The sequence below is a fragment of the Enterococcus sp. AZ091 genome (genome assembly GCF_051714805.1).
Lineage (GTDB): Bacteria > Bacillota > Bacilli > Lactobacillales > Enterococcaceae > Enterococcus_D > Enterococcus_D gallinarum.
The window spans coordinates 403,700-461,370 of sequence record NZ_JBIOSO010000002.1; the positions used below are offsets into that span (position 1 = coordinate 403,700).

Genomic DNA, 57,671 nt, shown 5'->3' on the forward strand with positions numbered 1-57,671 from the left:
TGCCATTTTCTTTGTGGGTTGGATCTTAATGTATGCCACAAGGACGATCTTTAATCCAATCATGGGTGTGATCGGAGAACAATTCAATTTAAGCAATACGCAACTAGGTCTAGCAAATAGTATCTTCTTCTTGACCTATGCCATCGCCCAAATTCCTTTTGGGATCGTTGGGGACAAAATCGGTCGAAAGCTAGTCATTGCCATTGGGTTTGTACTGCTGGCCGTGACCACGTATTTCAGTGGATTAGCTACAAGTTTTGTCTTGTTCTTAGTCATTCGCGCACTTGCCGGTATCGGTCAAGGTGCGTATTATGGGCCTCAATACGCGTTATCAACAGAAGCGATTCCAGATAACAAACGAACCGTTGGGAATGCGATTATCAACAGCGGAATGGCTTTTGGGACTTCTGGCGGGTATCTATTGTCAAGTAAACTTGTTTTGGATAATGGCGATCATTGGAGCAAACCATTCTTTATCATGGCGATCCCAACATTGATTCTCGGTATCTTGTTTTACACGGTATTGAAAGAGAAAGTCATCCGTCCTGAAGATGAAGAAAAAGTGGTTAAAGAAGAAGGACCAAAAGAAAAAATCTCTCTTAAACAAATTTTTTCTAATCGTAATTTAGTGGCTGCCTTTATCTTATGTTTTACTAGCATTTATGCAAATTTTGTTATCATTACATGGTTACCACAATTTTTGATCGCAGAACGTGGATTTGAAGGAGCAAGTGTTGGATTTATTGCTTCTCTCGTCCCATGGGCTTCGATTCCTGGTGCCTTGATTTTTGCTCGGTTGAACGACAAAACAGGAGCAACGAAAAAACTGGTGTATTTCTTGGTACCCCTTGCGACACTTTCAGTTTTTGCGATTGCCTTTGTTACAGACCGCACGATATTGATCGCCGTGTTGATTTTGTATGGATTGACGGGCAAGCTTGCTCTTGATCCAATCGTGGTGACATTTGTAACGAAAAATGCACCAGCCGGAGCGTTAGGCACGACGCTTAGTGCCTACAACTTCATCGGAATGTCTGGTTCGATCCTCGCGCCATATGTCACAGGATTTTTAGCAGATTCATTAGGATCAATGCAAGTCGGTTTTTACTTATCGTGTGTGTTGCTGCTGATCGGATTAGGAATATTTGCCGTATTAGCGAAGGAAAATGAGAAGGAGACAGTAAAATGAGTTTAAATGTAATCGCACTAGGCGGAAATGCCATTTTGGATAAAGACCCTAGTGATAGTGGACAAAAAGCGGTAGTTGCTCAAGCAGCCAAATATATTGCTGATTTTGTTGAAAAAGGCGAACAAGTGATTTTGTGTCATGGAAATGGCCCACAAGTCGGTAATTTGCTGCTTCAGCAAAAAGCTGCTGAAAGCGAAAAAAATCCACAGCTGAAATTGGATACCTGTGTTGCGATGACGCAAGGAAGTATCGGCTATTGGTTGCAACATGCACTAACCAATGAATTTGCCCAACGGGGTGTGCCGCAATCCGTGATTTCTTTAGTCACACAAGTCAGAGTGGATAAAAACGATCCTTCTTTCCAGAAACCATCGAAACCGATTGGTCCTTTTTATGATAAAGAAGAAGCGGAAGCAGCGATGGCTAAAACCGGGGGTGTCTATCAAGAAGATGCCGGACGGGGCTACCGAAAAGTGGTTCCTTCTCCGATGCCACAAGAAATCGTCGAAAAAGACGTGATCAAGACCCTAGTCGATGCCGGTGTAATCACGATTTGTGCTGGAGGTGGTGGGGTACCTGTTTATCAAGAAAATCAGCACTATGTTGGCGTGGAAGCAGTCAATGACAAAGATTTTGCAGCCAAGGTTTTGGCAGACAATGTCCAAGCAGATCGTCTGATTATTTTAACGGGTGTTGATAATATCTACATTAACTACAATCAACCAGACCAACAAGCTCTCAAAGAAATCACTGTCGAGCAAGCAGAACAGTATATTGAAGAAGGACACTTTGCTGCTGGCAGTATGTTACCGAAGATCCAGGCAGCCATCGGCTTTGTAAACGAGGATGCGTCAAGGACAGCGATCATTACCTCAATTGAAAATTTAGCTGTACTTGATCAACAGGTAGGGACTATACTCCGCAAATAAAGAGGGGATCAAGGTGAAAATAAAAAAAATACCAATGGTCACACAAATCGTTATTGCTGTTTTGTTGGGGATCGTTTTTGGATTGCTGTTTTCACAAGCGGGCGTTCACTTAAAAATCGTTGGCGATATTTTTCTACGGCTCATGCAAATGGCAATACCGGTATTGATCTTAGGGCAAATCATTCAGGCTGTTGGGGGCATTGCCCCCAAAGAATTGACACGGTTAGGTGGGAAAACAATCGCGGTCTTCGGGATTTCCTCCTTACTTGCTGCGGCTTGGGGTGTCGCAATGGCAGTTTTCTTTACCCCTGGTAAAGGGATCGATTTTTCACAAACGGCTGCTGACACTGTCCAAGCGCAAGAAATCTCACCATCGGAGACGCTGATCAATTTTATTCCTACCAATATTTTCGATGCCTTGTCAAAAGGATCGATTATTCAGATCATCGTTTTTGCCCTGTTTTTTGGGATTGCTTTAAATCGTTTTTTGCAAAAGAATCCGCAGTCGCAATTATTAACAATCATTGTTGACTTGAATGAAGTCGTGCTGACGATCATCCGCTATGTCATGATTTTAGCGCCCATCGGGATCTTTGCGCTGATTGCTTCAACGATCAGTTCTTTGGGGTTACAGATCATTTTACCTCTAGGAAAGTATCTTCTAATCTATGGGTTAGCCACACTGACGTTTCTTGCCATATGGATTGTTGCTTTGATGATCTATTGCCGCGTGAATCCATGGCGCTTGATCCAAAATATGAAAAATATGACCATTATGGCATTAGCGACTACCTCGTCTGCCATCACATTACCGGTCGCTATGGAAGAAGCCCAACATAAGCTGGGATTAAGCAGCCGTATCACAAATCTAGTCTTACCACTAGGAATGTCTTTAAATAGTAATGGTTCTGCGATGCATATGGCGATCACAGTGATGACGATTGCCCAGATGTATCAAATGCCTTTTGATTTGATCCAAATGATTACAGTGGCTGTCACTGCAACATTCGTGTCCTTGGCGAATGCAGTTGTTCCGGGAGCTGGCCTCGTTTCACTGGCGATTGTCGTCCCTCAATTAGGACTCCCAATCGAGAGTATCGCGATTTTTGCTGGTGTAGAATGGTTTGTCGGTATGCTGCGAACGATTTTGAATGTCAATTCAGACGTTTATTCTGCGATGATCATTGCGAAATCTGCGGATGAATTGGACTATCAGATATTTAATCAATAAGAGAAAGGAGAAGTCGCTGTTGTCACTATCAGGTACTTCTCCTTTATTGTTAAAGGAGGATTCACGATGGAAGAACTAGTCACTCTTTCTATTACTCAATTGGAAGAATTGATGAAGAAAAAACTGATCGCTGCTGGGTTGCCGCAAGAAGCTGCCAGCGAAACGGCGAAACATTTAGCTATTGCAGATGCAACAGGTGTCCATTCCCACGGTGCTGTACGCATGGACTATTATGCCGAACGGATCGCTAAAGGCGGAATCACATTGGCGCCTAAATTATCTTTTGAGAAAACCGGCCCTGCTACAGGGATTTTTCATGGCGACAATGGCATGGGACAATACGTCTGTAATGAAGCGATGAAGATTGCGATCCATCTTGCCAAAGAAGCTGGAATTGCCTATGTCGGTGTCGAACAAACCAGTCATAGTGGTACCATGGCTTATTATGTCAAAAAAGCGGCAGAAGAAGAGTTGATCGCATTAGCGATGTGTCAATCAGATCCAATGGCAGTTCCCTTTGGCGGTACCCGCAATTACTTTGGCACGAACCCAATTGCATTTGCTGCGCCACGAGCGGGACATGAACCCATTGTTTTTGATATGGCTACCACCGTTCAAGCGTGGGGCAAAATACTCGATGCCCGAGCCAAAAATCAGCCGATCCCAGAAAATTGGGCAGTGGACGAGACAGGACAACCAACCACAGATCCTACGGCCGTTAAAGGATTATTACCGATCGCTGGCGCCAAGGGCTATGGCTTGATGATGATGGTGGATATTTTAGCCGGTTCACTGTTAGGACTGCCTTTCGGGAAACATGTATCTTCTATGTATGCCGATCTCACTGAAAAAAGACGCCTAGGACAAATGTTTCTAGTCATTGATCCCAAACGCTTTACGGATCTTTCGGCATTTAAAGAACAGATGGATCAAATGGTAAATGAATTACATGAAATTCCGCCTGTCGAAGGACAATCAGAGGTCTATTATCCAGGCGAGATCAGTCAACTACAGTTTGAGAAAGCAAAGCAAGATGGTGTACAGATTCCGCGTTCCATCTACGAGTACTTGATCAGTGAGATCATCCACCAGAATAAGTATGGAGGGCAAGATGCATTTGCGAAGTAGGTGCTGAACTATTTTATAGTGGAAAATAACGAATAGGTATACGTCTTAAAAAGAAGATGAACATACGTATTGAGGATACATATGTTCATCTTCTTTTATTCTGTGCTAGTTATCTTTGGTAGTAGCATTTTTTGCTGAATAACTAAGATAATAAAATCCAGATACGAGAACTGCACCACCTACTATATTTCCTAGATAGACAGGGATAAAATTTAAAACAAACGCTTTCCAAGTAGCTTCTCCTTCAAAGATTGCTGCGGGAATAACAAAGCAGTTAGCGACACTATGCTGGAATCCAATTGCCACGAAAATCATGACTGGAAACCAGATAGATAGAATCTTTCCTGCCGCATCTTTTGCACCGTAGCATAACCACAATGCGAGTCCAACAAACCAGTTACAGCCAATACCGGAAATGAAGGCTTGTGAAAAAGAAGTGTTTAGCTTGTGCTGCGCTATTTTTATGACCTGTTCTCTAAAGACATCAGTATGCGTCAGTCCAACAAAGTAACCAAAAAAATAGGCAACAAAAATTGCTCCAATCATGTTTGTAATTGTAATCAATACCCAGTTGCCTACAAGCTTCTGATAAGAAATCCGGTGATCGTAAAAGGCAATTGTTACAGCCATCATGTTTCCAGTGATTAATTCCCCGCCAGCTAGTAAAATGACGATTAATCCAATAGGAAAAATTGCTGATCCTAACAATGTCCCTAATCCGGAAAAGTTTGATGGTATGGGGGCGGATACTCGGATATAAGCTAAATATCCCAAAGAAATCATAGCACCGCCAATAAAGCCTAACAAACATTTTGCTATTAGTGTTTTTTTTGTTTTGTTTGCCCCGTTTTTGATTGCTATTTCAACAATTTCTTCTGGTGCGTACATGGTTCGCTTCCTTTCAGTAGATCACTTAAAAAAGGAAGTGTGACAGAAGTATAAACTAGCCAAAAGGTATCCGTTCTCTATAATGATGAACTGTCTTTCTCTTAAGATTGTGCTGAAGACCGACTTCACCGTAAATAGTATCATGCAGTTCAGATGTTTAGTTTATTAAAAAGTACTTATATCACAGTTCCTGGGAAAAAATAATCCGTGTTTGATTTAATCAAAAAGCGCATTGATTGCGGCATCGATGCTGCTTTGGTCTGCAAGATAAGGGATAGTGATATGATCAGTCCCTTGATTCATTTTGTTATATTCAATGGACGTTTCAATTGCGTGATCATTTCGAGCCCAGCTTCTACGTGCCACTCCGCCCATCGTATCCCAGGCAATCGCTGACTTGATGATCTCATCCACTTGTTCTGAACCATCTAGTACAAGTCCAAAACCGCCATTGATTGATTTGCCAATTCCGACACCACCACCGTTATGCAGTGCAATCAAAGACATCCCCCTAGCAGCATTTCCGGCGTAGCATTGTGTAGCCATATCGGCACAAACATTACTTCCATCTTTAATATTTGATGTTTCACGGAATGGAGAATCTGTTCCAGAAACATCATGGTGATCACGTCCTAGCATAACAGGACCAATTTTACCTTCTCGAACCAATTCATTAAATTTAAGTGCAATATTCACTCGCCCCATACAGTCTTGGTATAAGATTCGAGCTTGTGTACCAACGACTAATTGATTTTTTTCTGCATCACGAATCCAGTTGTAATTGTCTCGGTCTTGATAACGGCGAGTCGGATCAATCACTTCCATTGCAGCATGATCTGTTGCGACCAAGTCTTCGTGTTTACCGCTTAAGCACACCCAACGAAATGGACCGTAGCCATAATCGAAAAGCATTGGTCCCATGATATCTTCAACATAAGATGGCCAAATGAAGCCATCCTTATCATCAATCCCATTTTTTGAGATTTCTTTAATGCCAGAATCATAGATTGCTTTCATGAAAGAGTTACCATAGTCAAAGAAATAGGTGCCTTTTGCAACAAGCGACTTGATTACATGGTAATGGCGTTTCAATGTTTCATCCACTAGCTGATGGAATTTTTCACTATTTGTGGCTAATAGTTTTGTTCTTTCTTCAAACGTAATGCCAGCAGGGCAGTATCCTCCATTGTACACATTATGACAAGAGGTTTGATCAGATAGTAAATCAACTGGTACATCATTTTGGTCAATGTATTCCAATAAATCGACAATATTGCCGTGATAGGCAATTGAAGTCTTTTCATTTTTATTTAGATAGCTTGTAGCAATGTTTATTGCTTCTTCTGGAGTTTCCGCAAGATTAGAAATCCATCCTTGTTCTAATCTTGTATCGATTCGTGACTTATCCACTTCAGCAATAATTGCCACTGCATTGGCGATTTCTCCAGCCTTACCCTGAGCGCCAGACATCCCACCAAGTCCAGAGGAAACAAACAGTTTTCCAGCTAAATCGCCATCATCTTTAATTCCAAGTTTCAAACGACCAGCATTCAAAAGGGTATTGAACGTGCCATGAACGATTCCTTGAGGACCAATGTACATCCAGCCGCCAGCGGTCATTTGTCCATAATTGGTTACTCCCATTTCTTCGGCAATTTCCCAGTCATCAATATTATCGTATTCTCCAACTAATAATCCATTCGTGATAATCACACGGGGAGCGTCTTTTTTTGATTTGAAAAGGCCCAAAGGGTGACCTGATTCAATCACCAATGTTTGTTCCTCTGTCATGATTTCGAGATATTTTTTAATCAAGTGATACTGCATCCAGTTGGAACAAACCTGACCAGTTTCTCCATAAGTTACAAGTTCGTAGGGATAAAGCGCCACAGCAAAATCAAGGTTATTATCAATCATTACCTGCATTGCTTTTGCGGCAGTACATTTACCTTTATATGCATCAATTGGTTTGCCATAGATTCTTTCTTTAGGATACCACCGATAACCGTAAATACGCCCACGTGTCTTTAACTCTTCTATAAATTCTGGAATCACGATTTCATGATATTTTGGATGAATGTAACGCAATGCATTTTTTAATGCGAGTTCTGTCTGGTCTTTTGTTAAACGGAATCCGCGATCAGGTGCGCGGCGAATGCCTTCTTGAAAAATAGTTTTTTCAGGTAAAAAGTCATCTAACTTAACTGTCATCGCTTGTTCGATGTCTTGTAATTGAATCATTAATACTTCCTCCTCAAGTGTATAATAATGGTGAATGAATAAAATATTCTTAATCGGCTTACGATTCTCAGTATATGTAAGCGGTGTCAACGAAACGTCTATCCGCACAAATAATTTTATTCCAATTTTATAAATGGTTGAGACGCGTCGTTTGACTTCTGTTAGACTATGATTTTTTATACTCAGAATATGAATAATTTGTAGAGGAGTAAGAATAATGAAAGCAGAAAAAATTTTAAACAATTTTAGTCAAATTTTTTGTCCGATTGATCAGGGTGCACCATTGAGAGGAAAGCAGATGAGTGAAGCGATAATCATCAACGGAGGCTATATCGCTATCAAGGATGGAAAGATTTTGCACGTAGGGGAAGGACAGCCAAACAATGATTTGGTTGATAAACATACGGAAATTATTGATTACACAGGGAAACTAGCGACACCTGGATTAATTGATTGTCACACACACCTCGTATATGGTGGTAGCCGAGAGCATGAGTTTGCCAAGAAATTAAATGGTGTGCCTTACTTAGAGATTTTAGCTGATGGTGGTGGGATTTTAAGTACAATGAATGCGACTAGACAAGCTTCATTTGACACGCTGTATAATAAATCTGCAGATCTGCTGGATAAAATGCTGATGCATGGTGTGACAACAGTAGAGGCTAAAAGCGGCTATGGATTGAATTGGGAAACAGAAAAAAAACAATTGGAAGTTGCAAAAAAATTGAATAACGAGCATGCAATCGATATTGTTTCTACTTTTATGGGAGCTCATGCGATTCCAGCAGAGTATCAGGGACGTTCTAATGAGTTTATTGATTTAATCATTGATGAAATGCTCCCAAAAGTAAAAGCAGAAAAACTAGCAGAATTTTGTGATGTGTTTTGTGAAGAAGGGGTTTTCTCTGCCGAAGAATCTTATCGATTGTTAAAAGCCGCAAAAGAAATGGGATTTAAATTACGTATACACGCGGATGAAATTGCATCGATTGGGGGAGTAGATATTGCTGCACAGTTAGGTGCAGTTAGTGCTGAACACTTAATGATGATAACTGACGAAGGAATCAGAAAGTTGAGCGAAGCCAAAGTTATCGGGAATTTGCTGCCTGGAACCACCTTTAGCTTAATGGAAGACACGTATGCACCAGCAAGAAAAATGATCGACAAGGGTATGGCAATTACATTAACGACAGATAGTAACCCTGGAAGTTGTCCAACAGCAAATTTACAGTTTATTATGCAGTTAGGTTGCTTCATGCAAAAGCTTACTCCAATTCAAGTCTTTAATGCGGTTACGATTAATGCTGCGTATTCTATTTGTCGATCAAAGAGCGTAGGAAGCCTAGACAAAGGAAAATCGGCAGATATTACTATTTTTGATGCACCGAATATCGATTTTCCATTGTATTTTTTTGCAACTAATTTGGTTACACATGTATATAAGGCTGGAGATCTTGTCGTCTCGCAACGTCAGCATAGTTAGAAATCTTTTTGCAGAGAACTCTCCAATTCTAGTGATAGAGTTAGAGAGTTTTTCTTATAAAAGGTTTAGAAGGTTATAATGGACAGTGTTGTAAGCGGTATCTTTATTAGGTTGGTTGTTTTAAAATAAAGATTAGTAAAACTGAAAGAAGGAGCAGTGATGGAGCATACATTGTCGTTTAAATTATTAGGAACACCAACAATAAAAGTGGATGGGAACATAAAAATTTTTTCTTTTTCAAAAATCAATGCTTTGCTGTATTACATGGTGATCAACAAACAAATTAGTCGGGATGAAATAGCAGGTATTTTATGGCCTAGTAAAGATGAAAAAAGTGCCAAGAAGAATTTGCGAAATACAATTTATCAAGCAAATCGCTCGTTGGGAGGGGAATTTATTGTTTCACCGAATAAATCTATTTTGACGTTTAATTCTGATTTAATCATTGAGAGTGATACGTATCGTTTTGAAAAGGATGCTTATGCTCATCTGGAAGACTATCGGGATGAATTTTTAAAAGGATTTTATTTGAAAGATTCCGATCTGTTTGATGCATGGTTGACTAAGATGCGTAATCTCTATGAACATCAATTTATAGAATGCTGCTATCAAAAGGTTGCAGAAGACATTTCATTTCATGCCGTAGCCGATGTAGAAAAAAATATCAGAAAATTAATTGCAATTGATGAATTTGATGAGCGCAATTATCAATTATTGATGCAATTTTATATTGAAAATCATCGCAATGGGAAAGCAATTGAAACCTATTATGAATTGGCAGAGACACTTAGAGATGAATTAGGAATTGAACCAAGTGAAGAAACAAAACAGCTCTATCAAAGAACATTACAGATTGCCAATCAAAAACAGCGAGTAAGTCAAAAAAAACGCGCGAATCACTTTTATGGACGATCCAATGAAGTGGAGCGCTTGGAGTTGAATTTGGCGAATTTAAAACAAAAAAAGCCATTTCAATCGGTCTTAGTTACCGGAGATTTAGGTGTGGGAAAGTCTTCATTGTGTCAATTAGTCATAGAAAACATTCAATATCCTTATGAGCTATTCAAAGTGACTTGTTATAAAACGGAACAAGAGCATTGCTTGCGTCCATGGCGTGAACTACTGCAACAGATCATCCATTTATTGCAAAGAGAAAAGCTAGCTGAAGTTAGTCAATGGCAACAAACATTTAGTCAACAATTTCCATTTTTTAATGATTTAATAGCACAACGCGTACTTCGGTCCATTGATTCTGTTGAGTTAAATTTTTTGGCACAATGCATATCGGAAGCTTTGCAACAGTTGGGGAAAATAACTCCTGTTGTCATTTTTATTGAAAACTTACAATGGATGGATCGAACCAGTATTAGGCTATTAACGAGTTTAATTCTGCATAACCCCCATCGGGATATCATTTTTATCATGACATTGCAATCAAGCTTTCGCAAGGAAATACAAGACTTTATCGTAAGCGTTCGCCGCTATGAAAAAATTATCACATTGAAATTACTTCCATTTCAAGATTTTGAGGTCAGGGCTTTTTGTGAGAAACAATTGCCTAATCATACGTTCCAAACATCTACAATAGATTTTATTATGAGAGAATCAGAAGGTGTTCCTCTGTACATTAGTGAGTACTTAAATCAATTGGAAGAGAGCAACACATTGGAAAGATTAACGCAAAACATAAAGGATAAGCTTAGTCTACAGTTTGTAAACTTATTGCCTGTAGAAGTGGAATTGATTGACTTGATTTCTTTCTTTCAGAAATTAGCATTTATGAGTGTACTAATTGAGTTAGTCGATGGTCAAAAAGCAGAGGTTTATAAAGCGCTCGATAATTTAATCAAGCAAGGATTGATCAATGAGAATATTTATCTCGATGAAGTATGCTTTAGTTTTAAACATAATAAGATGAAACAATTTATTTATGCACAACAATCAGATATGAAATTACGTGTGATACATGAAAAAATTGCTGTTTTATTAGAGCAAAAGTTAAATGAAGCAAAAAACGATAGCGAATTATTGGCAGCAATCGGGTATCACTATCGTCAGGCGCATCAAGAACTTAAGTCCTTAGATTATGAACTTTCTCATCATCAATTATTTTTACGTATTCAACATGAACTCTTTCCAATCTATCATCAAGAACATTTGGCATCACGTGAATCGGTCAGAAGAGAAGACCCAAATGAATTAGAAAAATTCAAAGAGATAGGTGCAAGACTTAAAGAAATTGAAGGACAGTATGCAGAAGATAGTACTTATCAGTTGTTGCTCGTCAGATTTCTTTATCTAGAAGGTCGCTTTTTCATCAATTCCGGGGACTATAATCGAGGAATTGAAAATATTCAGCGAGTAATCGTAAAAGCGAAAGACTTTCATCTAACAACCTATTTATTGCGAGGGTATCGCCAAATGATTTATTACTATATTCAAACTGATAATGCGACGGACATGGCACATTATATCGATTTGGCAATGGATGTAGCAATTACTGCCAATAACAACGAATCTATCGGTATTTTATTGCGATTGAAAGGTTTGTATCATCTGATGATCGGTGATTTGGATCAAGCAGAATCGTACATCCAAGAATCGATTACAATTTTTAATATTGCTAACCGTTTTGACGAAAAGTATAACAGCAATATTGCTGCCGCGTATGATTATCTAGCAGAAATCCAGCGTTTGCGGTCTAACTATGAGCAGTCTATCAAACTGCAACAAAAAGCCATCAATTTGTGTGAAGGAAATAATTTGGTGACGAGCTTGGCTATTTTTTATGTTGATATGGGAATTACACTGTATGCAAAAAAAGATTATGATCAAGCGGAAACCTATTTTCTCAAGGCAAATGAATATTTTGAAGTTACTACTTCATTATGGAAAAGGGTTCAGTTAAATGCTTATTTAACATTAATTTACCTTCACAAAAAAGATTATGGAAAAGTGATAGAGTTTATTGAAAAGACAAGCTGTTACCAAAATCAACTAGCTAATCCGCGTGATAGTGGTCTCGTTTATTTTATCAAAGCACTGGTAAAAGAAAAGTGTCTAAATGAGAGGCATGCAAATCTACAATTAAATCATTTGGTTGAAGAAGATTTATCGTACTATTTGACAAAAGCAATAGACAACCTTAGTCAATACCGAGACCGCTATGAGTTGCAAGTTTTAAAAGAATTCTTTCATGTAAATCATTAAGATTGATATCTGAGGCTGTGACAGATGTGATCAGTTTCAAGAAATGAGAAGGAATTTCCGAAAAAGCTATTACTAACCGCTTATTCAGAAGAAGCTGTGACAAAACTTTTGTCACAGCTTCTTTTCACAACTAAGGGTTGAGTCGATAAAGTTTCTTCTTTAGAATGTTCAATGCTGCTTCGGGATAGTTTTGACTTAAAAGTCCCATTGCAGATAAAAGGTAGTCTTGGTCAATAAGAATTTGCGGATCTACTGGTAGCAAAGTATTAGACATGCCCTTGATGTCAGGTTTAACTATTTTTTTAGGAGATTGACTATGAATGATAACGCCACCAGTACCAATGATTGTTTGGAAATTTCGAAGATCTTTTCCATGCTGGTAGTAGATTGTACGATTTGGCGTATATTCTTTTCTTATCTTTCCAGCATGTCTCTCTAAAGCGATAGCCGTTGCCGATTGAGCTAAAAATTGATCAATTAGGCATTCTTCTCGTGTCTTTGGTACATATGTTGGATGACTACATCTATAATAGCAAGCAGCTTGAAGGGTCGTAAATTTCCAAGAAGACAATGCCCTGATTCGATTGGAATCTTCTACAATGCACCTTAGCAAGCTTGCTGCAGAAGAACGCATACCGAGATCACCTTCTACGGTACGCTTCAAATAGGGTTCTTCCAATCCTTCAAAGTAAACATTTTCTGCTTGGGGTAAACCATCTCCAACAGAATGAATATCTGTTGTCGCTCCCCCAATGTCAACAACGACTAAATTCCCAAAACCTTTCGAAGTTTGTGTCCCTTCTTTTAATAGCATGGCTGCAGCTAATACAGCTTTAGGGGTGGGGATGATGGGGGCACTTGCGTGAGCTGCAACTTGATGGATCCCTTTTGAATGAACAATTTTTTCTAAGAAAACTTTTTGGGCAATTTTTCTAACCGGAATAGGATTCAGCTTATTAACATCAGGCATCACGTTTTCGGTAAAGTAAGTATTATTTCGATCTTGCAAGAGCTTAGATAATTCTCCATAGCTGTCTTCGTTGCCAGCTACAATCAATGCAATCTCTGTAGAAAGTTGAGCAAGAAGACGGGCATTGTGACGGATGATTTCTTGATTTCCACCATTACATCCTCCTGTCAACAAAACAACATCTGGCTTTTGTTGTTCTATTTCCTCAAGCTGGTCCAGTGTCAAACGATAACAAAAAGTTTGAAGAATACGACTGCCTGCCCCCAGAGCCGCTCTTTTCGCCGCTTCTAATGTCAAACTCTCAGTTAAACCAATGGCAATCATTTTAAAGCCTCCCCATGCGGAAGAACAGAAATGTTCTTCTATCTTTACTTGATCAGAAAATTTTAACGTTTGAAGTAATGCTTTTTTCCCTTCTGTATAGCACAACTGTAACCCTTCTTGACTACTTGTGGGAATCTGAGCTGTATGAAGGACTTCCATGGCGCTAGGATCGACCAGAGTTAATTTTGTATATGTGCTGCCAAAATCAATCAACAAAACAATTTTCTTCATGTTTCCACCTCTTTATTTGCTGATAATTTTCCAAAAGTTCAAAAGAATTATCGGCATAATAATTATTTTTTTCTAATGTTTATGTATAAAAAACGAAGGGCACCGACTATTAAACGTCAAAAATAAAGCTTGAGGATTTTTTATGTGTTGATTACAAATTTTTGTTTATGAGTGTACCTATTCAAGCAAAAAAAGTACTTTGTAAAAGAAATCAAAAAGATTAAATAAAGTCTGTCTTGTTTTTTATTCAATGCGCAACGATAGGTTACCTTCAGTTTAAAAAAGAAAGTCAAAAAAAGGTCAAATAAAATAAAAGACAAAAAAATGCGGAAGACAATTAGGCGGATTTTCCAAAAAAAAACAGAATTTTAATTATGAAAAAATTATGAAAAGCTTTTTTTTACGGAGTTTGCAACCGATTTGAAAGAGTGTTAAGCTGATTTTGGTGAATGAAAGCGGTAACAAACAAACTGGGATATTAGGAGGTGTTGAAATAAAAATAACGCTATTCATAGATTTTTTTTAATGTAGTAAGAACAAATTTATGTTGTACCTAAAGTTCAAAATAAAAACAAGGAGCAATAGACCATGACAAAATTAATTGAATGTATTCCGAACTTCAGTGATGGAAGAAATCAAAAGGTTATTGATGGGTTGGTGGAGATCGCTAAGAATGTTAAAGGTGTCACATTGTTGGATCATTCTTCTGACACATCTCATAATCGTAGTGTTTTTACACTCGTTGGTGATGAAGAAGGAATCCAAGAAGTAGTATTTCAATTAGTGAAGTTTGCAAGTGAGAATATTGATATGACGAAGCATCAAGGAGAACATCCTCGTATGGGGGCAACAGATGTGGTTCCTTTTGTGCCGATCAAAGATGTCACTATGGAAGAATGCATTGCTATTTCTAAGAAAGTAGCTCAACGAATCAATGAAGAATTACAGATTCCCATTTTTCTATATGAAGATTCAGCCACTACACCCGTACGTAAAAATTTAGCGAAGATCCGCAAAGGACAATTTGAGAAAATGCCAGAAAAACTTTTGGAAGAAGAATGGCAACCAGATTATGGCGAACGCAAAATTCATCCAACCGCTGGTGTCACAGCAGTGGGTGCCAGAATGCCTTTAGTTGCATTCAATGTGAATTTGGATACAGATAATATTGAGATTGCCAATAAAATCGCTAAAATTGTTCGCGGATCCTCTGGAGGATGGAAATACTGCAAGGGTATTGGTGTCATGCTTGAAGATCGTAATATTGCTCAAGTATCTATGAATATGGTGAACTTCGAGAAAACACCACTGTATCGTGTGTTTGAAACGATTCGCTTTGAAGCAAAACGTTATGGTGTGTCGGTTATTGGCAGTGAAGTAATCGGATTAACGCCAGCAAAAGCCTTGATTGATTGTGCTGAGTATTATTTACAGATTGAAGAGTTCAATTATAATAAGCAAGTTTTCGAAAATCATTTATTGAATTGATAGGGGGATTGTCATGAAACTCGTTGAGATGCAAATAAACGATTTCATTGCTGTTTTAGGTTCGGATGCACCGGCACCAGGTGGGGGATCTGCTTCAGCATTAGCTGCCGCACAGGGAATTGCTTTGACAAAGATGGTGACAGAACTCACGATTGGCAAAAAAAAATATGCAGAGTTCGAAGACGAAATTGAATTACTGCAAAAAAAAGCTAAATCTTTGCAAGAGAGTTTACTCAGGGCAATTGATGAAGATACAGAAGCTTTTAATCAAGTGTCAGCTGTTTTTGGACTTCCAAAAACAACCGAAGAAGAAAAAAAAGCCCGCCGAGAAGCAATGCAGAGTGCTTTAAAAGGAGCAGCTGTTACACCTTTTTCTATGATGGAAAAAATTGTGGATGCGTTAAAAGTCACACAGACTGCAGTTGGCAAATCAAATACCAATGCTGCTAGTGATTTGGGAGTAGCTGCTTTGAATTTAAAGGCAGCTTTACAAGGTGCGTGGTTGAATGTATTGATTAACCTTGCAAGCATCAAAGACGAAATGTTTGTTCGCCAATACCGCAAAGCCGGGGAATCGCTAGTTGAGGAAGGCAGCAAAATTGCTGATGCAACCTATCAACAAATACTTGAATCGCTGTAATCATTTAGATTGGTAGATAGAAAGGAAGTTTATGGACATGGTCTTATCAGATATTGAAATTGCAAATTCTGTTGTGATGAAGCCGATTGAAGAAATTGCTGAATCAATTGGTATTGCTAAAGAAAATCTGTCTCTTTATGGAAAATATAAAGCAAAGATCAATAATATTGAGTCATTGGATGACAAAGAGGATGGCAAGCTCATTCTAGTGACCGCAATTACGCCTACACCTGCTGGAGAAGGAAAGACCACTACTTCAGTAGGTCTCGTCGATGCATTGACAGCCATTGGGAAAAAAGCAGTGATTGCATTACGCGAGCCTTCATTAGGTCCTGTATTTGGTGTGAAAGGTGGTGCTGCTGGTGGTGGACATGCTCAAGTAGTCCCAATGGAGGACATCAACTTACATTTTACCGGTGATTTTCATGCAATTAGTGCCGCCAATAATTTATTAGCGGCACTATTAGATAATCATATTCATCAGGGAAACCTTCTCCAAATTGATTCTCGCAGAATTACTTGGAAACGTGTGGTAGATATGAATGATCGCCAATTGCGTCACATTGTAAATGGTCTTCAAGGACGAGTAAATGGCGTGCCACGTGAGGATGGGTATGACATTACAGTTGCATCAGAAATTATGGCCATTCTATGCTTAGCTAACGATATTGCTGACTTAAAAAATAAGCTGAGAAAAATCATCGTTGCATATAATTACGATGGAGAGCCGGTAACTGCTGGGGATTTGAAAGCAGAAGGGGCAATGGCCGCCCTATTAAAAGAGGCAATTCAGCCAAATATTGTACAGACATTGGAGCATGCCCCTGCTTTTATTCACGGAGGTCCATTTGCAAATATCGCACATGGATGCAACAGCGTATTGGCAACGAAACTTGCGCTAAAGTATGCCGATTATGCAGTGACAGAGGCCGGCTTTGGCGCTGACTTGGGAGCTGAGAAATTTATAGATATCAAATGTCGTTTAGCTAATCTACGACCAGATGCGGTTGTTTTGGTAGCAACGATTCGTGCGTTAAAAATGCACGGTGGCGTGAAGAAAAGCGATTTAGGAATAGAAAATGTCGATGCAGTATTTGCTGGAATACCTAACTTGTCTAAACACTTAGAGAATATTAAAGAAGTATACGGGATGCCAGTTGTTGTAGCTATTAACAAATTTCCAACAGATACAGATGCAGAATTAGCTGCGGTAGAGAAAGCTTGTAAAGAAATGGACGTTGCAGTTGTTCTATCTGATGTTTGGGGGAAAGGAAGTGCTGGCGGTAAAGAGTTGGCGGAAAAAGTAGTTGCACTAGCAGAAGAGCCAAATCATTTTAGCTATGTCTATGATTTGGATGATTCAATTGAAGAAAAACTAAATAAAATCGTCCAAAAAGTATACGGTGGGGCAGGCGTAGAATTGGCACCAAGTGCGAAAAAAGAATTAAAGGAATTGGAACGTCTTGGATTTGGTAATTATCCAATTTGTATGGCAAAAACCCAATACTCATTTTCAGATGATGCGTCACTACTTGGAGCGCCAAAAGATTTTACTGTGATGATCCGTAATCTCAAAGTATCTGCAGGGGCAGGATTTATTGTTGCGTTGACAGGAGCTGTTATGACGATGCCGGGATTACCAAAATCTCCAGCAGCTGAAAGAATTGATATTGATGAAAAAGGAAATATAACCGGATTATTCTAGCAGTTGAGAGCTATTTTACAAGGAGGTGGAGGGAACTCTCCTTGTAAAATAGCTAACATGAACTGCTTACTAGAATAAAACGTGTAATTGAAAGCGTTTTACAATAAAAAAAGAAGAGGTGAAATAGTATGCAAAAAGATGTCGAGGTTTCAGAGATAACGGATATTAAAGACATTGACTCCGCAGAGCTAGCGAAAAATGAGAATGCAAAATTTAGCTTTGGTGGTGCGACGCTATACGGAATCAATGCAGTAATTGGTTCAGGAATTTTTCTTTTGCCCCGAACCATTTACCAAGATTTAGGTCCTGCTTCTCTTGTTGCAATGGTTTTAGATGCGGTCTTGGTTTTGATGTTGGCCGTTTGCTTCGCCGAAGTTGCGGGTTACTTCAATAAGAATGGCGGAGCTTTCCAATATTCGAAAACAGCATTTGGCGATTTTATTGGATTTAATGTTGGTGTTCTGGGGTGGTTTGTGACGATTATTGCGTGGGCTGCAATGGCTGCAGGTTTTGCGAAACTTCTGATCCAAACTTTTCCAGCGTTAGAAGGACAGAATACATTGATTAGCATTTGTTTGGTTATTTTCTTATCTGTGATTAATAGTATGGGGATTAAGACTTCAAAAATTTTTACGATTGTTATTACAATAGCTAAATTGATTCCAATTATTGCCTTCACACTGATTGCAGTTTTTTTCATCAAAAATGGAATCAATCAAGGAAACTTTACACCGTTTCTACAATTGAATCCTGACATGACTTTATCTAAAGCCATGGCCTCAACGTCACTCACTGTCTTTTATGCTTTTATTGGTTTTGAAGCTTTACCTGTAGTAGCTGGAGAAATGCGGAATGCCAAAAAAAATGTGCCAAAAGCGATTATTGGATCCATAAGTATTGTTTCGCTGCTTTATTTTATGATTATTGCGGGAACGATTGCCATGCTTGGAACGGGAATTTTACAAAGCAATGCGCCAGTTCAAGATGCTTTTGTTGAAATGATTGGACCAGCTGGGAAATGGATTATTTCAATCGGGGCCTTGATTTCAATTGCTGGCTTGAATATGGGAGATTCTCTGATGATTCCGCGATATGGAGCTTCAATCGCGGATGAAGGATTGTTACCTAAGGTGATTGCTAAAAAAAATAATAAAAATGCACCTATCGTTGCTATTATTTTTTCTGGTTTACTAACCATAGCTTTTCTACTAAGCGGATCATTTGAACAATTAGCGGAACTGTCCGTAGTCTTTCGTTTCTTCCAGTACATTCCGACTGCATTGGCAGTTATTTGGTTGAGAAAAAAAGACATGGAAAATGTGCCTGCTTTCCGGCTGCCGTTTGGTCCAGTCATTCCAATTATCTCCATAGTTGTTAGTATTTGGATGGTCGCTGCGGCCAATCCGATCAATTTAATAGCTGGAGTTATTGGAGTTATAGTAGCAAGCATTTTGTATCTACTCTTAAACAATAATAAATCGAAGCAAGTAAATTAGAAAACTTGTGGAAACTGATACTTGGAAGGAATTTATTAGAAAAGTGGGGAATAAAACGATGAAAATGTTGATAAAAGAAGAAGCTCAGAATACCATTCCTAGTCAAGAAATGATTATTTTGGATGGTGCTAGCCTAACTTTAGAAGACGTAGTGGCTGTAGCACGCAACCATCGTCAATGTGTAATAGCCGAAAGTGCCAAAGAAGCAGTGAAAGAGTCGCGCAGGATTGTTGATAAAATTGTAGAGGAACGTCGCGTTGTTTATGGAGTCAATACGGGATTTGGTTCTCTTTGTAATGTCAGTATTTCAAAAGAAGACACTGTGCAATTACAAGAAAATTTGATTCGTACTCATTCTGCTGGTTACGGCGAGCCATTTTCGGAAGATATTGTGCGAGCTATTATGCTGATTCGAATTAATTCGTTGATTAAAGGCTATTCTGGTATTCGTTTAAGCACTGTAGAAGCCTTGTTAGCGATGTTGAACGTAGGTGTCCATCCCTACATTCCAGAGAAAGGCTCATTAGGAGCATCCGGTGATCTAGCCCCATTAGCTCATATGGTTTTACCATTACTAGGTTTAGGTAAGGCTTATTATAAGGGCACGTTGTATTCTGGGAAAGAAGCAATGGAAAAAGCAGGATTGAAAATGATTCAATTAAGTGCCAAAGAAGGATTAGCTTTTATCAACGGGACAACAGTTTTGAACGCGGTTGGGGCATTGGCAACGTATGATGCTATTCAGTTATTAAAACTTTCAGATGTTGCAGGAGCACTCTCATTGGAAGTTCATGACGGAATTTCTAGTCCTTTTAAAGAAGACCTTCATACGATTCGCCCGCAAAGTGGGCAATTAGCAACCGCTCGTAATATTCGTCGTTTAATTGAAGATAGTAATTATATTACGGAAGCGACACCAGATCATGTTCAAGATCCTTACACATTACGTTGTATGCCGCAAATTCATGGTGCTAGTAAAGATTCGATTGCATATGTAAAAGAAAAAGTAGAAATTGAGATTAATTCAGTTACTGATAATCCAATCATTTCTAGAAATGGTGAAGTGATTTCCGGAGGGAATTTTCATGGAGAACCTTTGGCGCAACCATTTGATTTTTTGGGTATTGCTGCCGCTGAGATTGGCAATGTATCTGAACGAAGAGTAGAACGATTGGTGAATCACCAATTAAGTAATCTTCCTTCGTTCTTGGTGAAACATCCGGGGTTGAACTCTGGTTTTATGATCACACAATATGCATGTGCATCTCTGGTTTCAGAAAATAAAATCTTGGCACACCCAGCTAGTGTAGATTCAATACCATCCTGTGAAAACCAAGAAGACTTTGTTAGCATGGGTACAACTGCTGCCCGAACAGCTCTAGAAATCGTCAAAAATTCTCGGCGGGTCGTTGCAACTGAAATCATGGCGGCTTGCCAAGCATTAGACATCAAAGGATATCAGTCAGGACTTGGCAAAGGCACAAAAGCAGCTTATCTTGCATTTCGTCGACAAGTAAACTTTATTGAGCATGATAAAGACATCGAAATGTATGATGAATTAAACAAAGCAACTACCGTTTTAGAAGATAGAGATTTCTTAAAAGAAATTGAGAAACAAGTGACATTGGATCTGCAGTTTTAAAGGTATGACGTGATTTGTGCCGATTGACCGATATCAGAGGAAGCGATGTCTTCCTTTTATTTAAAGAAAAGGAAAGAGGATTATGTCACGTTTTAAAAGAATAGATATCTGGCAAGAGGTGGTTACAAAATTAACAGTGATTCTTATTTATGCCTTTTTATATTCCTTGGCGCTGAATCTTTTTTGGCAGCCAGGGAATATTTATGCCGGCGGCTTAACTGGGATCGCACAAATCATTGCGACTGGTCTTGCTAAAAGCCATATTGAAGTCCCTATTTCAGTTATATATTATCTCCTGAATGTTCCAATGTTTATGCTTGCATGGTTCAAAATTAATCGCAAGTTTGTCATCTATACGGTTATTTGTGTAACGGTTGCATCATTTGCCATCCACATCGTCCCAAGTACTGAGCTAACTACAGATCCGATTATTTGCGCCATTTTTGGGGGAACAATCAATGGCTTTTCTTTGGGGCTGGCATTAAAATATGGACTTTCAACTGGTGGTATGGATGCGCTCATTCTTACAATCAGACAAATCACCGGTCGAAGTATTGGCGTGATTTCGATTGTTTTGAATGGAGTCATTGTATTGGTAGCCGGTTATTTATTTGGCTGGCCCTATGCTTTTTATAGTGTTTTATCCATTTTTATAAGTGGAAAAGTTACAGATCTAGTGTATGTCAAACATAAAAAAGTTCAGGTGACGATTATTACGCAAAAGCCGAATGAAGTTATCCCAGCTCTGCAAGAAAAATTAAGTCGTGGAATCACGATCATTCCATATGCACTAGGCGCATATAATCAAGAAACTCAAACGATTCTGATTTTGGTTATTACTACTTACGAAATGGAAATTTTGGATCAAATCATGAAAGATGTTGATCAAAAGGCTTTTGTCAGTGTGGCACAAGATATTAAAATTTTGAGTCAATTTGAAGAATTAGATATTGTTTAAGGAAGAAGTGTGGGAACAATCGAGAAGAAAACATGTGAAGATTACTTGTCCACAAAGTGGTCTGGAGGACAGACTACAGAACTTTTAGTGGAACCTGATTCAAGTAGCTTAGCTAAACGAGATTTTGATTTCCGTCTCTCAACTGCGACAGTGACTATGAATACCGTGGAATTTTCTGACTTTACTGGTTATCAACGAATCCTTATGTCTTTGGATAATCCAGTTAGATTAGGGCAATTAGGTTCTTGGATTAGCCTAAATGCTTTTGAGCCCCACCATTTCGATGGTAAATTAAAAACAACGTGTCAGGGTGAGTGTCAAGATTTTAATGTTATTTTTAAAGACGATTACGACGTCTTTGTTCAGGCGCTTAAAGGAAATGAGATGCATTTTATTAAACCGCAGACTATTGCTGTCATTTATGCATTGGAGAATCTTTCAATAGTGCTTCTGGGCGATAGGACACAGCGACAAATGTTGCAAAAAAATGAAATGCTGGTTATAAAAGATGAAACATTTATACAAGTGGAATCTAGTTCATCAGAGAAACAGAATCTTGCAAACAACAGGATTGCTGTTTTGACAAAAATAAAAAAACAGAGTAGAAGATAGAGCGTTAAGTGCTATAAGGATGGGATGTTGCCTTTTAGACGAAGAAACAAATTTCACGATTCTATCTTTGCATTCGCTGCATAAATTAATTGTGTAGCAGCTCTATTAAAGGAGATGCTAAGAATGAAGAAAAAAATCGACGCACATATTATCGCAACAATGGGATTACTGATTGGATTAATGGTCGTTTTGTCTCAAGTATTAGGGTTTGAAACCCAGCTGTTGAAAATTACCTTTGATTTTGTTCCAGAAGTGGTTATGGCTAGTTTATTTGGCCCTTGGTGGACAGCAATTGGTGCTTCAATTGCTGATATTATCGGGAATACTCTTTTAGGGAAAGCTCCTTTTTTCATTGGCTTTACACTGAATTCATTCATTGCAGGTTTGCTTTATGGCTACTTTTTTTATAAAAAGCCCATTACAATAAAAAATTCTTTTCTATGTGTTCTTTGCAATACATTAATTATCAGTTTGTGTCTGACACCAATTTGGTTGTCGATGATGTATGCAATTCCTTTGACCGATACGAAACTTTGGGGAATACGTATCGTCAAAGCGGTGATCATGCTACCTGTACAAACAGCCATGATCGTATTCTTTGGTCATGCGATTCCTTTGAAACGCTTCGCTCGTAATGTTTTCTAAACGAACTAACAATTCTATTGGGGATGATAAGAATGTTTAAAACAGGAGATGAAGCAGTACGCTGGATTCATTCGCGCAAAAAATTTGGATCGCGGCCTGGTTTGATACGAGTCAACGAGCTACTGAAGCTGTGCGGTCATCCCGAAAAGAATACTATCGGGATTCACATCGCAGGAACAAATGGAAAAGGTTCGACGGTAACTTACTTGCGTTGTTTATTAGAAATGCAGAAGCTAGCAGTGGGTACATTTACTTCGCCGTACATTGAAAGTTTTTATGAACGTATTTCGATTAATGGGAAAGCAATCTCCGCAGAAGAATTTGTCCAGCTAGCAAATGAATTTCGCCCTCTGGTAGATAGTATGGATGAGGATACACGCTATCAGGGAATAACAGAATTTGAGATATTGACTGCAATGGCCTTTTCTTATTTTCAAAAGCACGCAGACATCGCAATTTTCGAGGCAGGTATCGGGGGGAAATGGGACAGTACGAATGTTTTTATACCAATTTTAACTGCTATTACTACGATTGGATTAGATCATACAGATATATTAGGCGAAACTGAGGAAGAAATTGCCTTGCAAAAAGCTGGCATTATCAAAAAAAACATACCTATTGTTACAGGAAACATTTCGCAAAATGCAGTGAAAATAATTGAAGAAGTCGCTTCTAAAAAAAATGCGCCACTCTCTAAGAAAAATACCTCTTACCAAGTTCACTATGTGAGGCAAAGCCCTGAAAGTCATAGTCCTAAGGATTCTATAAGTGGAGAAATGTTTCACTTCGAAAATGAAGACTTTCAATTTTTAAATCTTAGAATTCCTTTATGTGGAAAATACCAAGTGGAAAATGCAGCAACTGCCCTTCAACTTTTTTTGCTTTATTGTCAGCAGCAAAACAAAGCGATACAAAAAGAGAGCATACAGAAAGCTTTAGAAAAAGCGCGATGGCCAGGTCGTATGGAGAAAATCAGTTCACAACCGACGATCATTATCGATGGGGCACACAATCCACATGCCATAAAAGAATTTGTTGATACAGTTACAGAAAAATTTCAACAAGGAAAGAAATATATTTTGTTTTCAGCGCTAACAACCAAAAATAGTAGGAAAATGATCCGACAGATGCAGCAAATCCCTAATAATTGCCTTATAATAACCACATTCGATTACCCGAAAGCGTTGAAAAAAGAAGATCTTGTTCGAGAAAATAGCCAATTTAAATATTATCAAGAGTGGCAACAAGGTATTAAGGAGATTGTTGCTAAAATGGGATCGAAAGATACTCTTTTTATTACTGGTTCATTATATTTTGTATCGCAAGTTCGCACATATTTATTAGATGATAGGAGATGTTTAGAAGGTATCTGAAGGAATAACCTGATCCATTAATCAACGTGTGTGAAGAAACCAGAGAAGCAATATAAGAATAAATAGTGAAAGAAACAGTAGAATGGTTAGAAATGACATACTTCAGTTTTTCCATCTTTGGAAAGCCTGAAGTATGTCACTTTTTTGCGAATGCTTTTGTTTTTTCTAAAAACTATTTAATGAGGTACCCTTTTCTTAATTTCTTAAGAAGTGAAAAAGCACCTTGTGAGAAAAGAAACTTTTCATTATACTTCAAGTAATTGAAAACAAAAGGTGGGTTTTTCCCGTGAAAGAGCATAAAAAAATAGCAGCAATTCGGGTAGCGTTAGCTGTCGGTTTGACACTGATTGTGATTGGGCTAGTCATCTGGTTCATCATTGGCTTTTCTGTAGGACGAGCGGTCAGTTCGAGTGGTTCAAAATCATCAACTGTAGAGACTTCTCAAGTAAACCAATCCGCTATCAAAGAACAACCCGTTACTTATTTTAATCAATTTCTGCCCTTTGAAAGCGAATTTAACTATGATCCGAATACACAAGGATTTAATTTATTTTATGATTTGATGCGCTATTTTTCTTCTGTGAAGGTGCAAGAAGATGTACGGATCGATTCTTACAGTGTGAGTGGTGCAACCTATCAAGATGGGCTGCTGACGGTAAAATTTACTGTGTGGCCCAAGTCCATCAATCGTGAGACAATGACATCTTATTGGGGGAAAGTTTCCGATGACGGTTCTGTGCGGGACATTTGTTGGCAAGTTAAGGTTGCTACGACTGCTCAAGGGGACAAAGCGATCACGAATGTAGATGCGGGAGATCTAAGTGCGATCACCGATAAGAACAATCAAATGACCACCTCAAAGGAAACGAATCAGACGATTGCGTATAAAACAGAAATTGGTAAGAGTCAATTGAAATTAACTTATGATAGCTGGAAACATCAAATCATTCTGCCCTATCCGTTAGATGATTTTTTTGGCGGCGAGTATAGTGGCGACAAACAAGCGCTGATCGCTGGCAGCTATATTTTGACTCCTGAACGGACTGGATTTATCCGAACGGAATATGCTAGTGAGGGCAGTCCAACTCAAAATGTCTATTATACTTATACGGAAAATCAAGGAAATACGTGGAAGAATGTTGCTCTGGCAGAGCAGACAGCAGCTGTACGTTTTCGCAAATTGACATTTGGGCAAGACGGTTTTGGTTACATTTTCTTATCTGGTGGCCGCGTAATGGGGCAGGAAGGTTATCTCTCATATGTGACCCAAGATGGTGGCAAAACTTGGCAGGAAAAGCAAGTGGCTAAGGGAATCAGCCGACTCTTGACGGACGCATGCTACCTCAACGAGAATGTTGGCTTTATGAGTTTCGGCGGAGTAACGCCAACAGAACCAAGCCTCTATGTGACGACAGACGGAGGAAACACATGGCTGGAAGCTGCTTTTGAAATGCCTGATGAATGGAAGAAGGTTTTCGTGGTTGCTGAAGCACCTTATCTAGAAGATGGAAAGTTAAAAGTTATGGTCAATCAAGGTCCCATGGGGGATTACAAAGGTGGTACAGTCAAAGGTGTATTTACCTCAGAAGACAATGGCATGACGTGGACGTATGTCTCTGAAATAGATTCAACGACTGATGAAGGCTAAGCTCGATTAAATTTTGTTTAAAAGTCAGCGACAAAAACTGTAGAAGATCACTATAGATGTTCTCAAAAGAATTGCAAGAAATTTTTTTTGTGATAGACTATGGCTAATCTTGCATTAGTGCGAGTCTAAATAAAATGTAGAGTGAGGGAGTAACGTGGCAACGAACAAGGTGATCCTTACTGGGAAAATTAATGAGATGCCCAGTCGAGAACAACTGGCTTCTGCAGCAGCAAATAATACGTGTGTACGGTTTAATTTAGCAGTCGCTGCACAGTGGCAAACAAGCGAACAGTTGCAAACAGAATGGTTTGCTTGTGTTATCAACGGCAAGCAAGCAGAAACTTTTTTGCGGTATACCCAGAAAGGTGCAAGTGTTAAAATCAATGGACATTTGCATATGTGTCCTTTTGAAACCAAGGAAGGACAATCTGTCTATGGTGCCGAAGTTGTAGTAGATAGTTTCCAATTGCTGGAATTGCCGCCAGAATCTCTACAAGAAACCGTCGAATCGATCGCTCAGCCTGCGGTCTCACCTAATCGTCGTCAGGAAGCTTCTGATACGGATACATTGAAAAATCAAGTATTGGAATTTTTGAAGGATGAACATTTTATTTAAGACCTAAAAGGATGTTCCCCATTTCTTCATCTTCTGAACTGGTATCGGACATCCTATTTCAAAAAAAGCGCGGCAAAAAAGAGACGAAAATGACCTTCATAAGCCTGCTCAAACGAGTAATAGTTTGTCGATTATTAAAATAGTAAAGAACAAAGTGTTGAAAAACGAAACTTTTTTAAGAAAAGACTTCCCATGCAGGAAGTCTTTTTTTGGGAGCAGATTTCTTTGTGGGCGGATTATGAAAAACTTTTTTTTGTGCCAAATAATGGCGTCCTTTGTCTTGACAGACTAAGGATTATCAAGACAAAAGAGAAAAAAGAACAAGAAAAATTATTACAGAATGGGAAAAGAATAAAGGGTCTTTTTTTATCATTAAGTGATGAAAAGGACTATAAGAAAGTCAATCATTTTAAAAAAAAATTAATAAAAATTCTTGCAAATTCTCATAGTTATCTGTAAAGTGTTACTTGTAGTCAGCAAATAAAAAAAGAAGGAGGGATTACGATGCAAAACGTTACAGCAAAATTCGCAAACAACAAAATAGTAGTTAATCCCTTATTCGGTAATCCGTTAGTACAAAGATAGTGTCGATATTTTTTGACGTTATGCTCTGTCCTTTTTCCGAAAGGGCAGAGCTTTTTTGTGTACTTTTTTAGATTGAGAGGGAAGAAAATGAAATATATTTTACAACAATTAACGACGTATTTTAAAGCGCATAAATTGCGTTATGCAATCGTATTTATTTTTATGGTTATTGCCAGTGCGATGTATGTAGCACCGATCTATATTTTGCGCTTATTCATTGATGCACTGATTCAAGATGACTTTACGATGGCAATTTTGATTCGCTATGTCAGCTTGTTTGCCGGTGCGATACTTTTAGGCTATATTGCAGAATTTATTTGGACATTTAATTTATTTATCGGATCATACGATTTGCAAAAGCAATTGCGTCAGCAATTGATGAAGCATTTCTTAAACATGGGGGCTCCCTTTTATCATCGGTTTCGAACGGGAGACTTAATGACTCGTTCTAGTGACGATGTTCAAGTCATGGGAATGACCGTAGGCTATGGGTTGATGGTTTTCTTGAATACGAGTCTCTATTTGAGTTTCATCGTTGCCATGATGGCGATTACAGTCTCTTGGGTATTGACAATCATTGCACTGATTCCTATGCCCCTCTTGGCGTACTACATTTTCAAATGGGGTTCGCAAGTAGATAAAGCTTTTACAGAAGCACAAAACTCTGTTTCAGAGATGAATAGTGAAGTGTTGGAGATCATCGATGGTATCCGAGTGGTACGGGCATTCGGCTTAGAAGCAGCAACGACGCAGCAATTTCAGCAAAAAACAACAGAAACTCGTGAAAAAAACGACATCGTTTCCGAGATTGATTCCCGTTTTGGGCCGCTGATTACAATCATTTTGGCGATTAGTTTTGTGATGAGTTTCGGGATCGGGGCTTTCCTAGTAGCCAATCAACAAATCACTATTGGTGCGATGGTATCTTTCCAAGTCTATCTAACGATGGTGGTTTGGCCGATGATTTCAGCAGGAGATCTGGTAAATGTGATGCAGCAAGGGGCTGCTTCTTGGCGTCGGATCAATGAAGTATTGCAGACTGGCGATCAGCTAGAATCTACAGGACAACAACTTGTACCGATGATCCAAACAATTGAATTCTCTGAGTACAGTTTCAAATATCCGAATACGGAACGATTTGTCTTACAAGACGTTGATCTGACTATTACCAAAGGAGAAGTGTTGGGGATCGTCGGCAAAACAGGTAGTGGTAAGACTTCCTTGCTACGTCAGTTCGGACATCGGTACCCGTATTCAAATCAAATGCCAATGATCAATGGGCAGCCTTTGACTGCTTTTCAGACAGAAGAGATTCGTCGTCACTTTGCGGAAGTTCCGCAAGAGCATACGTTGTTTTCACGAACGATTCGCGAAAACCTATTGTTCGGGGATCCAGACGCATCCGAAGAACGCTTATGGCAAGCGTTATCACTCGCATGTTTCGCTGAAGACATCAAACGGATGCCAGAAGGCCTTGAAACATTAGTCGGTGAAAAGGGAGTTTCTTTATCAGGGGGTCAAAAGCAACGTTTGTCGCTAGCACGGGCCTTTCTGCGAAGGAGTGATGTACTGTTGCTGGATGATGCTTTGTCAGCTGTCGATGCAAAAACAGAGCAAACGATCATCGCAAACCTTAAAGCAATGACAGATGCACCGACTTCGATCATCGTGACCCACCGCTTATCCGCCATCACGGACGCCGATCAAGTGATTGTTTTGGAAGATGGGCATGTTATCCAAAGAGGGACCCATCAGGAGCTGATCGCAGTTCCTGGATGGTACCAAGAGCAATATTATCATCAACAGTTAAAGGAGGACGATCAAGATGTTCTCAACGATTAAGCGCCTGCTGTCTTATGTAGGCTATTACAAAAAACAATTTTCGATCGGTGCAGTATTGCTACTGCTAGGTGCTGCACTGGAATTGACATCACCGCTGATTGCCAAACGATTGATTGACGGCGTCATGACTCCATCGGTTGAGACAGGGAATTTGAATATCCTTTTCTTGATCCAATTATTAGCGGGTTACTTGCTGATCAATTTGATTGGCTCGCTCTTTCGTTATATCAGCTTGCTGCAGCTGCGTAAAATGTCAAATCGCATTGTGAAGAAAATGCGGGACCAGCTTTTTGACCATATGCATCAATTGCCCGTTTCTTATTTTGATCAGATTCCTGCTGGGAAAGTAGTCGCGCGAATCACGAATGACACGGAAGTTTTGCGCTCCAATTTCTATGTGATCGTCATCAGTAATTTGATGAGCAATATCATTCAAATCATTGGGGCTTTCTTGGCACTCTTTTTCCTGAATCATACTCTAGGATTGGCTATGCTTATTCTGATTCCGATTCTGGGTATTTGGCAACATGTCTATACGAAGTATGCTTCCCGTTATAATATTGCCATGCGGGAATATATTTCTCAAATCAGTGGTCAGCTAAATGAATTTGTTCAAGGAATGGCAGTTATTCAGGCCTTTCAGAGAGAAGGCCAACTGCAGAAAGAATTCAATGAAACCGTCGAGAAATGGTTTCAGACAGGTCGAAAGTATCTGTTATTGGATTCGAGTATTGCCTGGGGATTGGGCAATCTTTTGCGGAATTCAACGATCCTGATTCTGATCACGACATTATCGGCATTCTTCTTGGATGGTCGGCTCGCTATCTCCGCAGGTTTGCTTTATGCCTTTATTGATTATATCAATCGACTCTATGACCCAATCGAAGGTCTGGTCCAAACGATCACCAATGTTCAGCAATCGCTAGCTGCTGGCAAACGAGTCTTCGAGTTTGCTGATCAGCCAATTGAAAAACAGCAAGAAGCAGTTATTGCGATCAAAGAAGGAAATGTTTCTTTCAATCAAGTAACCTTTGGATATGATCCAGAGCAATCTGTTTTACACGAGATTGATTTTCAAGTATCTGCAGGTGAAACAGTCGCATTAGTAGGGCATACAGGATCTGGGAAATCCAGTATCTTGAACTTACTGTTCCGTTTTTATGACCCTCAAGCAGGGACTATCACGATCGATGATCAAGTGATCGAAGCATTTGACCGTCACAGCGTTCGTCGTTCGATGGCGATCGTGATGCAAGATCCCTATCTATTTACAGGAACGATTGCCAGCAATATCGGTATGAATGATCCGTCAATCACAGAAGAGATGATCCTATCCGCATTAGAACAAGTTGGTGCCGGTTACCTGCTGACGCGTTACCCGAAAGGTATCCATCATCCCGTCGTAGAAAAAGGCAATGAGTTTTCCAGTGGCGAACGTCAATTGATCAGCTTTGCCCGTGCTTTGGTATTTGATCCAAAAATCTTGATTCTAGATGAAGCAACGAGTCACGTTGATACCGAAACGGAGTCAATCATTCAAAAAGCAATGACAGTCTTGCAAAAAGGACGGACCACTTTTATGATCGCTCACCGCTTATCAACGATTAAGCAAGCAGAGCAAATCCTAGTTTTAGATCAAGGTAGAATCGTTGAACGGGGCAATCATGCCAGTCTGGTACAAGCTGGGGGAATCTATCAGCAAATGTACCAAATGCAGTCAGAGCAACTCTGATTCATCAAGGATAAGACTCACTTTTTTAATAAGATAGAAGAAGCGTCAAGCCTAGGAATTTCCTTGTTTGCTTGACGCTTTTTTAGAGCAGTCTTTACTAACCGCTAATCGGACAATGGCTGGATGTCACTGAGTTTGGCTACGCCGTAGTTGCCCCCTTCTAAAAGTTCGACAGTCGCTGTATTGCTCAGTAAGCGAATGATCTTGATCTTTTGTAAGGTAGGTTGTCCGATTACTTTCGCTAAATAGAATTTACTTGTACAAAGTTCTTCTTTTTTCATAAGCTTCACCTTCTTTTTTAGAGTTATACCATAGAAGTCCTTTTACAAGGAAGGCGTTTCACAAAACATTCAAACTTTTTTCGGAATTTGACAATAGCTGTCTTTATCCTATCCTCTTAAATCAAGACTTACCTGCACAGAAAGAAGGGAAAGAGGAAAAGGACAGCTAACGTTTGTAAAAAGAAAAAATCTGCCGTAGAATGAGAAAAAATAAGCGAAATGAGATGATTGGATGAAAGTTCTTTTAGTGGGACATACCGGAACGTTAGGGAAAATTTTGCTGGCTGGTTTACAAGACAAATCTGTTGAGGTTATCACGGCGAGTCGAAGTGCAGGGGACTACCGGGTGGAGATTGCTGATCCAGAAAGTATTCGGACGCTGTTTGCAGAGATCGGTACTGTAGATGCTATTATTTCCGCAGCGGGTAGTACCGTCTTCAAACCTTTTGCGGAGTTGACACCGGAAGAAAATCAGCGCTCCATTGACAGCAAGCTGCAAGGCCAAGTCAATCTAGTGTTGATCGGACAGCATTATTTAACGGAGGGCGGCAGTATCACGTTGACCTCAGGCATCATTCAAGACGAGTTTATTCCGATGGGTACTTCTTCGGCATTGGTGAATGGCGCAATCGGTGCTTTTGTTGCTTCAGCGGCGTTAGAAATTGGTCGTAGCATTCGTATCAATGCGGTCAGTCCGAATGCGCTGGCAGGCTCTTGGGAGACCTATGCTCCCTCATTCCAAGGCTTTCTGCCTGTCGCGGATGAAAAAGTTTTTGCTGCCTATGAAAAATCAGTTTTTGGTATCATGACAGGACGGACCTTTACTGTTTATTAAGGCCGTCACTCGCTAAAAAAAGCCGTCAGAAGAAGCAAATTCTTCTGGCGGCGTTTTGGTTTACGAAACAGGTTGTGGGTGAATATCAGGCATCGTTTGGAGTAGATAGTTTCTTGCGAAAGTCACATCCGTGATCCAAGGCAAAACATCTGCCTTCGACAACAAAACAGGCATCCGATCATGGATTGGTGCAATCGTTGCATTGGGCTTGGTCGTCAAAATAATGGATTCATCTTCCGAACCGCTGGCAGTAGAATGGTTCCGATAGAAACCAGCAAGGTAGAGGGGCTCCGAGGAGTCAAAGAGAAACTTGTGCTTATCGCTATCCCACTCATAAAAGCCAGACATTGGAAAGGCACAGCGTTTTTCCAGAAATGGCTTCTTGAAAGTACGTTTTTCTTCTACGGTTTCTGCTCGTGCATTGATTAAAAGTTGGCCTTTTTTGAAACCAGTAAAGCCCCAATGGGTTAGGATCGGTACGATTTGCTGCGAGTCATCGGCAATCAGCGTGACGACCTGGTTGGAAGGGAAAACTTCATCAACAGCGATTTTTTTGTTTTGTTCTTTGGCTATCGTGACTAGTTCTTGATAATAATCAGACAGCTCACCTGTCCTTGGATCAAATAAATATCTCCCACACATGGTGTTTCCTCCTTTTTAGCAATGCTGTGAATTCCGGCTGGTCTACAGATTCAATTTATCAGCAAAAGAGATAGGCGTATAGCAAAATGCTTAGCAGCCATCCTATTTTGGACGAACTGCTTTGCCTTGAGGTTCGTTTGAGATACCATCCATTCCACCGGCATGACCACCAACGAGATTCGCCCGTGCAATCGCTCGTCCGCCTTCTAATTTGCTGGCAGCATGAACGATTGAAGTAAATCCATATTTGGCGCGAATTTTATCGATCAGTAAATCAAGCTTTCGCTGTTTTAGTTGTTCTTCCGGATCTTGGAACAAATCGAGCTGAACGCTTTGGGTAAAAACCAGTCTCGAATAAGTGATCCCCACATGACGAACCACTTGTCCTGTGTAGTATTTGCGAAATAAGGACAGTGCGTGAGCAATCAATAGTTTGGTGTTATCTGTCGCAGGGATTTTCATTTGGTGGGCAAAGCCCTTCTGTGTCTCTCCAAAAGCTGTTCCAATATAGAGATGGATACATTGTGTTTGGCAGCCTTCACGGCGGATTCGGGCGGCGACTTGTTCTGCCATTTCTTTGATAACTAATTCGATCTCGCTCTGCAAGTAATAATTTCGATTTAAGACTTGATTATTGCCATAACTTTTTTCCATTGTCTTTGGGGCTGGTTCTGCTAAAATCGTTCGATCGATCCCGTTGGCATGGTGGTATAATTGTTCCCCAATGATGCCCATACGGCTGCGCAAAAAATCTGGATCAGCATGAGCCAATGCTTTGATCGATTCGATCCCCAACTGAGTCAATCGTTTTTGGGTTCGAGAACCAATCCCCCAAAAATCAGTCATCTGCGAAATTCCCCATACTTTGCTTTCCACATCTTGATATGTCCATTCGGCAATGAAGGTGGGATTTTTCTTTGCTTCGGTATCGAGGGCCAATTTTGCAAGAAGAGGATTATCACCGATCCCGACAGTTACCCGCAGTCCGGTCGCTTTGAAGACATGGGCTTTGATTTTTTCTGCCATTTTGTGCCGCTTCTCGCTTCTAGAAAGAGAAGGATCAGGAAAAAATAAATGTAACGTTTGCGTCACATCCATCAGCGACTCATCAATTGAATAGAGTAAGAGATCTTCATCCGCCACATAGTTCCGATAAACGTTGTTGACTTTCAAATTTTCTTTGATATATAGATTCATGCGAGGTGAAACTTTATATAGATCCGGGTGGTTGGGCAAGTTGTCAGCACGAGTGACATTGGTGATCCCCAGAACAGTTTTCGCCATTGGCGAAGCTGCCAAGACTAATCCGTTTCCTGTGTTATCTGAATGAGACATGACTACTAGCAAGGCGGTCAAAGGATCTAGCCCTCTCTGGACACATTCGACAGATGCATAGAAAGATTTTACATCAATGAACAAAATATCCCGTAACGGTTCTTCTTCATAATTAAATCTCCCCATCAAAAACGCCTCCCTAGTTGTATAATACAAACATATGTTCTCTTTTGTAAAGCGAACACACCTTAAAACTTTTGATTTTTGTAAAATCATCGCGGCAATTAAAAACAGCTGCAACAAAAAAAGCCCTTGAGAAGGGCTTTAATGACATAAAAGCAGAACAGAAGCTGGCGCTAATAATCACGCGATGAGCTATCCTGTAATTTTTTTCATTGCAGAAAAACAAGAGGGAATTTCCGTGACAAACTAAAGTGAGTTTCGGCTGATGACGACAAACAATAGCTGGTTTTTTATTGTACTTTTCGTCAAACCTTCATTCTTTTTCGTTATAATAAAGGTATAGTGAATGAACGAACAAAAGGCTTAGATAAGTAATGCAAGCGATTACTGAACGTTGCCGCTATCTACTGGAATCCCTAGTGTAAAGGTCGTTCCATAGACGGTGCTTTTTACTTGTAAGATCCAATCGTTTTTCTTAGCAATCGATGAGACGATGAATAAGCCGAGACCAGTTCCATTGGACTCTGTCTTCGTTGTGAAAAAAGGCGTGAACATTTTACTTTCTATTTCTTTCGGGATCCCTGGACCATTATCTGTCACGGTAAGTTGCGCAAAATGTTTGTCGCAATAAGCAAGTGAATGGTTTTGGAATGCTGTCAACTGCTTATCTGCTGCTGCACTAAGTCTGACTTGGATGTGCGGGTTTTCTGGCTGAGCCTGATAAGCATTGGTGATCAAATTGTATAAAATAACTTGTAAGTCACTGGCTTCAATGAGTGCAGTGCCCACAAAAGAAGCTTGATAGGTCAATGTGACTTTCTTTGGTACGAGTACGCGCATGGTGTCAATGGCTTCTGATACCACTTCTTCGATCGAGAGGGATTCTTTCGTTTTGATTCCAGTCTTAGTAAAGCGCAATACATTCGTAGACAGGTTTTGGCCTTTTTGCGCTGCTTGGTAGACTTCATTTAGATCAGCAACGAGCGCTTCGTTTGACTGGTATTCTTCAATCAACAGTTGCAGATTTCCGATCATCGGAGTAAGAAAATTATTCATGTCATGAACAATGGTAGTGGTTAGCAGACCTACTGTTTCCAATTGCGATTTTTGCATCATTGATTTTTCAAGGGCATGCTTTTCCTTCAAAAAATTTTGCCGTTCAACTAAACGCAGATTTTCGATATAGGTCCGGTTTTGGCGATTGTAATGACTAAAACTGACTGCTAAAAGAATGATGATTGCTAAGAGAATGGTCAGTAAGCCAAGTATGATCAGATTTTTTTGCAGTGCGAGTCCATTTCGTTCATAAAAGTCCGATGAACTGGCAACGATCCAGCGTGCATCCCCAACCGTAATCCATTCATAGGCTGAGATTTTTAAAACTTTTTTGGGGTCTTCTTCTGTCCACCAGTAAGAATTGTAGCTTAATGTTCCTTTTTCATTGGTCTTTTGGACATCTTCTAAATGAGCCAAATCGCTGTAGTCGAGGTCAGGATATTTCAGCTTTCGCCCATTGATGATGTCTAATCCGATTTGTTCGGTGGAAGGGTGCATGAGCACTTTCATTTCTTCATTTTTGACCATCGTATAGCCATTTTGGTTTTCTGTTGTGTCAATCTCTTGCTGATATAGCTCTTCAAGATTGATTGGCAGAACCAAGATAGATTGAAGCACATGATGCTTGTCATAGACCGGTCGATATAAATTGACATAAGACGTATCATCAGCAAAGTAAGCTTCGCCGTTTTGAAGAACCGACCCCTTTAAAGCTTTGAGATAAAGGGGATCTTGATCAAAAGCCGTGACTTTGACAGGTTCTTTAACAAATTGGTCAGCATGGATGTCTTTGCCAGAAAGGAGAGTGCCCGTTGGTGAAACAAGATATAATCCGGCGGCAGCCGAGGTCTTGAATAGGAGACTGTTGTCCAACTGAGTGTCTTCGATCAGTTCATGGTAATTTTTTTCATTAAAAATATTCGAAGCATAATCTTCCAGTGCTAAAGTGTAAGATTTGATTTCCAATCGCAATATTTTGATTACAGAGTCATTGATTTTGGCTAGTTGATTCTCCCCCATTTTTAACGCATGTTTTTGTGTCTGCTGATAGCTGTTTGCTGTGATGACCATTCCTAATACAGTCAAAAAGAGGACGGTCATCATTCCTAGAACAAGCAATCTGCTTGAAGGCTTTTTCATAAAAAACGCTCCCTTTAATAATTTGATCCAAAGAACTAGGAGGAAAAAAAGTGAGAAACGAAAAAATTCTTGTCGTTGATGATGATCCAGCAATACGACGATTGATATGGAAATCACTCCAATCGACCGGAATCTTGATTTATCAAAGTGATTCGGTTGAAAAGACAGTCGATATCATGACACGGGTAAAATTTGATTTATTTTTATTGGACATTAGTTTAGAACATGAAAACGATGGGTACTATCTTGCTCAGATTATACGTGAAGAAGATCCACTTGTCCCGATCATTTTTCTCAGTGGCAAGAAAAATGAAGAAGACATCATTACTGGATTGGAAATGGGTGGAGATTATTATATTACCAAGCCATTTTTGCCTAACTTATTAAGAGCGCAAATAACAGTGACCCTTGATAGAGGGCAAGTTATCAAAGAGCATCGTGCCCTTTCAAAAGAGAGCAAAATCATGATTGGGGATTTCTGCTTTGACAAGTCCCGCTACCAACTCTACAAAAAGGAAGAGCCAATCAAGCTCTCATCCAAGGAAACAAAATTGATGCAATTTTTTATAGAAAACCCGGATCAAGTTTTTTCGAAAGAACAAATCTATCAAAGCGTATGGAACGGCAGTGAGCTAGACGCAAATACGGTCATGGTTTTTATCAATCATTTAAGAAATAAGATTGAAGATGATCCAAAGCAAGCTCGCTATATCAAGACAGTATGGGGATTAGGCTATACCTTTTTGCCCGATGGTGTTTAAAGGATCTCTTCTAGTTGAGCAAAATAAATACCTAATGCCAATAGATCAGCAGAACCTCCAGGACTTAAGTGGCGTTGAGTCAAAATCCTATCATAGCTTTGTAATTCATCAAGCAATTCTTCTTTTGAGAAGGTGGCTTGGTGAATTTTTTTGCTTTCTTCTTTCACTGTTTGCCAAGCGGATAAACCACCGCGATGCAATAAATTCCCATCTTCGATCTCACTCATCAAGAAAATCAGTCCCCGCAATAAACGTTCCTCCATTGGGAAATCAACAGTTGTCCGTAGAAAGGGGAGTAGTTTATGCGACAAACTAGGGTAGCCTGCTGCGGCTTCTCCTCGAATTCCGGTTATTCCGTATTCCAGATAAAGCTTTTCGCCATAAGTGAGCTGGGTCTTTATCTCTAAGTCTTTGAAATCTTCTGCGAGTAGGTGGTTTGTCATTTGCTGCGTGTAAGTCAAAATCCTCTCACTATCTTCTTTTATTAAAGGCAATGCCTTTTCTTGCAAGTACCAGCCAGTCGCCCCTAAAATGACTGCAAAAGAAAAATTGGCTCCTTTATGCGTATTGATGGCATGTGTTGCACGCAGCATGGCTTTTTCTGCAGCTACTCCGATTTTTCTAAGCTTATCAAACAACTCCCTAGGGGTTCCTTTGTGTGTCAGCCCTGCATGTAGGTACTGTTGAAAATAAGGACGTAAGCTGATCGTGCTATCGATAAATGTGAATAAGTTCATGTCTTGGTGCGCACCGGTTGTCAAGGGATCCACAAGTCCAGGTTTAGGACTGAGACTGACTTCATAGAACAATGCTTTGATGGCATAGTCGGTAATCTGGTTCGAAAGGGACTCAGTCAATTTGTCTACGCTCCATTTCCGCCAAAATAAACTGCAAGGATCGATCAAGGTGTTCATGCGTGATCAGCGTGATTTGTTCGACATTTTTTGTTTTCATCCCGCGAAAAATCAGCCAGTGTTCTTCCAATGCTTTATCTCTTCGTTTCGTCGAACGGATAGCGATGTCGCGAAAATAAACGAGATAGGCTTGTAGTTCTAGGACAATTGATTTTAAGCGAGGCATTTGACTTTTTTCATAGATAAATGCGTTGAAATCAGAGAAATTTTTTAAAACCAGCTCTATTTCATCGGCCTCATTATATTGTTCCCCTTGTTCTAATAATGTTTGCAGTTCTTGGAAATCTGCTTCAGTCATTTGATTCATGGCTTTGATCGTTGCTAGGGTATCTAATGATTTACGGATATCATAAATTTCGTAGGCATCTTTGATACGAATACCTTTGACGACGATTCCCGCTTTAGGAATATGTTCGACAAGTTTTTCATTCACTAATTGCTTCATAGCCAGGCGAATAGGAGTTCGACTAATGTTCAATTCTTCAGCAAAGACTTTCTCGTTGATTCGAGTACCTGCTGGAATATCACCAAGGATGATGGTTTTTCGAAACGCTTCATAAATCAGAACGTTTAATGTTTTGTTTTGTGTTAAATCAAGATTTTTTTTAACGGCTTCAACTATATTACTCATTTATTTTCCTCATTTCTCATGATACCTCTGAAAATAAAACATGCTAGTAAATTTTTTTCAAGATTTTCTTTGATTTCCTCATGTATTACTAATAAAAATAGGGACGAGACCGCAATGACGACCCGTCCCTATCAATCCTGAATATTATTGTGGAATGTAAAGCGGCATATGACCTAATAACACAATGGTAACGATAAAGATGACAAAGATTCCCAATGCATATTTTGCTGATTCTTTTTGCCATTGACCCATATCCAATCCAGTCAAACGTAACAGCAAGTAGATAAAGGCAACCAATGGGCTTAATAAGTGGAACGCCTGTCCCATCAATGAAGCAAGAGCCATCTGCATATTGGTAAAGCCATAAGCACGCCCTGCTTCTGCTAATACAGGTAGCACACCAAAATAGAAACCATCATTTGAGATGAAGAAGGTACCTGGCGCAGAAATAAGGGCGATAACTAGCCCCCAGAAGCCGGCTAATTCTTTCGGAATAATGTGAGTAAAGCTGTTAGCCAATGCTTCTGCCATACCTGAACCTTGGAACAATCCCATAAATACGCCCGCTGCAAAGACTAAGATAACGACTTGAACAGCATCTCCGCCATTGGCTCCAATTCGTGAAGATTGGTCTTTTAAAACAGGGTAGTTGACCATTAAAGCAATACACGTTCCAACTAAGAACAACAAAAGTGGTGGCAGTGCAATCGAATCAATGAATGAGCTAGCTACGAGCCAGGCAATCAATCCAATCGTCAAGATACCATTGAAAAGAAAGTTTTTTGGCCGGCGAATCTGTAGTGTTTCAGGGTCTGTTACCGTTGTCATTTCTTCGATTTCATCTGCAGTCAATTCAGTGATTCCTAAGCGTGCCCGTTCCTGTTTCCCCATTCTGCGAGCAACAAAGAAGATGACATAAAGAACTGAGATGATCATTCCTGGTGCCAGATAAGTAAGGATATCGGCATCAACTTCTAAAACGGCCATAGCTCGAGCAGTAGGTCCTCCCCAAGGGAGCAAGTTCATGATGGTATTTTGCAAGATCACCAGTACCCCAAGGTTCATCATTTTCATGTTTAATTTTTTATAAATCGGAATAAAAGCTGAACAGCAGATCAGGGTAGTGGTCGTTCCATCCCCATTTAAAGAAACGGTGGCCGCAACGACAGCAGTTGCCATCAAAACTTTCATCGGATCGCCTTTTGCGAAATAGATCATTTTTTTGGTAATCGGATCAAATAATCCAGCGTCCAGCATGATCGAGAAGTATAGTATCGCAAACAGCAACATAATCCCCGTATTAGAAGTTGTTTTGATTCCTTCTAGAACAAAATCCCCGATGTTTCCTTCTTTGGATACTCCTGACACCATTGCAACTAAGGTGAAAATCAAAGGAATGACCACCAAAGAAGTGAATGGAGACATTTTCTTTTTCATGATTACAAACATAAAGACAATAATCATGGCATAAGATAAAACCGTCAATAACATATTTTTCTTCCTTTCTACAACTGATTTAATAATTTCTGTTTTTGTAAACGGTGCCAATTCATTCCAATAAAAAACAAAGCTTCATGCCTTTGGGGGAGAAAGACACGTATTGGAAACAATTAGCTTTTCCGTTTGACGACTATAGAATAAGCAATATTCATTTGATAAGATAGATTGAATTCTGAAAAAGAACAGGAAAAAAACAATTTGGTATAGGTATTCTTAAAAGAGGTTTAACAAGATATTAATAAAATCTTAACGGCTGATAAACGTTGATTTAACAATGTTTATCAGCCTTTTTGTTGTAAGGTGAAGAAATAGGAACAGAAAAAAAACAATAATCTTTGATTTAGAACTACCGGATTGGTCCATTATCAATATAATGTGGTTGAGAACGAAAAAAATGAAAGGAGTAACTTCATGGGATTATTCGCCCGACTTTTCAAAAAAAGTGAACCACATCAAGAAATAACAAAAACATCTTCTGAAACGCTCGATGATAATGAATCTGAAATGAAATGGAAAGCGGTTCCTGCATATATCGAAGCTAGTGAAGAAGAATATCAACTTGTTAGTTTGATCGCGACAGCCATTGCGGCAGATGATCAACCTAAGAGCCAATTTGTGGTCAAGAAAGTAATGCAGCGCAATCCGGAGGCGAAACTTGTTTCCATCATCGTGTCAAGTCTAGCTGCTGGATTAAATGAAAAGAGTCAGTTTGTTATTCGAAGAATCAATAAAAATTAGCATTTTGGAGGAAAAACAATGTTACGTAAATTTAAAATTTCGATTGATGGCAAAGAATATCTAGTAGAGATGGAAGAAATCGGTGGTACACCACAACCTGTACTACCCGTTCAACCTGTAGTTGAAACACCAGCTCCGCAAACCGCAACACCAGCCGCATCCGAGGCACCATCTGTTTCTGAGGCACCCATTGCCGCAGGCGCAGATGCCATGCCTTCTCCAATGCCGGGAACGATTTTGAGAATCTTAGTGAATGTTGGAGATACTGTGGCGGAAAATCAACCATTGATGATATTAGAAGCCATGAAAATGGAAAATGAGATTGTTGCCGGAAAAGCGGGAACAGTAGCTGGTATTCATGTCAATCAAGGAGAGATGGTCAATCCTGGTGACCCATTGATCACGATTCATTAATAGGGATGAATCAATAAAAAATTTAATGAATAGAGGAAGTGACGTTAGTGGAAACTCTGATTGAAGGCTTTTTAGGGATGGGACAAGAACCCGGACGGATTGTCATGATGGTAGTCGGTGGCATCCTGATGTATTTAGGAATCAAAAAAGAATATGAACCAACACTACTAGTTCCGATGGGACTAGGAACGATTTTAGTAAATTTCCCGAACTCTGGTGTTTTGAGTGCTGGCGGGGAACCTGGTCCTTTTCAAGTATTGTTTGATATGGGGATCTCAACCGAGTTATTCCCATTGCTTTTGTTTATCGGAATTGGTGCCATGATCGACTTCGGTCCGCTGCTCCAAAATCCTTTTCTGCTTTTATTTGGGGCTGCAGCCCAATTTGGTATTTTCTTTACGATTATCGTCGCTGTCTTATTTGGATTTGATTTAAATGATGCAGCTTCCATTGGAATCATTGGAGCCGCCGATGGTCCAACATCCATCTTTGTAGCCAACACTTTGAATTCCAAATATATGGGAGCAATCATGGTTGCAGCTTATTCTTATATGGCTTTGGTGCCGATCATTCAGCCGGTTGCGATCAAGGCGGTCACAACGAAAAAAGAGCGTTCGATTCGTATGAATTATCGCGCTGGCGAAGTCTCACAAACAGCAAAAATTCTTTTTCCGATCGTTATCTCTGTCGTTGCCGGGCTCATTGCCCCTGTATCTCTGCCATTAGTTGGTTTCTTGATGTTCGGAAATCTCTTGAGAGAATGCGGCGTATTAGACCGACTTTCTATCACAGCTCAAAATGAGCTGGTAAACATCATTAGTATTTTGTTGGGGCTCTCTATCTCAGTAAAAATGCAGTATGAAGAATTTTTGCAAGTCGATACATTGATGGTGATCGCTTTAGGCCTGGTTGCCTTCATCATGGACTCTGTAGGTGGTGTCTTGTTTGCAAAAGTGCTGAACCTGTTCAGAAAAGAAAAAATCAATCCAATGATTGGAGCCGCGGGGATTTCTGCATTTCCTATGTCAAGTCGAGTGATCCAAAAAATGGCAACGGATGAAGACCCACAAAACTTTATTTTGATGCATGCAGCCGGTGCCAATGTTTCTGGTCAGATTGCTTCAGTTATTGCAGGTGGTTTATTGCTTGCCTTACTAACCTAAGAAAGGAGAGATTCGATGTCAGCAGATTTAATGAAATCACTGGAATTATTAGTGCTGGGATGGGGCGGCGTCTTCGTGGTTATCTTGATTATCTATCTTGCTTCGATGCTGCTTAGCAAACTTTTTCCAATCAAAAAATAAAAAGATAAAGAAGAGACGTTTATGTATTCATTAAAACGGCTATGGCTAAGAGATCAAGGAGTCTATAAACAGTGGGCTTCCTTGATGGATCGAGCCGGTCTGAATAAAGAGGAAGAACTTGATTACACAGTGGGAATCTACGATAACGATTTACTGGTTGCTACTGGATCCTATTATCACAACATATTGAAATGCTTGGTTGTTTGCAAAGCCTTTCAATCAGAAAATCTACTGACGGAAATCATTCAACATCTGGTTGATCGCTTGGCAGAAGAAGGGGAACAACATTATTTCTTGTATTCAAAACCCAGCAATGAATTGATCTTTCGCTCACTAGGGTTTCAGAAAATCATCGCAACCTCAGAAATTCTTTTTATGGAACGAGGATTGCCAAATTTTGCGAGCTATCTTTCTACGCTGGCTAAAGGGAAAAAAATGGGGATCGGAAGCGGGATAGTGATGAATGCCAATCCCTTTACCAAAGGACATCAGTATCTTGTCGAGACAGCTGCGCAGCAGAGTCAGCAAGTTTATGTCTTTGTGTTATCCGAAGATCGTTCAGAGTTTTCGACTGCAGATCGGATGGAAATGGTAAAACGTGGAGTCGCACACTTGTCCAATGTAACAGTTTTTCCCACCAATGATTACCTTGTATCTTCCGCAACGTTTCCTTCCTACTTTCTGAAAGACAGTGCCATAGAAACAGTAGCGAAGATCCAGGCAAAGGTTGATGCGCAACTGTTTAAAGAGAAGATAGCACCTGTATTAGACATTCGGACACGGTTTGTCGGAGAAGAACCCTATTCAAAGGTGACCGATACGTATAATCATGCGATGCAGGAAATGTTTGGCGACTCATTAGAATTGGTTATTTTACCTAGATTGAGTATTGATGGTGAGATCATCAGTGCTACCAAGGTTAGAGAAGCCTTGAAAAATCAGGATGACCGCCGTTTGAGACAATTTTTGCCATCAACGACATATCATTATTTAAAAAACGAGAGGTGAAACCATATGGAAATTACACAAATCGCAGTAGCCGGTACAGTAGAGTCAAGCGACATTTTGATTACTGTCGAGCCGACTGAAGCAGACGAAATCCAAATTTCTTTGGAAAGCAGTGTAGAGAAACAATTTGGTCAACAAATCAAAAAGGTGATCGAAGAGACCATCAAAAATTTAGGGATCAAGTCTGTTCGAGTAGCTGCCGTTGATAAAGGCGCTTTGGATTGTACGATTCAAGCTCGAACCATTACCGCGATTCATCGGGCAGCAAAAAAAGACGCATATGATTGGAAGGAGATTGATTCATGGAACGCTTAAGAAGAACCATGATGTTTGTTCCAGGTGCAAATGCAGCAATGCTAAGGGACGCACCCTTATATGGTGCAGACTCAATTATGTTTGATTTAGAAGATGCAGTTTTTCTTAAAGAAAAAGACTCCGCGCGTACATTGGTTCACTTTGCATTGAAAACATTTGATTACAGCAATGTAGAAACAGTCGTACGGATAAATAGTTTGGAAGCAGGTGGCGCCCAAGATATCGAAGCAATGGTTTTGGCTGGCGTTGAGGTTATTCGCTTACCAAAAACAGAGACGGCACAAGATATTTTAGATGTGGATGCGGTCATTACATCTGTTGAAAAAGACAATCAGATTCCAGTGGGCACAACGAAAATGATGGCAGCCATCGAATCTGCAGAAGGGGTATTGAACGCACGGGAGATTGCCAAAGCGTCAGAGCGACTGATCGGAATTGCTTTAGGAGCAGAAGATTACGTCACAAATATGAAAACCAAGCGCTATCCGGATGGACAGGAATTATCCTTTGCCCGCAACATGATTTTGCATGCAGCCAGAGCTGCAGGAATTGCGGCTATCGATACTATCTATTCCAATGTGGACAATGTAGAAGGATTCCAAAATGAAGTGCAACAAATCAAGCAGCTAGGATTTGATGGAAAGTCAGTGATCAATCCACGACAAATTCCGTTGGTAAATGCTATTTATACACCGACAGACAAAGAAATCCAGAATGCCAAAGAAGTCATCTGGGGAATTCGCGAGGCCGAAGCGAAAGGCTCTGGAGTTATTTCAGTCAATGGGAAAATGGTGGACAAGCCAATCGTTGAACGTGCACAGCGAGTGATTGCATTGGCTAAGGCAGCGAAGTTGATTACGGAGGAGGATATTTAGGCATGGTCATGAATAAAGTAGGAAAAGATATTCCACAAGTATATGCTGACCAATACGGTGTTTTTGAAGGGGAATTGGCGCATATCGATACGTATCAAGAAGCAAGTCGTACCGTTACCCCCGTTCGTCCAAGAGATACCAAACTTCTTAGCAGTATTCGCGAGGCGATCGAAAAGACAGGGCTGAAAGATGGCATGACGATTTCCTTCCACCATCATTTTCGTGAAGGCGATTATGTCATGAATATGGTCTTGGAAGAAATTGCTGGTCTGGGTATCAAAAATATTTCTATTGCCCCTAGCTCCATCGCAAATGTCCATGCACCGTTGATTGACCATATCAAAAATGGCGTTGTAACCAATATTACTTCCAGCGGATTGAGAGACAATGTGGGTGCTGCTATTTCAGCAGGAATCATGGAAAATCCTGTTGTGATCCGTTCACATGGCGGTCGGGCTCGGGCCATTGCAGCTGGAGATGTGCATATCGATGTGGCTTTTTTAGGCGCACCAAGTGCAGATGCCTATGGCAATGCCAATGGTACGGTGGGAAAAGCAACCTGTGGTTCATTAGGTTACGCAATGATCGATGCAAAATATGCAGACAAAGTCGTGATCATCACAGATACGCTCGTGCCATTTCCGAATACACCAATCAGTATTCCGCAAACCGACGTGGATTATGTGGTTGAAGTGGAAGCAATCGGTGACCCACAAGGGATTGCCAAAGGAGCCACCCGCTTTACCAAAAATCCGAAAGAACTATTGATCGCGGAATACGCAGCAAAAGTGATCACAAATTCTCCTTACTATAAAGAGGGATTCTCCTTTCAAACAGGTACCGGTGGTGCTGCATTAGCTGTTTCCCGCTTTTTGCGCGAAGCGATGCTTAAAGATGGAATAAAAGCGAGCTTTGCATTAGGCGGTATTACCAATGCAATGGTGGAACTATTGGAGGAAGGATTGGTTGAAAAAATCATTGATGTACAAGATTTCGATCATTCTTCAGCCGTTTCATTAGGAAGCAATGCAGGACATTATGAAATCGATGCTGAGATGTATGCTTCACCGTTAAGTAAAGGATCAGTGATCAACCAATTAGATACCGCTATTTTGTCCGCATTGGAAATCGATACAGACTACAATGTGAACGTGATGACAGGATCCGATGGTGTGATTCGGGGAGCGTCAGGCGGGCACTCTGATACGAGTATGGCATGCAAAATGAGTCTCGTTATTTCACCTTTAGTGCGAGGCAGAATTCCAACGATCGTTGACAAAGTAAATACAGTGGTCACTCCAGGAACAAGTATCGATGTGATCGTGACAGAAGTAGGGATTGCCATCAATCCAGATCGTCAAGATTTGATTGAACATTTTAAAACACTAGATGTGCCTCAGTATACGATCGAAGAGTTAAAAGAGAAAGCTTACCAGATTGTTGGAACGCCTGAAGCCATTCATTATGGCGATAAAGTAGTGGCATTGATTGAATATCGAGACGGCACGCTCATTGATGTTGTGAGAAATGTGTAGCTTGTTATTTGAGGGACCGGAAGTTTCATTAGCAGAAGTATTGGCGGCTAGAGAACAGCGTGCAAAACGGCAAAAGGAGTTACTGGAGTCGGCGCCCCAATACACACTGCTATCTGCCACCATGAATATTCCCGGACCTGTCAAAACATCAGATGAGTTAGAAGCTGTGTTTAAAAGCTTGACGGATGAAGTCGAGCGAGCAGTGGCGGATGCCTTTTCATTCCTTCATCTTTATCGAAATGAAAAAACTGGCTATGAATATTTTCTTTTACTTCCTTTAAAAAAAGAAGAACTAAAGAAAAGGATGGTGGCACTTGAAGAAAGACATCCTTATGGGCGATTAGCAGATCTTGACGTGCTTTGGCTAGAAGCGGGTGAAGTGCAGTCCATCAGTCGCGAAGCGTTAGGCTATCCAAGACGGCGCTGCTTTCTTTGTGACAAGGAAGCAAAACTATGCGGACGATCGAGAACGCATTCAGTCGAAGCAATACAGCAAAAAATAAATGAATTAGTTTCAAAAGGAAGGATGCAAGCAGATGACTAAGAAAATTCAATTCATGGAAACAGTCTTACGTGATGGCCAACAAAGCTTGATCGCTACCAGAATGCCGACGTCAGATATGTTGCCCATCATCAAAACATTGGATGAAGTAGGCTACCATTCATTAGAAATGTGGGGTGGAGCAACCTTTGATTCTTGTATCCGCTTCTTAAATGAAGATCCTTGGGAACGTCTTCGACAGATTCGCCGTGAAGTGAAGAACACGAAATTACAGATGCTTCTTCGCGGACAGAATCTACTAGGATACAAAAATTATGCGGATGATGTGGTGCGAAAATTTGTAGAGACATCGATCAAGAACGGAATCGATATTATTCGCGTATTTGATGCATTGAACGATACCAGAAATTTGGCGACTTCTATCACAACAGCAAAAGAAGCTGGTGGTCATTGCCAAACAGCGATCTCTTATACAACAAGCGAAGTTCATACCGTTGAATACTTTGTGCAATTAGCAAAAGAAATGGCCCATATTGGAGCAGATTCGATTTGTATCAAAGATATGGCTGGTGTGCTGACACCTCAAATCGGATTTGAATTGGTCAGCCGAATCAAAGATGCTGTGGATCTGCCATTAGAGGTCCACACCCACGCTACTAGTGGTATTTCAGAAATGACTTATTTGAAAGTTGCAGAAGCTGGGGCAGATATTATCGATACAGCAATTTCTTCATTTGCAGGGGGAACGAGTCAGCCAGCGACAGAATCTGTGGCGATCGCATTAGAAGAACTGGGATTTGATATAAACCTGGACAAAAAGAAATTGGCTGAAGTTGCTGATTATTTCAATCCAATCCGCGATCGGTTCCGAGAGGAAGGGATCTTGAATCCTAAAGTTAAAGATACAGAGCCAAAAACACTGATCTATCAAGTGCCTGGTGGGATGTTATCCAACTTATTGAGTCAGTTGACAGAACAAGGTCTGCAGGACAAGTACGAAGAAGTATTGGCAGAAGTGCCGAAAGTGCGTGCCGACCTTGGATTTCCTCCTTTAGTTACCCCTTTGTCTCAAATGGTTGGCACACAGGCTTTGATGAATGTGATTTCTGGGGAACGCTACAAACTAGTCCCAACTGAGATTAAAGATTACGTTCGTGGTCTTTACGGTCGTCCTCCGACACCAATCAAAACGAAGATCCAAGAAAAAATCATTGGGACGGAAGCAGTGATCACCGAACGACCAGCAGATTTGATTCCACCGCAGCTCCCGGAATTCGAGCAAGAAATCAAAGAATATGCCAAAACGGAAGAAGATGTACTGATGTATGCACTTTTCCCAGCTCAAGCAAAAGATTTCTTGGGAAGACGAGAAGATCCGTTTTATGACGTGGCGATCCAGACAGTCGATGTGACTATCGCGATTCCATAAAAAGAAAATGACTGAAATGTTTCTGAGCGAGAAAACACTTTGTTTCAACTCAGACGTTTCAGTCATTTTTTTTGGCTAATAGAAGTGAAAAGGGGAAGAAATGGCCATTCAACAATTGATCGCAGCAGTGTATTTTTATTTTTGACAAGCGAGAAATAAAAACAAATAGAAAAAAGGATTTGTTAGAGAATATTTTTTAACAAAACAAAAAGAGTGGTCAACAATCAATGGTCGACGACTCTTTTTCAATAGTTTAGGTTATCCAATTTTTTTAACTCTCCCGCCAATTTTATTTGCGAAGCGTTCGGCATCTTCTTTGCATGTATAAGTCAAAGCAATTGATTTATCTCGAGTTCTTTTTCCTTGTGCTGTCAGATAACCATGAAATATCTTGATAGCATACACTGCACTATCCACCTCCTCTACCTTTAAAGAATAACAAAAATACCGCTTACAATCAAGAGGGCTTTAACAAAAAATAACAATTTTATACAATTCGATGCCTGTTTTTGTCAAGATGACCGTTTTTTTCATAACTGGGTCCCTTTTTCTCGTATAAATCACGATAACTGGTGCTGCCAGAAGCTTACAACTGAGTATAATTCCTCCGCAGGGCGTATAATAAGGAAAACGATTCAGTCAATAACGGCAATGAAAACCAGTAAGGAGAAAAGAGATGAAAAATTTTCAACTTAATTTTATTACCAATAAGGAAACTGTAAGATGGCTGAAAATCTTGCATACCTTCGAGCGAATACCAACGCGATCAGTCAAAGAACTAGCCCAATTCACAAAAAGCACTTCACGAACGATCATTGCCGATATTACCGGAATTCGGCAATATTTTCAGCAGTCGATTCTGATTGAAAACACGAGTTCAGGCTATTTGTTCAAAGAAACCAATCGAGAAGCGTACCAAACTAAAAAGCGGTCATTGCTTGAAAATGAACCACTCTTTCACATTATTGAAGGGATTTTTCAAAGGCAGATCAAAGAGATCGGAGAATGGGCCGATCAACTCCACTTCTCAGAAAGTAGTTTGCTGCGCTATTTCAAAATGGTAGAAAATGAATTGGCGCGCTATCGACTGACACTGTCCCTGAAGAAAGTGGATTTCATTGGAAAAGAAATCGATATTCGCAGTTTCTTTCATGATTTTTATTATGAATCAGAAATAACTCCACACACGGTCTTGCCATCAATTGCCATCCAGTCGATTGCCTTTGCCTTACAAAAAAAGCACTTCTTCAGCAGCTATCCCAATGTTTCTTTGGGAGATTTTAGTTATACTCTAATGATTACTTTAGAACGTGAGGGTGACTTGCTTATCGAGTCAGAAATGATTCAAGCGCTGAAAGAACGAGAGGCATTCCAGCGTTTTTCAGCTATCAATGATGTGATTGATACGTCAATCGGCAAACGTTTGCCAGTGGAGGAATTATTGTATTTGTATGTGATGATTTTGTGCCGGCGTTCATTGACGGATCTGGCTGGAGAGCAGCAGTTTATTCAGGAACTCCAGCCGAATGTTGGGATTACAGACTGTGCCCAACTATTTTTATCCGCTTTTGGCCAGCAGAGTAATGACCTTCAGAGAGACATGATCCTTGTGCGTTCTTTTTTTACTATGCTGTATTTAAAAGAACAGCTATCACCAGTCACAAATCAAAATATTCTTGATATTCATGAAGTCGTCCAAGAGAAATACCCAGATTTGTATCTTGAGTTATTAGCATTCTTTACCGAACACCATCAGACAATCTCAGGGGGAAAGACAGCAGTAACAGAAATCACCGTGATGGCCGTCCTATTCATGGACTCACTAAAGGAAATCCATTGGGGAGCACCTAAAAATATTGCATTTTTATTAGAGGGAAACTACCTTGTTTGTCAGAATATCCAAGCAATGGCTATCAAATATCTTGGCCGGTTCCAGCACCTGTTTTTCCCGAATGCATTAGAGATGAACTTAGATTATTTAGAGCAGAATCATATTGATCTAGTAGTGACAAATTATAGTGAATATGTCAGTGATCAATTGATTGGAAACTGGCATTTGCTTTTTAAGTCAATTCCAGACGCAGAGGATTGGAATCGACTATTGTGGGAAATCAATCCTCGAATCATCAATGAATTTTCTTTAAGAAATGGTCAGTAACACTCAGTTTGTTTCGCAACAAAGGAGATGTCAGCAGTAGCAAATAAGAGCAAGAGGCTAGAGTCACATCCAATCAATTTGATGACATAAATCAGACGATCACGTACTGCTAGGTATCCGCTGTCAGCAGTACGTCGCTGAAGAATAAAAAAACTTCGTGTTTAAAAGAGCGTATTTGCTTATGAATAGGCTCTTTATTTGAGGTGTCGATTAGATGAGAGGAGTGTGTGGTTTGGGAAGAGCGTTGCTATTACCCATTTTATCAGTATTTAGTCTTGGTAGCTGTCTTAGTTCTTTTTTGATGGTTGTTGTTTATCGTTTGCCCCGTCAGGAATCATTGGGAGGCCGCTCTCATTGTGAGCACTGTGGAAAGGTAATAACCCCATGGCAGCTGATCCCTATTTGGTCATTTTTATTCTTAAAAGGCAAGTGCAGGAATTGTTTGGTACCGATTAATCGCAAGTATCCAATAAGTGAAATCATTGGTGGGATCCTGTTGGTCATATTGTATATATTTTAAGGAATTGAAGGGAAAACAAAAGGGCAATGATTGAGCAGGAGTCAAGACGAAACAAAGCGAGAAATGATCAGAGGGAACAATCAAGAGGAACCAAATTATAGCCTGGCAGTATCCAGAACGAAAAAAGGATGGGGGATTAGGGTGGTGTTGACAAAAAATCCCGAATAATACGGTTGACTAGCGTGAACACAGTCAAGGGTCTTCCATGAATGAGAGCCCTCGGACGAGAGAAGCAAGTCAGCCATTATTCGGGTATTCGAGGGATATGGTCAAAGATCCAATTAGGAATTTTGCTGCGAAGCTTCGTCTTTTTGATAGACAAATGCACCGTTAAAAATGGTTGCAGTGACTTCTACCTCAAGCAGCTCTTTTTCTGAAAGGGAAAGAATATTTTTCGAAAGAATACAAAGATCAGCCAACTGCCCGACTTTGATCGAACCAATGTCTTGTCGACTGAGTGCCCGAGCTGCATCAGCGGTATGAGCAACCAGAGCATCTGCCACATTCATCACTTCAGAGGGCATCAATCCTTCTACTGGAGAGCCGTTTTTTTCTTTTCTAGCCACTGCATAATAGATCGAATCCAATGGAGACACATCGATCACTACTGGGCTGTCGGTTCCAAATGCTACTACAGCATCGTGGGCCAAAAAGGATTGAAAAGGAAACATTTGACTAGCGCGTTGCGGACCTACTTCTTCATCTAACGTTTCATAGCCGACTAATAAATGACTAGGTTGAACAGAAAGAACTAAATTGTCTTGTGCCACTAAAGAAAGATCTGCAGGATCCATGACTTCCAAATGCTCGAGTGTATTATTTTTACCGGCAGAGAGAGGGAAGCGCGCATGACTTTCATAAAAAAAAGACAACGCTTGATGGATCGCTTGGTCACCGATCGTATGGATGCGCATCGGCCAATTTTGCTGGTTTGCTAAGAAAATCAACTGGCGCATTTTTTCAATTGCAATCAGCGGCATACCAATATCACCAGTAAAATAAGGCGTTTCGTACTCCGATTTCAACAAAGCAGTATGGGTACTTGTTACACCATCAAAGAACTGTTTCACACCACCCATTTGGACTTTCTCAGATCGATAGTTTTGATAGATATCAGTTAAATGCTCTATTTCCATACGCATCGCAGGGTAAAAAACCGCCCGTAAAGTCGCTTTTTCGGCAACTTTTTGGTAAAGCTCTGGATAAATCAAGTCGTCCCAGCTTTCGCCAGTCAGGGCAACATCGCCGATTGTAGTAATGCCATAGCGATTGAGCTGCTTCATGTAAGAAAGGTACGTTGAGTAACTGTTGGCTTGAAAAGATTGCAGCACCTCCGCCAAGTAATTAATAGCAACTGCCTCAAGAAAACAACCCGTCAATTCGCCATCTTTCATCAATGCTTCTCCACTGATTCCGGTAGGAACTGAATCGGTTGTGATTTCTAAGGCTTCCATTCCTTTACTGTTTAACCAAATGCTGTGGGCGTCTCCTGAGATCAGCATGACTGGCACTTCGTCACAGTAGTGATCAATCGTTGCTTTTGTGGGATAGACTTGTTGTCCAAAGTCACTGCTGAACCAACCAATCCCAATTTTCCAGCCATGGGTCACAGGAATTTGCGGTACTTGCTGGGCAACTGCTTCTTCAGTTGTTCCAGTGACATGAGTTAAATGCCCTGCATGAAGCAAAGCGGAAAGATAAAAGTGAATATGGGCATCGATAAAGCCAGGAATGATCATTTGGTCATGACAATCAATGATCGTTGTTTCAGCCGGTAAGTTGGTAGGTGTGGCATCCAAAGGACCCACATCCTTGATCCTAGTTCCTTCAATCAAAATAAAACCAGCAAAGGTCGTTTTTCTTTCTGTATCAAAAATGTAGGAAGACTTCAATAGTATATTCATTTTATAATCCCAACTTCCATTCGAGAAAAAGATCGTTGTACTGTTCAACGGCATTTTTTCCTAAGTATTCGTAGTGTTCCATCTGTTGCATTGCTTCCGGCTCTGGATAGAAAGCTTTATTGGAGGTCAATTTAGTCGGTAGCAGTTGCTTCGCGGTCTCACTCGGTGTCGCATAACCGACATACTCAGCGTTTTGAGCGGCGTTTTCAGGACGCAGCATGAAATTGATAAACGCATAAGCTCCTTCAAGATTGCCAACTGTTTTTGGAATCGCAAAGTTATCTGTCCAGATAGCACCGCCATCATCAGGGACGACATAGGTTATAGCAGGATTCTCAGACATGACATACGCTGCATCTCCTGAATAGCCAATGCCGATCGGTGCATCGTTGTTGACCATCAAAGTCTTGATCTCATCAGTGAGGACTGCTTTGACATTGGGGCGTAATGCTTCCAATTTCTCGATGGCTTGTTGAAGGTTTGCTGTATCTAGCTCATTTTGAGAAAGATCTAAAGTCTGCAAAGCCATTCCTAACGTTTCTCTTGCGCCATCAACAACTAGAATATCGTTGGCAAATTCCGGGCGCCATAAATCTGCCCAGCCATGAATGGTGGTGGGATCGATTTGGTCACTATTAACCATGATTCCAATAGTTCCCCAAAAATAAGGAATGGAGTAATGATTGTTTTTGTCAAAGCGCTGATCCATCAGAAAATCAGAAAGATCTTCACTGCCGACGAGTTTATCATGTTCTAAAGGAATCAGCAGCTGCTCCTCAATCATTTTAGGAATCATCGATTCACTGGGGAAAATCAAATCGTACCTGGTACCGCCTTGTTTGACCTTTGTTTCCATTGCTTCATTCGAATCAAATGTATTATAAATCACTGAATAGCCACTTTCAGTTTCGAATTTTTTTATCAGATCGGGGTCAATATATTCTCCCCAATTATAAATAATAACCGTGTTAGCATCATTTGCTGATGCACTTCCTGTTTCATTGGACAGTACAGCTTTGCCAACAAAAAGAATACCTAGGATCGCAATGATCCCGCCAAAAAATACGTGCAATCTTTTCAATTCATCAATTCCTTCTTTCTTATCACATTCTTATTCCTGTAGAATAAATGAAACCTTTTAAAAAGGCAATAAAAAGTTAGTCAGTGAAAAAACTGCTTTTTCTGATAGAAAAGGGAAAGTCGAATCAGTTGTAAAATCAGGGATCATTGCCTAAGCTATGAAAGAGACCTTTCGTTTCTTTAGAAAAATGACGGAAGCTCATTTACATAATCTCAAGGAGTGATTTACATGGAAACACGAGCAGTTGTTATTAATGAATATGGTGGTAAAGAAAAACTAGCAGAAGCGAAAGTTTCACTACCTGAACTCGGTGCGGATCAAGTGTTGGTGAAAGTTGCAGCAACTTCGATCAACCCAATTGACTGGAAATTACGCGAAGGATACTTGAAGCAAATGTTTCCTTGGTCATTTCCGATTATTCTAGGATGGGATGTTGCTGGAGAAATCGTTGAAGTTGGTCAGAAGGTTAAAGACTATCACGTAGGCGATCGGATTTTCGCTCGTCCAGAGACGACACGATTTGGGACCTATGCGGATTATACGATCGTGGATACCAACTTATTGGCACCTCTGCCAGAATCTATTGCCTTCACGGAAGCTGCAGCTGTGCCTCTAGCAGGATTGACTGCATTACAAGCTCTATTTGATCATGGTTCGTTAAAAGCTGGCGAAAAAGTGTTGATTCATGCCGGAGCTGGCGGAGTTGGGACCTACGCCATTCAACTTGCGAAAAATGCCGGCGCCTATGTCATCACGACGGCAAGTCCCCGTAATCATGAACTTGTTAAAAAATTAGGTGCAGATGAAGTGATCGACTACCATACAACGGATTTCGAAGAAGTTCTTACTGACATTGATTTAGTTTTTGATACAATGGGTGGCGAGATCCAAAAGAAAAGCTTCTCCGTTCTAAAAGAGCATGGCCGCTTGATTTCTGTACTGAGTATTGAAGATGAAACATTAGCCGCAACGAAACAAATTGAAGCAAAAGCAATTTGGTTACGTACAAATGGAGAACAGTTAAGCGAATTAGCTAAACTAATGGCTGATGGCAAATTAGTAAGTGTGATTGGCGAAACTTTCCCATTGACTCGTCAAGGTGTCTATGATGCCCATGCATTAAGTGAAACACACCATGCGGTAGGGAAAATCGTGCTCGACAACCAAGAGAATCTGGATAAAAATCAAGCGAAGTAGAGGAAGAGCGGAAATGAGATTGTGGCATGAAGCACTTTTGACTAAATTACCCCGGCAGCAATTGCTGGGACAGCATCGGGAAGTAGCTGCGCTGAGAGGCGCTGGCTGGGGAAAGAAACATGCGACAGTCGATTATGTTTTTGATCATTCTCCATATAAGTTGTATCAATACCATCTACTCGTCATGGCAGAGATGCAGCATCGGGGATACCGTCCAGCAGCAGCATGGTTAGAGCCTACTTATCGCGGTCAAAAGACACCTCCTTATCAGGTGTTAGTGCCGATTGAGCAATCAGTCCCTATTTATCCTGAACATACTGCAATGTATTTAGAGGAGTGTTTAGCTAATTTAAGAAGCAAAGGGATCTATCTCTGATGGCTAATAAAAAAACAAAAAAGTGCGCGTTCTTGTTTGAAGCAAGGACGCGCTTTTACTTTCTAAAACAATTCGTACACATTAGACTTACAAAAAGTAAGCATATCTTTCGCGTTAATAAAAAGAAGTTGTTATAGTGAATGCAGGAAGTATTTGAAAAGAGGGAAATGACATGACAATCAATAACAAACAATTAGAATTTGGGTTAGATACCTTTGGCGATCTTGCCTTTGATGACCAATCCCATCAACGAATCAGTTACAGCCAATCATTGAGAAACATTATTGCAGAAGGAAAGTTGGCCGATGAAGTCGGTGTCGATATCCTCGCATTAGGCGAACACCATCGAGAAGAATACGCAATCTCAAGTCCAGACACCGTGCTAGCTGCGCTGGCAATGGTCACTAAAAGAATCAAATTAGGAACGGGAGTAACTATATTAAGTTCTGATGATCCAGTTCGGGTCTATGAACGATTTGCGACAGTTGATGCCCTTTCAAATGGTCGTGCGCAGATCATGTTAGGAAGAGGGTCATTCACTGAATCTTTTCCACTGTTTGGCTATGATCTGCAAGATTATGAAGAATTATTTGAAGAAAAAGTAGCAATGTTTCACGAACTCCTTAAAGGGGAGCCACTGACCTGGAAAGGCAAATTTACTCAATCTTTGGAGAATGCCGAAGTTTATCCAAAACCCGAAGGAACACTGGATACGTATATTGGTGTGGGAGGAACACCGGAGTCGATTATTCGTGCTGTTCGCTACGGCTTTCCAGTTATGCTGGCAATCATTGGCGGGGAGCCTGCTCGATTTGCCCCCTATGTACAACTTTATCAAAAAGCAGCGCAACAAATGGGCAGACCGATTCTTCCGGTAGGGATGCATTCCCATGGGGTGATTGCGGAGACGGATGAAGAAGCGTACGAAATCGGTTGGCACTATATCAAGAAAAGTATGGATAAAATCGGAGAAGACCGTGGTTGGCCCGAGATGTCGAAAGAACGTTTCGATTTTGAAGTAGAACATGGCTCTTACTATGTAGGCAGTCCTGAGACTGTGGCACAAAAAATTGCGCGAACGATGCCGCAAGTCGGCGTCGAACGGTTTGATCTTGTTTATGGAACCGGTGGACAATTACAAAAAGACCGTCTGCGGACTATCGAACTTTATGGTACAAAAGTAATCCCTAGGGTCAAAGAACTATTGAGATCAGGTGGGAAATAATGGAAAAATCTAGAATTGGCATCTTAGGAGCCGGCAAGTTGGGGTTAGCTTTAGCAAAATTAGGAGCAGAAGCTGGGTATGAGGTCTGGATCGCTAGCAGAAAGCCAGCGGAAAAGAATGCTCTAGCTGTTGAAATCCTTGCTCCAGGTGCAAAGGTGAAGAATGTCTCAGACATCCTGACGGAAATGCCAGTCATTTTATTAGCAATCCCTTTAAGCAACTATCCGTCACTTCCCAAGGAGCAGCTGGCTGGTAAACTTGTGATCGATGCAATGAACTATTGGTGGGAAGTTGATGGAACCAGCAAAACGTATTCGACTGTTGAAGAAACATCTTCAGAAAGGGTCCAAAAATATTTTGACCAAAGCAGAGTTATCAAGGCATTCAACCATATGGGTTATCATGATGTTCAAGACGAAGCACGGCCGGCTGGTTCACCAGCCAGAAAAGCAATGGCAATCGCTGGTAATGATCCGGAATCTATGTCTCAAACGGCCAAAATCGTTGACGACTTTGACTTTGATCCGGTAGTGATCGGTCGTCTAGCCAATGGTCTTATGCTAGAACCTGGCGGTGAACTTTTTGGCGCCAGTGAGACAAAAACAAATTTAAATCATTTAATTGAAACGTTTTATCAGAGTGCTCAAGGCAAACAATTACTCGAACGACAAAATTAAAAAGAACCTCTTTAGCGAAACTCACTTTTTCAGTGAGTAGGGCTAAGAGGTTCTTTTTGTTTCTCAATCTGCTGGATCGCTTTTTCTTGAATACTGTTTGCGATATAGCCAATCTCATTTCGTGTAATAAAGATGTCTGTTGCTTTGAAAGGAACTTTCTGAAAAGGAGGGACGATATTTCCGATAATCAAATCATAGGTTGCTTTGACGGCAGGGATTGAAAAAGAGTCTAACGGATTGAGAATCGTGATTTTCAGGTCGTAGGGGACGAACTGTTTGATTTGTGTTCGGATCATTTCCGTATGGTCGCTATTGGTATCGTAGAACAAGGCGAGATGATAATCTGCATGTTGATCAATGATTTGTTTTGTAAATAGTGGAAAAGAAGT

52 protein-coding genes and 1 riboswitch (2 of these 53 running past the window's edge) are annotated in these 57,671 nt (G+C 40.2%); of the genes, 38 read left to right on the forward strand and 14 right to left on the reverse strand.

The annotated features are described in order from the left end of the window. From IGJ28_RS14380 to allD, 4 genes are all read left to right on the forward strand, one after another. On the forward strand, nucleotides 1-1,189 hold the 3' portion of the coding sequence (locus IGJ28_RS14380) for an MFS transporter (RefSeq protein ID WP_060814492.1). Its footprint begins 62 nt before the window's first position; only the last 1,189 of its 1,251 coding nucleotides appear in the window; its start codon lies off the left edge, out of view; the stop codon is at nucleotides 1,187-1,189. Beyond that, a complete protein-coding gene (arcC, locus tag IGJ28_RS14385; protein WP_081131577.1) occupies nucleotides 1,186-2,118 on the forward strand; it encodes a carbamate kinase in 933 nt (310 codons plus the stop codon). The genes IGJ28_RS14380 and arcC overlap by 4 nt, the downstream gene beginning before the upstream one ends. A gap of 13 nt (nucleotides 2,119-2,131) precedes the next feature. Then, nucleotides 2,132-3,349 carry a dicarboxylate/amino acid:cation symporter gene (locus tag IGJ28_RS14390; RefSeq protein WP_113849376.1) on the forward strand — a complete coding sequence of 406 codons (1,218 nt, stop codon included), beginning with the start codon at nucleotides 2,132-2,134 and terminating at the stop codon, nucleotides 3,347-3,349. 66 nt (nucleotides 3,350-3,415) lie between these two features. Further along, the gene (gene allD, locus IGJ28_RS14395) at nucleotides 3,416-4,477 is read left to right on the forward strand and encodes an ureidoglycolate dehydrogenase (protein WP_081131575.1); all 1,062 of its coding nucleotides are present in this window, start codon (nucleotides 3,416-3,418) and stop codon (nucleotides 4,475-4,477) included. 105 nt (nucleotides 4,478-4,582) lie between these two features. Here the strand turns inward: allD and IGJ28_RS14400 are convergent, their stop codons facing one another. Further along, nucleotides 4,583-5,365 carry a formate/nitrite transporter family protein gene (locus tag IGJ28_RS14400; protein ID WP_003125717.1) on the reverse strand — a complete coding sequence of 261 codons (783 nt, stop codon included), beginning with the start codon at nucleotides 5,363-5,365 and terminating at the stop codon, nucleotides 4,583-4,585. Nucleotides 5,366-5,581: 216 nt separating this feature from the next. Then, nucleotides 5,582-7,606: a urocanate hydratase gene (locus IGJ28_RS14405; RefSeq protein ID WP_113849378.1), complete on the reverse strand. Its 2,025-nt coding sequence runs from the start codon at nucleotides 7,604-7,606 to the stop codon at nucleotides 5,582-5,584. Between the two features lie 217 nt (nucleotides 7,607-7,823). On the opposite strand from IGJ28_RS14405, the gene hutI reads away from it, so the two are divergent. Both hutI and IGJ28_RS14415 read left to right on the forward strand, forming a co-directional pair. Beyond that, complete coding sequence (hutI, locus tag IGJ28_RS14410; RefSeq protein WP_003125720.1) at nucleotides 7,824-9,089, forward strand: imidazolonepropionase; 1,266 nt, start codon at nucleotides 7,824-7,826, stop codon at nucleotides 9,087-9,089. Between the two features lie 159 nt (nucleotides 9,090-9,248). Beyond that, on the forward strand, nucleotides 9,249-12,299 hold the full coding sequence (locus IGJ28_RS14415; RefSeq protein WP_252711522.1) for an AAA family ATPase: 3,051 nt from the start codon (nucleotides 9,249-9,251) through the stop codon (nucleotides 12,297-12,299). Nucleotides 12,300-12,429: 130 nt separating this feature from the next. Here IGJ28_RS14415 and glmL read toward each other — a convergent pair whose 3' ends face one another. Further along, nucleotides 12,430-13,824 (reverse strand): methylaspartate mutase accessory protein GlmL, encoded by a 1,395-nt coding sequence (glmL, locus tag IGJ28_RS14420; protein ID WP_252711521.1) that lies wholly within the window; start codon nucleotides 13,822-13,824, stop codon nucleotides 12,430-12,432. A 588-nt stretch (nucleotides 13,825-14,412) separates the two neighbouring features. On the opposite strand from glmL, the gene ftcD reads away from it, so the two are divergent. From ftcD to IGJ28_RS14490, 14 genes are all read left to right on the forward strand, one after another. After that, complete coding sequence (gene ftcD, locus IGJ28_RS14425) at nucleotides 14,413-15,312, forward strand: glutamate formimidoyltransferase (RefSeq protein ID WP_003125723.1); 900 nt, start codon at nucleotides 14,413-14,415, stop codon at nucleotides 15,310-15,312. A 13-nt stretch (nucleotides 15,313-15,325) separates the two neighbouring features. Then, on the forward strand, nucleotides 15,326-15,952 hold the full coding sequence (locus IGJ28_RS14430) for a cyclodeaminase/cyclohydrolase family protein (protein WP_252711520.1): 627 nt from the start codon (nucleotides 15,326-15,328) through the stop codon (nucleotides 15,950-15,952). 37 nt (nucleotides 15,953-15,989) lie between these two features. After that, complete coding sequence (locus IGJ28_RS14435) at nucleotides 15,990-17,657, forward strand: formate--tetrahydrofolate ligase (RefSeq protein WP_252711519.1); 1,668 nt, start codon at nucleotides 15,990-15,992, stop codon at nucleotides 17,655-17,657. 128 nt (nucleotides 17,658-17,785) lie between these two features. Then, on the forward strand, nucleotides 17,786-19,153 hold the full coding sequence (locus IGJ28_RS14440) for an APC family permease (RefSeq protein ID WP_003125727.1): 1,368 nt from the start codon (nucleotides 17,786-17,788) through the stop codon (nucleotides 19,151-19,153). 109 nt (nucleotides 19,154-19,262) lie between these two features. Beyond that, nucleotides 19,263-20,795: a histidine ammonia-lyase gene (hutH, locus tag IGJ28_RS14445; RefSeq protein ID WP_113850286.1), complete on the forward strand. Its 1,533-nt coding sequence runs from the start codon at nucleotides 19,263-19,265 to the stop codon at nucleotides 20,793-20,795. 82 nt (nucleotides 20,796-20,877) lie between these two features. After that, nucleotides 20,878-21,753: a YitT family protein gene (locus IGJ28_RS14450; protein ID WP_003125730.1), complete on the forward strand. Its 876-nt coding sequence runs from the start codon at nucleotides 20,878-20,880 to the stop codon at nucleotides 21,751-21,753. Nucleotides 21,754-21,762: 9 nt separating this feature from the next. After that, nucleotides 21,763-22,365, forward strand: coding sequence for a HutD family protein (locus tag IGJ28_RS14455; RefSeq protein WP_086269046.1), 603 nt, complete (start codon nucleotides 21,763-21,765; stop codon nucleotides 22,363-22,365). Then, a riboswitch (THF riboswitch) is annotated at nucleotides 22,349-22,446 on the forward strand. (Overlaps the previous gene by 17 nt.) Before the next feature lie 42 nt (nucleotides 22,447-22,488). Beyond that, nucleotides 22,489-23,010 (forward strand): folate family ECF transporter S component, encoded by a 522-nt coding sequence (locus tag IGJ28_RS14460; RefSeq protein WP_029486503.1) that lies wholly within the window; start codon nucleotides 22,489-22,491, stop codon nucleotides 23,008-23,010. 23 nt (nucleotides 23,011-23,033) lie between these two features. Then, nucleotides 23,034-24,383, forward strand: a complete 1,350-nt coding sequence (locus IGJ28_RS14465) for a bifunctional folylpolyglutamate synthase/dihydrofolate synthase (RefSeq protein ID WP_369915089.1) — start codon at nucleotides 23,034-23,036, stop codon at nucleotides 24,381-24,383. A gap of 286 nt (nucleotides 24,384-24,669) precedes the next feature. Further along, the gene (locus IGJ28_RS14470) at nucleotides 24,670-26,031 is read left to right on the forward strand and encodes a WD40/YVTN/BNR-like repeat-containing protein (protein WP_005470649.1); all 1,362 of its coding nucleotides are present in this window, start codon (nucleotides 24,670-24,672) and stop codon (nucleotides 26,029-26,031) included. Nucleotides 26,032-26,185: 154 nt separating this feature from the next. Then, a complete protein-coding gene (locus IGJ28_RS14475; RefSeq protein WP_003125737.1) occupies nucleotides 26,186-26,647 on the forward strand; it encodes a single-stranded DNA-binding protein in 462 nt (153 codons plus the stop codon). Between the two features lie 192 nt (nucleotides 26,648-26,839). Next, complete coding sequence (locus tag IGJ28_RS14480; protein WP_252711517.1) at nucleotides 26,840-27,106, forward strand: hypothetical protein; 267 nt, start codon at nucleotides 26,840-26,842, stop codon at nucleotides 27,104-27,106. A 213-nt stretch (nucleotides 27,107-27,319) separates the two neighbouring features. After that, nucleotides 27,320-29,074, forward strand: coding sequence for an ABC transporter ATP-binding protein (locus tag IGJ28_RS14485; protein ID WP_081131566.1), 1,755 nt, complete (start codon nucleotides 27,320-27,322; stop codon nucleotides 29,072-29,074). Beyond that, nucleotides 29,058-30,806, forward strand: a complete 1,749-nt coding sequence (locus IGJ28_RS14490; RefSeq protein WP_252711516.1) for an ABC transporter ATP-binding protein — start codon at nucleotides 29,058-29,060, stop codon at nucleotides 30,804-30,806. Before IGJ28_RS14485 ends, IGJ28_RS14490 begins: the two co-directional genes overlap by 17 nt. A gap of 104 nt (nucleotides 30,807-30,910) precedes the next feature. Here IGJ28_RS14490 and IGJ28_RS14495 read toward each other — a convergent pair whose 3' ends face one another. Continuing rightward, on the reverse strand, nucleotides 30,911-31,087 hold the full coding sequence (locus IGJ28_RS14495) for a hypothetical protein (RefSeq protein WP_252711515.1): 177 nt from the start codon (nucleotides 31,085-31,087) through the stop codon (nucleotides 30,911-30,913). 232 nt (nucleotides 31,088-31,319) lie between these two features. Here IGJ28_RS14495 and IGJ28_RS14500 point away from each other — a divergent pair, with 232 nt between their 5' ends. Continuing rightward, nucleotides 31,320-31,922 carry a short chain dehydrogenase gene (locus IGJ28_RS14500; protein WP_081131564.1) on the forward strand — a complete coding sequence of 201 codons (603 nt, stop codon included), beginning with the start codon at nucleotides 31,320-31,322 and terminating at the stop codon, nucleotides 31,920-31,922. 60 nt (nucleotides 31,923-31,982) lie between these two features. On the opposite strand, the gene IGJ28_RS14505 is transcribed toward IGJ28_RS14500, so the two are convergent. The 3 genes from IGJ28_RS14505 to IGJ28_RS14515 form a co-directional block, all read right to left on the reverse strand. Beyond that, on the reverse strand, nucleotides 31,983-32,564 hold the full coding sequence (locus IGJ28_RS14505) for an SOS response-associated peptidase (RefSeq protein ID WP_103301012.1): 582 nt from the start codon (nucleotides 32,562-32,564) through the stop codon (nucleotides 31,983-31,985). Nucleotides 32,565-32,666: 102 nt separating this feature from the next. Then, nucleotides 32,667-34,025, reverse strand: coding sequence for a Y-family DNA polymerase (locus IGJ28_RS14510; RefSeq protein WP_252711514.1), 1,359 nt, complete (start codon nucleotides 34,023-34,025; stop codon nucleotides 32,667-32,669). 381 nt (nucleotides 34,026-34,406) lie between these two features. After that, complete coding sequence (locus IGJ28_RS14515) at nucleotides 34,407-36,218, reverse strand: sensor histidine kinase (RefSeq protein ID WP_176332977.1); 1,812 nt, start codon at nucleotides 36,216-36,218, stop codon at nucleotides 34,407-34,409. A gap of 50 nt (nucleotides 36,219-36,268) precedes the next feature. Here IGJ28_RS14515 and IGJ28_RS14520 point away from each other — a divergent pair, with 50 nt between their 5' ends. After that, nucleotides 36,269-36,979, forward strand: coding sequence for a winged helix-turn-helix domain-containing protein (locus IGJ28_RS14520; RefSeq protein ID WP_160806021.1), 711 nt, complete (start codon nucleotides 36,269-36,271; stop codon nucleotides 36,977-36,979). On the opposite strand, the gene citG is transcribed toward IGJ28_RS14520, so the two are convergent. The 3 genes from citG to IGJ28_RS14535 all read right to left on the reverse strand — a co-directional run bounded on the left by citG (nucleotide 36,976) and on the right by IGJ28_RS14535 (nucleotide 40,015). Next, nucleotides 36,976-37,836, reverse strand: a complete 861-nt coding sequence (gene citG / locus IGJ28_RS14525; RefSeq protein ID WP_086269048.1) for a triphosphoribosyl-dephospho-CoA synthase CitG — start codon at nucleotides 37,834-37,836, stop codon at nucleotides 36,976-36,978. The two genes, IGJ28_RS14520 and citG, sit on opposite strands and share 4 nt — an antisense overlap. Further along, a complete protein-coding gene (locus IGJ28_RS14530; protein WP_003125752.1) occupies nucleotides 37,829-38,524 on the reverse strand; it encodes a GntR family transcriptional regulator in 696 nt (231 codons plus the stop codon). The genes citG and IGJ28_RS14530 overlap by 8 nt, the downstream gene beginning before the upstream one ends. Before the next feature lie 144 nt (nucleotides 38,525-38,668). Continuing rightward, a complete protein-coding gene (locus tag IGJ28_RS14535) occupies nucleotides 38,669-40,015 on the reverse strand; it encodes a CitMHS family transporter (protein WP_005470665.1) in 1,347 nt (448 codons plus the stop codon). A gap of 420 nt (nucleotides 40,016-40,435) precedes the next feature. On the opposite strand from IGJ28_RS14535, the gene IGJ28_RS14540 reads away from it, so the two are divergent. From IGJ28_RS14540 to IGJ28_RS14585, 10 genes are read left to right on the forward strand one after another with little or no spacing between them, the layout of a single operon-like run. Continuing rightward, nucleotides 40,436-40,762: a hypothetical protein gene (locus IGJ28_RS14540; RefSeq protein ID WP_103301007.1), complete on the forward strand. Its 327-nt coding sequence runs from the start codon at nucleotides 40,436-40,438 to the stop codon at nucleotides 40,760-40,762. Between the two features lie 18 nt (nucleotides 40,763-40,780). Beyond that, a complete protein-coding gene (locus IGJ28_RS14545; protein WP_003125756.1) occupies nucleotides 40,781-41,176 on the forward strand; it encodes an acetyl-CoA carboxylase biotin carboxyl carrier protein subunit in 396 nt (131 codons plus the stop codon). Between the two features lie 47 nt (nucleotides 41,177-41,223). Further along, a complete protein-coding gene (locus IGJ28_RS14550; protein WP_081131559.1) occupies nucleotides 41,224-42,339 on the forward strand; it encodes a sodium ion-translocating decarboxylase subunit beta in 1,116 nt (371 codons plus the stop codon). 15 nt (nucleotides 42,340-42,354) lie between these two features. Next, nucleotides 42,355-42,480: an OadG-related small transporter subunit gene (locus tag IGJ28_RS14555; RefSeq protein WP_005470670.1), complete on the forward strand. Its 126-nt coding sequence runs from the start codon at nucleotides 42,355-42,357 to the stop codon at nucleotides 42,478-42,480. A 21-nt stretch (nucleotides 42,481-42,501) separates the two neighbouring features. Then, on the forward strand, nucleotides 42,502-43,488 hold the full coding sequence (gene citC / locus IGJ28_RS14560; RefSeq protein WP_060814509.1) for a [citrate (pro-3S)-lyase] ligase: 987 nt from the start codon (nucleotides 42,502-42,504) through the stop codon (nucleotides 43,486-43,488). 6 nt (nucleotides 43,489-43,494) lie between these two features. Beyond that, nucleotides 43,495-43,803, forward strand: a complete 309-nt coding sequence (citD, locus tag IGJ28_RS14565; RefSeq protein WP_003125761.1) for a citrate lyase acyl carrier protein — start codon at nucleotides 43,495-43,497, stop codon at nucleotides 43,801-43,803. Further along, nucleotides 43,791-44,678, forward strand: a complete 888-nt coding sequence (gene citE / locus IGJ28_RS14570; RefSeq protein ID WP_438845461.1) for a citrate (pro-3S)-lyase subunit beta — start codon at nucleotides 43,791-43,793, stop codon at nucleotides 44,676-44,678. Before citD ends, citE begins: the two co-directional genes overlap by 13 nt. 2 nt (nucleotides 44,679-44,680) lie before the next feature. Continuing rightward, the gene (gene citF / locus IGJ28_RS14575; protein ID WP_003125763.1) at nucleotides 44,681-46,213 is read left to right on the forward strand and encodes a citrate lyase subunit alpha; all 1,533 of its coding nucleotides are present in this window, start codon (nucleotides 44,681-44,683) and stop codon (nucleotides 46,211-46,213) included. Continuing rightward, entirely contained in the window at nucleotides 46,206-46,757 is a 552-nt protein-coding gene (citX, locus tag IGJ28_RS14580) for a citrate lyase holo-[acyl-carrier protein] synthase (RefSeq protein WP_003125765.1), read from the forward strand. The genes citF and citX overlap by 8 nt, the downstream gene beginning before the upstream one ends. Continuing rightward, a complete protein-coding gene (locus IGJ28_RS14585; RefSeq protein ID WP_438845462.1) occupies nucleotides 46,750-48,144 on the forward strand; it encodes an oxaloacetate decarboxylase subunit alpha in 1,395 nt (464 codons plus the stop codon). Before citX ends, IGJ28_RS14585 begins: the two co-directional genes overlap by 8 nt. Before the next feature lie 258 nt (nucleotides 48,145-48,402). Here IGJ28_RS14585 and IGJ28_RS14590 read toward each other — a convergent pair whose 3' ends face one another. After that, on the reverse strand, nucleotides 48,403-48,549 hold the full coding sequence (locus IGJ28_RS14590) for a hypothetical protein (RefSeq protein ID WP_086269049.1): 147 nt from the start codon (nucleotides 48,547-48,549) through the stop codon (nucleotides 48,403-48,405). Between the two features lie 271 nt (nucleotides 48,550-48,820). Here IGJ28_RS14590 and IGJ28_RS14595 point away from each other — a divergent pair, with 271 nt between their 5' ends. Together IGJ28_RS14595 and IGJ28_RS14600 are read left to right on the forward strand one after the other, a co-directional pair. After that, nucleotides 48,821-50,302, forward strand: a complete 1,482-nt coding sequence (locus IGJ28_RS14595; protein ID WP_252711512.1) for a helix-turn-helix domain-containing protein — start codon at nucleotides 48,821-48,823, stop codon at nucleotides 50,300-50,302. A gap of 214 nt (nucleotides 50,303-50,516) precedes the next feature. Further along, the gene (locus IGJ28_RS14600) at nucleotides 50,517-50,822 is read left to right on the forward strand and encodes a prepilin peptidase (protein ID WP_438845463.1); all 306 of its coding nucleotides are present in this window, start codon (nucleotides 50,517-50,519) and stop codon (nucleotides 50,820-50,822) included. Nucleotides 50,823-51,103: 281 nt separating this feature from the next. Here IGJ28_RS14600 and IGJ28_RS14605 read toward each other — a convergent pair whose 3' ends face one another. Together IGJ28_RS14605 and IGJ28_RS14610 are read right to left on the reverse strand one after the other, a co-directional pair. Next, nucleotides 51,104-52,726 (reverse strand): amidohydrolase, encoded by a 1,623-nt coding sequence (locus tag IGJ28_RS14605; protein ID WP_252711511.1) that lies wholly within the window; start codon nucleotides 52,724-52,726, stop codon nucleotides 51,104-51,106. 1 nt (nucleotide 52,727) lies between these two features. Then, nucleotides 52,728-53,807, reverse strand: coding sequence for an ABC transporter substrate-binding protein (locus IGJ28_RS14610; protein WP_252711510.1), 1,080 nt, complete (start codon nucleotides 53,805-53,807; stop codon nucleotides 52,728-52,730). A 228-nt stretch (nucleotides 53,808-54,035) separates the two neighbouring features. On the opposite strand from IGJ28_RS14610, the gene IGJ28_RS14615 reads away from it, so the two are divergent. The 4 genes from IGJ28_RS14615 (at nucleotide 54,036) to IGJ28_RS14630 (ending at nucleotide 57,282) form a co-directional block, all read left to right on the forward strand. Continuing rightward, a complete protein-coding gene (locus IGJ28_RS14615) occupies nucleotides 54,036-55,004 on the forward strand; it encodes an NADP-dependent oxidoreductase (RefSeq protein WP_103301004.1) in 969 nt (322 codons plus the stop codon). Nucleotides 55,005-55,017: 13 nt separating this feature from the next. After that, nucleotides 55,018-55,380, forward strand: a complete 363-nt coding sequence (locus IGJ28_RS14620) for a TIGR02328 family protein (RefSeq protein WP_171917231.1) — start codon at nucleotides 55,018-55,020, stop codon at nucleotides 55,378-55,380. A gap of 172 nt (nucleotides 55,381-55,552) precedes the next feature. Further along, nucleotides 55,553-56,605, forward strand: a complete 1,053-nt coding sequence (locus IGJ28_RS14625; RefSeq protein WP_438845464.1) for an LLM class flavin-dependent oxidoreductase — start codon at nucleotides 55,553-55,555, stop codon at nucleotides 56,603-56,605. Continuing rightward, complete coding sequence (locus IGJ28_RS14630; RefSeq protein WP_438845465.1) at nucleotides 56,605-57,282, forward strand: NADPH-dependent F420 reductase; 678 nt, start codon at nucleotides 56,605-56,607, stop codon at nucleotides 57,280-57,282. Before IGJ28_RS14625 ends, IGJ28_RS14630 begins: the two co-directional genes overlap by 1 nt. A 29-nt stretch (nucleotides 57,283-57,311) precedes the next feature. Here the strand turns inward: IGJ28_RS14630 and IGJ28_RS14635 are convergent, their stop codons facing one another. Next, a protein-coding gene (locus IGJ28_RS14635) for a hypothetical protein (protein ID WP_252711508.1) crosses the window boundary here: on the reverse strand, nucleotides 57,312-57,671 show its end. The gene runs 420 nt beyond the window's last position; 360 of the gene's 780 nt are visible here — the last part of the coding sequence; its start codon lies beyond the right edge, outside the window; its stop codon occupies nucleotides 57,312-57,314.

Coding starts and splice junctions, on each gene's coding strand:
- citC (WP_060814509.1), top strand. CDS start 42,502: ATGTATTCATTAAAACGGCTATGGCTAAGAGATCAAGGAGTCTATAAA.
- IGJ28_RS14405 (WP_113849378.1), bottom strand. CDS start 7,606: ATGATTCAATTACAAGACATCGAACAAGCGATGACAGTTAAGTTAGAT.
- IGJ28_RS14490 (WP_252711516.1), top strand. CDS start 29,058: ATGTTCTCAACGATTAAGCGCCTGCTGTCTTATGTAGGCTATTACAAA.
- IGJ28_RS14485 (WP_081131566.1), top strand. CDS start 27,320: ATGAAATATATTTTACAACAATTAACGACGTATTTTAAAGCGCATAAA.
- IGJ28_RS14450 (WP_003125730.1), top strand. CDS start 20,878: ATGTCACGTTTTAAAAGAATAGATATCTGGCAAGAGGTGGTTACAAAA.
- citE (WP_438845461.1), top strand. CDS start 43,791: ATGGAACGCTTAAGAAGAACCATGATGTTTGTTCCAGGTGCAAATGCA.
- citF (WP_003125763.1), top strand. CDS start 44,681: ATGGTCATGAATAAAGTAGGAAAAGATATTCCACAAGTATATGCTGAC.
- IGJ28_RS14415 (WP_252711522.1), top strand. CDS start 9,249: ATGGAGCATACATTGTCGTTTAAATTATTAGGAACACCAACAATAAAA.
- IGJ28_RS14625 (WP_438845464.1), top strand. CDS start 55,553: ATGACAATCAATAACAAACAATTAGAATTTGGGTTAGATACCTTTGGC.
- IGJ28_RS14500 (WP_081131564.1), top strand. CDS start 31,320: ATGAAAGTTCTTTTAGTGGGACATACCGGAACGTTAGGGAAAATTTTG.
- IGJ28_RS14440 (WP_003125727.1), top strand. CDS start 17,786: ATGCAAAAAGATGTCGAGGTTTCAGAGATAACGGATATTAAAGACATT.
- IGJ28_RS14545 (WP_003125756.1), top strand. CDS start 40,781: ATGTTACGTAAATTTAAAATTTCGATTGATGGCAAAGAATATCTAGTA.
- glmL (WP_252711521.1), bottom strand. CDS start 13,824: ATGAAGAAAATTGTTTTGTTGATTGATTTTGGCAGCACATATACAAAA.
- IGJ28_RS14585 (WP_438845462.1), top strand. CDS start 46,750: ATGACTAAGAAAATTCAATTCATGGAAACAGTCTTACGTGATGGCCAA.
- citD (WP_003125761.1), top strand. CDS start 43,495: ATGGAAATTACACAAATCGCAGTAGCCGGTACAGTAGAGTCAAGCGAC.
- IGJ28_RS14600 (WP_438845463.1), top strand. CDS start 50,517: ATGAGAGGAGTGTGTGGTTTGGGAAGAGCGTTGCTATTACCCATTTTA.
- IGJ28_RS14555 (WP_005470670.1), top strand. CDS start 42,355: ATGTCAGCAGATTTAATGAAATCACTGGAATTATTAGTGCTGGGATGG.
- IGJ28_RS14540 (WP_103301007.1), top strand. CDS start 40,436: ATGGGATTATTCGCCCGACTTTTCAAAAAAAGTGAACCACATCAAGAA.
- arcC (WP_081131577.1), top strand. CDS start 1,186: ATGAGTTTAAATGTAATCGCACTAGGCGGAAATGCCATTTTGGATAAA.
- IGJ28_RS14605 (WP_252711511.1), bottom strand. CDS start 52,726: ATGAATATACTATTGAAGTCTTCCTACATTTTTGATACAGAAAGAAAA.
- IGJ28_RS14630 (WP_438845465.1), top strand. CDS start 56,605: ATGGAAAAATCTAGAATTGGCATCTTAGGAGCCGGCAAGTTGGGGTTA.
- IGJ28_RS14465 (WP_369915089.1), top strand. CDS start 23,034: ATGATAAGAATGTTTAAAACAGGAGATGAAGCAGTACGCTGGATTCAT.
- IGJ28_RS14430 (WP_252711520.1), top strand. CDS start 15,326: ATGAAACTCGTTGAGATGCAAATAAACGATTTCATTGCTGTTTTAGGT.
- IGJ28_RS14620 (WP_171917231.1), top strand. CDS start 55,018: ATGAGATTGTGGCATGAAGCACTTTTGACTAAATTACCCCGGCAGCAA.
- IGJ28_RS14615 (WP_103301004.1), top strand. CDS start 54,036: ATGGAAACACGAGCAGTTGTTATTAATGAATATGGTGGTAAAGAAAAA.
- IGJ28_RS14495 (WP_252711515.1), bottom strand. CDS start 31,087: ATGAAAAAAGAAGAACTTTGTACAAGTAAATTCTATTTAGCGAAAGTA.
- ftcD (WP_003125723.1), top strand. CDS start 14,413: ATGACAAAATTAATTGAATGTATTCCGAACTTCAGTGATGGAAGAAAT.
- IGJ28_RS14530 (WP_003125752.1), bottom strand. CDS start 38,524: ATGAGTAATATAGTTGAAGCCGTTAAAAAAAATCTTGATTTAACACAA.
- IGJ28_RS14510 (WP_252711514.1), bottom strand. CDS start 34,025: ATGGGGAGATTTAATTATGAAGAAGAACCGTTACGGGATATTTTGTTC.
- hutI (WP_003125720.1), top strand. CDS start 7,824: ATGAAAGCAGAAAAAATTTTAAACAATTTTAGTCAAATTTTTTGTCCG.
- IGJ28_RS14515 (WP_176332977.1), bottom strand. CDS start 36,218: ATGAAAAAGCCTTCAAGCAGATTGCTTGTTCTAGGAATGATGACCGTC.
- IGJ28_RS14435 (WP_252711519.1), top strand. CDS start 15,990: ATGGTCTTATCAGATATTGAAATTGCAAATTCTGTTGTGATGAAGCCG.
- IGJ28_RS14595 (WP_252711512.1), top strand. CDS start 48,821: ATGAAAAATTTTCAACTTAATTTTATTACCAATAAGGAAACTGTAAGA.
- citX (WP_003125765.1), top strand. CDS start 46,206: ATGTGTAGCTTGTTATTTGAGGGACCGGAAGTTTCATTAGCAGAAGTA.
- IGJ28_RS14400 (WP_003125717.1), bottom strand. CDS start 5,365: ATGTACGCACCAGAAGAAATTGTTGAAATAGCAATCAAAAACGGGGCA.
- IGJ28_RS14535 (WP_005470665.1), bottom strand. CDS start 40,015: ATGTTATTGACGGTTTTATCTTATGCCATGATTATTGTCTTTATGTTT.
- IGJ28_RS14480 (WP_252711517.1), top strand. CDS start 26,840: ATGCAGGAAGTCTTTTTTTGGGAGCAGATTTCTTTGTGGGCGGATTAT.
- allD (WP_081131575.1), top strand. CDS start 3,416: ATGGAAGAACTAGTCACTCTTTCTATTACTCAATTGGAAGAATTGATG.
- IGJ28_RS14460 (WP_029486503.1), top strand. CDS start 22,489: ATGAAGAAAAAAATCGACGCACATATTATCGCAACAATGGGATTACTG.
- IGJ28_RS14505 (WP_103301012.1), bottom strand. CDS start 32,564: ATGTGTGGGAGATATTTATTTGATCCAAGGACAGGTGAGCTGTCTGAT.
- hutH (WP_113850286.1), top strand. CDS start 19,263: ATGATTATTTTGGATGGTGCTAGCCTAACTTTAGAAGACGTAGTGGCT.